The 57,671-nt window shown below is 50.7% G+C and carries 45 protein-coding genes and 6 pseudogenes (1 of these 51 only partly in view); 32 read left to right on the forward strand and 19 right to left on the reverse strand.

Annotated elements, in window-relative coordinates:
• Nucleotides 1–153: 153 nt before the first annotated feature.
• Nucleotides 154–828 carry a glutathione S-transferase family protein gene (locus LOZ86_RS07995; protein WP_039484116.1) on the reverse strand — a complete coding sequence of 225 codons (675 nt, stop codon included), beginning with the start codon at nt 826–828 and terminating at the stop codon, nt 154–156.
• Between the two features lie 80 nt (nt 829–908).
• Complete coding sequence (locus LOZ86_RS08000) at nt 909–1,655, reverse strand: SDR family oxidoreductase (RefSeq protein WP_039484118.1); 747 nt, start codon at nt 1,653–1,655, stop codon at nt 909–911.
• Nucleotides 1,656–1,791: 136 nt separating this feature from the next.
• Between LOZ86_RS08000 and LOZ86_RS08005 the strand changes: the two genes are divergently transcribed.
• On the forward strand, nt 1,792–2,694 hold the full coding sequence (locus LOZ86_RS08005) for a LysR family transcriptional regulator (protein WP_039484120.1): 903 nt from the start codon (nt 1,792–1,794) through the stop codon (nt 2,692–2,694).
• Between the two features lie 278 nt (nt 2,695–2,972).
• On the opposite strand, the gene LOZ86_RS08010 is transcribed toward LOZ86_RS08005, so the two are convergent.
• Nucleotides 2,973–3,440, reverse strand: a complete 468-nt coding sequence (locus tag LOZ86_RS08010; protein WP_039484121.1) for a GNAT family N-acetyltransferase — start codon at nt 3,438–3,440, stop codon at nt 2,973–2,975.
• A 437-nt stretch (nt 3,441–3,877) separates the two neighbouring features.
• Nucleotides 3,878–4,744, reverse strand: coding sequence for an arylamine N-acetyltransferase family protein (locus LOZ86_RS08015; protein WP_039484123.1), 867 nt, complete (start codon nt 4,742–4,744; stop codon nt 3,878–3,880).
• Between the two features lie 583 nt (nt 4,745–5,327).
• Between LOZ86_RS08015 and LOZ86_RS08020 the strand changes: the two genes are divergently transcribed.
• The 3 genes and pseudogenes from LOZ86_RS08020 to LOZ86_RS08030 all read left to right on the forward strand — a co-directional run.
• Entirely contained in the window at nt 5,328–5,897 is a 570-nt protein-coding gene (locus LOZ86_RS08020) for a TetR/AcrR family transcriptional regulator (RefSeq protein ID WP_039484125.1), read from the forward strand.
• Nucleotides 5,898–6,151: 254 nt separating this feature from the next.
• A complete protein-coding gene (locus LOZ86_RS08025) occupies nt 6,152–6,628 on the forward strand; it encodes a nuclear transport factor 2 family protein (protein ID WP_039484128.1) in 477 nt (158 codons plus the stop codon).
• A 114-nt stretch (nt 6,629–6,742) separates the two neighbouring features.
• Nucleotides 6,743–7,061, forward strand: a pseudogene (locus LOZ86_RS08030) (helix-turn-helix transcriptional regulator); the annotation flags it as partial.
• Nucleotides 7,062–7,350: 289 nt separating this feature from the next.
• Here the strand turns inward: LOZ86_RS08030 and LOZ86_RS08035 are convergent.
• The 6 genes from LOZ86_RS08035 to LOZ86_RS08060 all read right to left on the reverse strand — a co-directional run bounded on the left by LOZ86_RS08035 (nt 7,351) and on the right by LOZ86_RS08060 (nt 15,236).
• Nucleotides 7,351–9,078, reverse strand: coding sequence for a retron Ec67 family RNA-directed DNA polymerase/endonuclease (locus LOZ86_RS08035; protein WP_039484129.1), 1,728 nt, complete (start codon nt 9,076–9,078; stop codon nt 7,351–7,353).
• 812 nt (nt 9,079–9,890) lie between these two features.
• The gene (locus LOZ86_RS08040; RefSeq protein WP_039484131.1) at nt 9,891–11,945 is read right to left on the reverse strand and encodes a toxin-antitoxin system YwqK family antitoxin; all 2,055 of its coding nucleotides are present in this window, start codon (nt 11,943–11,945) and stop codon (nt 9,891–9,893) included.
• Between the two features lie 103 nt (nt 11,946–12,048).
• Nucleotides 12,049–12,966, reverse strand: coding sequence for an aminotransferase class IV (locus LOZ86_RS08045; protein ID WP_039514003.1), 918 nt, complete (start codon nt 12,964–12,966; stop codon nt 12,049–12,051).
• Between the two features lie 28 nt (nt 12,967–12,994).
• Entirely contained in the window at nt 12,995–13,861 is an 867-nt protein-coding gene (locus LOZ86_RS08050; protein WP_225969831.1) for an amino acid ABC transporter ATP-binding protein, read from the reverse strand.
• 23 nt (nt 13,862–13,884) lie between these two features.
• The gene (locus LOZ86_RS08055; RefSeq protein ID WP_039514001.1) at nt 13,885–14,550 is read right to left on the reverse strand and encodes an amino acid ABC transporter permease; all 666 of its coding nucleotides are present in this window, start codon (nt 14,548–14,550) and stop codon (nt 13,885–13,887) included.
• Between the two features lie 8 nt (nt 14,551–14,558).
• On the reverse strand, nt 14,559–15,236 hold the full coding sequence (locus LOZ86_RS08060) for an amino acid ABC transporter permease (protein ID WP_039484136.1): 678 nt from the start codon (nt 15,234–15,236) through the stop codon (nt 14,559–14,561).
• Between the two features lie 151 nt (nt 15,237–15,387).
• On the opposite strand from LOZ86_RS08060, the gene LOZ86_RS08065 reads away from it, so the two are divergent.
• Nucleotides 15,388–16,797 (forward strand): MmgE/PrpD family protein, encoded by a 1,410-nt coding sequence (locus tag LOZ86_RS08065; protein ID WP_161547160.1) that lies wholly within the window; start codon nt 15,388–15,390, stop codon nt 16,795–16,797.
• Nucleotides 16,798–16,831: 34 nt separating this feature from the next.
• Here the strand turns inward: LOZ86_RS08065 and LOZ86_RS08070 are convergent, their stop codons facing one another.
• From LOZ86_RS08070 to LOZ86_RS08080, 3 genes are all read right to left on the reverse strand, one after another.
• Nucleotides 16,832–17,665 carry a transporter substrate-binding domain-containing protein gene (locus LOZ86_RS08070; protein WP_039484139.1) on the reverse strand — a complete coding sequence of 278 codons (834 nt, stop codon included), beginning with the start codon at nt 17,663–17,665 and terminating at the stop codon, nt 16,832–16,834.
• Between the two features lie 318 nt (nt 17,666–17,983).
• Nucleotides 17,984–19,207 carry a sensor histidine kinase gene (locus LOZ86_RS08075; RefSeq protein ID WP_072037855.1) on the reverse strand — a complete coding sequence of 408 codons (1,224 nt, stop codon included), beginning with the start codon at nt 19,205–19,207 and terminating at the stop codon, nt 17,984–17,986.
• Nucleotides 19,208–19,212: 5 nt separating this feature from the next.
• Entirely contained in the window at nt 19,213–19,902 is a 690-nt protein-coding gene (locus LOZ86_RS08080; protein WP_039513996.1) for a response regulator, read from the reverse strand.
• A 153-nt stretch (nt 19,903–20,055) separates the two neighbouring features.
• Between LOZ86_RS08080 and LOZ86_RS08085 the strand changes: the two genes are divergently transcribed.
• Genes LOZ86_RS08085 through LOZ86_RS08095 form a run of 3 tightly spaced genes read left to right on the forward strand, consistent with a single transcriptional unit; the run spans nt 20,056 to nt 25,053 of the window.
• Complete coding sequence (locus tag LOZ86_RS08085) at nt 20,056–20,871, forward strand: MipA/OmpV family protein (RefSeq protein ID WP_230243056.1); 816 nt, start codon at nt 20,056–20,058, stop codon at nt 20,869–20,871.
• Nucleotides 20,872–20,893: 22 nt separating this feature from the next.
• Nucleotides 20,894–21,976 (forward strand): efflux RND transporter periplasmic adaptor subunit, encoded by a 1,083-nt coding sequence (locus LOZ86_RS08090; RefSeq protein ID WP_230243057.1) that lies wholly within the window; start codon nt 20,894–20,896, stop codon nt 21,974–21,976.
• Entirely contained in the window at nt 21,976–25,053 is a 3,078-nt protein-coding gene (locus LOZ86_RS08095) for an efflux RND transporter permease subunit (protein WP_111778739.1), read from the forward strand. The genes LOZ86_RS08090 and LOZ86_RS08095 overlap by 1 nt, the downstream gene beginning before the upstream one ends.
• A gap of 58 nt (nt 25,054–25,111) precedes the next feature.
• Here LOZ86_RS08095 and LOZ86_RS08100 read toward each other — a convergent pair whose 3' ends face one another.
• From LOZ86_RS08100 to LOZ86_RS08110, 3 genes are all read right to left on the reverse strand, one after another.
• Nucleotides 25,112–26,293 carry a mandelate racemase/muconate lactonizing enzyme family protein gene (locus LOZ86_RS08100; RefSeq protein ID WP_010278017.1) on the reverse strand — a complete coding sequence of 394 codons (1,182 nt, stop codon included), beginning with the start codon at nt 26,291–26,293 and terminating at the stop codon, nt 25,112–25,114.
• 108 nt (nt 26,294–26,401) lie between these two features.
• The gene (locus LOZ86_RS08105; protein ID WP_230243058.1) at nt 26,402–27,901 is read right to left on the reverse strand and encodes a SulP family inorganic anion transporter; all 1,500 of its coding nucleotides are present in this window, start codon (nt 27,899–27,901) and stop codon (nt 26,402–26,404) included.
• Nucleotides 27,902–28,019: 118 nt separating this feature from the next.
• Nucleotides 28,020–28,346, reverse strand: coding sequence for an EthD family reductase (locus tag LOZ86_RS08110; RefSeq protein ID WP_039484198.1), 327 nt, complete (start codon nt 28,344–28,346; stop codon nt 28,020–28,022).
• Nucleotides 28,347–28,661: 315 nt separating this feature from the next.
• Here LOZ86_RS08110 and LOZ86_RS08115 point away from each other — a divergent pair, with 315 nt between their 5' ends.
• Nucleotides 28,662–29,573: a LysR family transcriptional regulator gene (locus LOZ86_RS08115; protein ID WP_039484200.1), complete on the forward strand. Its 912-nt coding sequence runs from the start codon at nt 28,662–28,664 to the stop codon at nt 29,571–29,573.
• On the opposite strand, the gene LOZ86_RS08120 is transcribed toward LOZ86_RS08115, so the two are convergent.
• Both LOZ86_RS08120 and LOZ86_RS08125 read right to left on the reverse strand, forming a co-directional pair.
• Nucleotides 29,574–30,692 (reverse strand): alkene reductase, encoded by a 1,119-nt coding sequence (locus LOZ86_RS08120; RefSeq protein ID WP_111778736.1) that lies wholly within the window; start codon nt 30,690–30,692, stop codon nt 29,574–29,576. It lies immediately after the preceding gene.
• Nucleotides 30,693–31,030: 338 nt separating this feature from the next.
• Nucleotides 31,031–32,509 carry an efflux transporter outer membrane subunit gene (locus LOZ86_RS08125; RefSeq protein WP_039484154.1) on the reverse strand — a complete coding sequence of 493 codons (1,479 nt, stop codon included), beginning with the start codon at nt 32,507–32,509 and terminating at the stop codon, nt 31,031–31,033.
• Between the two features lie 86 nt (nt 32,510–32,595).
• Here LOZ86_RS08125 and LOZ86_RS08130 point away from each other — a divergent pair, with 86 nt between their 5' ends.
• The 5 genes and pseudogenes from LOZ86_RS08130 to LOZ86_RS08150 all read left to right on the forward strand — a co-directional run bounded on the left by LOZ86_RS08130 (nt 32,596) and on the right by LOZ86_RS08150 (nt 38,998).
• A complete protein-coding gene (locus tag LOZ86_RS08130; protein WP_039484156.1) occupies nt 32,596–33,210 on the forward strand; it encodes a TetR/AcrR family transcriptional regulator in 615 nt (204 codons plus the stop codon).
• Nucleotides 33,211–33,286: 76 nt separating this feature from the next.
• Nucleotides 33,287–34,396 (forward strand): efflux RND transporter periplasmic adaptor subunit, encoded by a 1,110-nt coding sequence (locus tag LOZ86_RS08135; protein WP_039484157.1) that lies wholly within the window; start codon nt 33,287–33,289, stop codon nt 34,394–34,396.
• Nucleotides 34,393–37,482: an efflux RND transporter permease subunit gene (locus LOZ86_RS08140; RefSeq protein ID WP_039484159.1), complete on the forward strand. Its 3,090-nt coding sequence runs from the start codon at nt 34,393–34,395 to the stop codon at nt 37,480–37,482. Before LOZ86_RS08135 ends, LOZ86_RS08140 begins: the two co-directional genes overlap by 4 nt.
• 115 nt (nt 37,483–37,597) lie before the next feature.
• A pseudogene (locus tag LOZ86_RS08145) lies at nt 37,598–37,855 on the forward strand (MFS transporter); the annotation flags it as partial.
• Between the two features lie 67 nt (nt 37,856–37,922).
• Nucleotides 37,923–38,998: pseudogene (locus tag LOZ86_RS08150) on the forward strand (IS3 family transposase).
• 441 nt (nt 38,999–39,439) lie between these two features.
• Here LOZ86_RS08150 and LOZ86_RS08155 read toward each other — a convergent pair.
• Nucleotides 39,440–39,657 (reverse strand): annotated as a pseudogene (locus LOZ86_RS08155) (transposase); the annotation flags it as partial.
• On the opposite strand from LOZ86_RS08155, the pseudogene LOZ86_RS21530 reads away from it, so the two are divergent.
• The 18 genes and pseudogenes from LOZ86_RS21530 to LOZ86_RS08245 all read left to right on the forward strand — a co-directional run.
• A pseudogene (locus tag LOZ86_RS21530) lies at nt 39,644–39,763 on the forward strand (IS5/IS1182 family transposase); the annotation flags it as partial. The pseudogenes LOZ86_RS08155 and LOZ86_RS21530 sit on opposite strands and share 14 nt — an antisense overlap.
• Nucleotides 39,764–39,782: 19 nt before the next feature.
• Nucleotides 39,783–40,001 (forward strand): annotated as a pseudogene (locus LOZ86_RS08165) (IS5/IS1182 family transposase); the annotation flags it as partial.
• A 343-nt stretch (nt 40,002–40,344) separates the two neighbouring features.
• Nucleotides 40,345–41,406 (forward strand): GNAT family N-acetyltransferase, encoded by a 1,062-nt coding sequence (locus tag LOZ86_RS08170; RefSeq protein WP_161547091.1) that lies wholly within the window; start codon nt 40,345–40,347, stop codon nt 41,404–41,406.
• Between the two features lie 10 nt (nt 41,407–41,416).
• Nucleotides 41,417–42,583: an aminotransferase class I/II-fold pyridoxal phosphate-dependent enzyme gene (locus LOZ86_RS08175; RefSeq protein ID WP_039513688.1), complete on the forward strand. Its 1,167-nt coding sequence runs from the start codon at nt 41,417–41,419 to the stop codon at nt 42,581–42,583.
• A 16-nt stretch (nt 42,584–42,599) separates the two neighbouring features.
• Complete coding sequence (locus LOZ86_RS08180; protein ID WP_156890175.1) at nt 42,600–43,340, forward strand: diacylglycerol/polyprenol kinase family protein; 741 nt, start codon at nt 42,600–42,602, stop codon at nt 43,338–43,340.
• Entirely contained in the window at nt 43,337–43,894 is a 558-nt protein-coding gene (locus LOZ86_RS08185; protein ID WP_039513692.1) for a histidine phosphatase family protein, read from the forward strand. Before LOZ86_RS08180 ends, LOZ86_RS08185 begins: the two co-directional genes overlap by 4 nt.
• Nucleotides 43,891–44,784: an NAD-dependent epimerase/dehydratase family protein gene (locus tag LOZ86_RS08190; RefSeq protein WP_039513693.1), complete on the forward strand. Its 894-nt coding sequence runs from the start codon at nt 43,891–43,893 to the stop codon at nt 44,782–44,784. The genes LOZ86_RS08185 and LOZ86_RS08190 overlap by 4 nt, the downstream gene beginning before the upstream one ends.
• Nucleotides 44,781–45,389 carry a methyltransferase family protein gene (locus tag LOZ86_RS08195; protein WP_039513694.1) on the forward strand — a complete coding sequence of 203 codons (609 nt, stop codon included), beginning with the start codon at nt 44,781–44,783 and terminating at the stop codon, nt 45,387–45,389. Before LOZ86_RS08190 ends, LOZ86_RS08195 begins: the two co-directional genes overlap by 4 nt.
• 14 nt (nt 45,390–45,403) lie before the next feature.
• Nucleotides 45,404–45,670, forward strand: a complete 267-nt coding sequence (locus LOZ86_RS08200) for an acyl carrier protein (protein ID WP_039513695.1) — start codon at nt 45,404–45,406, stop codon at nt 45,668–45,670.
• Nucleotides 45,667–46,890: a beta-ketoacyl-[acyl-carrier-protein] synthase family protein gene (locus LOZ86_RS08205; protein ID WP_039513697.1), complete on the forward strand. Its 1,224-nt coding sequence runs from the start codon at nt 45,667–45,669 to the stop codon at nt 46,888–46,890. Before LOZ86_RS08200 ends, LOZ86_RS08205 begins: the two co-directional genes overlap by 4 nt.
• Nucleotides 46,883–47,833 (forward strand): hypothetical protein, encoded by a 951-nt coding sequence (locus LOZ86_RS08210; protein ID WP_039513699.1) that lies wholly within the window; start codon nt 46,883–46,885, stop codon nt 47,831–47,833. Before LOZ86_RS08205 ends, LOZ86_RS08210 begins: the two co-directional genes overlap by 8 nt.
• Complete coding sequence (locus tag LOZ86_RS08215; RefSeq protein WP_039513700.1) at nt 47,830–48,183, forward strand: ApeI family dehydratase; 354 nt, start codon at nt 47,830–47,832, stop codon at nt 48,181–48,183. Before LOZ86_RS08210 ends, LOZ86_RS08215 begins: the two co-directional genes overlap by 4 nt.
• Complete coding sequence (locus LOZ86_RS08220; protein WP_052237787.1) at nt 48,173–48,628, forward strand: hotdog family protein; 456 nt, start codon at nt 48,173–48,175, stop codon at nt 48,626–48,628. Before LOZ86_RS08215 ends, LOZ86_RS08220 begins: the two co-directional genes overlap by 11 nt.
• 15 nt (nt 48,629–48,643) lie before the next feature.
• A complete protein-coding gene (locus tag LOZ86_RS08225) occupies nt 48,644–49,390 on the forward strand; it encodes a lysophospholipid acyltransferase family protein (RefSeq protein ID WP_039513702.1) in 747 nt (248 codons plus the stop codon).
• Between the two features lie 141 nt (nt 49,391–49,531).
• Nucleotides 49,532–50,701 carry an efflux RND transporter periplasmic adaptor subunit gene (locus LOZ86_RS08230; RefSeq protein WP_230243059.1) on the forward strand — a complete coding sequence of 390 codons (1,170 nt, stop codon included), beginning with the start codon at nt 49,532–49,534 and terminating at the stop codon, nt 50,699–50,701.
• Nucleotides 50,698–53,787 (forward strand): efflux RND transporter permease subunit, encoded by a 3,090-nt coding sequence (locus LOZ86_RS08235; protein WP_052237789.1) that lies wholly within the window; start codon nt 50,698–50,700, stop codon nt 53,785–53,787. The genes LOZ86_RS08230 and LOZ86_RS08235 overlap by 4 nt, the downstream gene beginning before the upstream one ends.
• Complete coding sequence (locus tag LOZ86_RS08240) at nt 53,784–56,870, forward strand: efflux RND transporter permease subunit (protein ID WP_052237790.1); 3,087 nt, start codon at nt 53,784–53,786, stop codon at nt 56,868–56,870. The genes LOZ86_RS08235 and LOZ86_RS08240 overlap by 4 nt, the downstream gene beginning before the upstream one ends.
• Nucleotides 56,871–57,494: 624 nt before the next feature.
• Nucleotides 57,495–57,671, forward strand: partial view of an ArdC family protein gene (locus LOZ86_RS08245; RefSeq protein ID WP_039513709.1) — the beginning only. 768 nt of this gene lie beyond the right edge of the window; only the first 177 of its 945 coding nucleotides appear in the window; the start codon lies at nt 57,495–57,497; the stop codon falls past the right edge of the window.

Raw genomic sequence — 57,671 nt, forward strand, 5'->3', positions numbered from 1 at the left:
TCATCCCTAATCCGACAGACTGCTTTGTGCTTATTTATCTACTTACCCAATATTACATCCTAAAACTTTGGCAGTCTCTGCATAGAAAATAATTTTCTGGCGGGGGCAACTTGCTGAATTTATATGTACACAACGGTTGCCCAGTTAATATCTTCAAGCGGCGAGAATGGCTGAATGCTGACGAAGATGATTTTGGAAAAGTTGTGCATAATCTGCTGGTACGGCAGCTTTTACGCTTTCCCTTTTTGCAAGTAATGCTTTCCATGCAGAAACACGCGGTAGTCCTTCAAAAATCGACTCAGATACTGAGGCATCGATGATTGAGAAGTAACGGAAAATCGGAGCGTATACCGCATCTACCATACTGAAGTTAGCACCCGAGAAATAAGGCCCCGAGCCCAACTCAGCTTCAATACGTTCAAGCTGGTTACGGAACGACGCACGTTTGTTGTCAGCCACAGCTTGATCTGTGGCATTTAAAAATTGCCATGCATTACCAAGTATCGCCGTAGCGAATTCGATCCATCCGCGCTGTGTAGCACGTATTAATGCATCGTCTGCGTACATTGAAGCACCGTCTTGTGTTTCATTGAGGTACTCGCAGATCACCATACTTTCGAAAATAATGGCATCTTCGCCGTTTGCTTGATGCACTTTCAGTACTGGCACCTTGCCAGTCGGTGACAGGGCTAGAAACCAATCAGGTTTCGCTGATAGGTCTACATTTATGCGTTCAAATGGCACATTTTTTTCGAGCAACACGATTGCTGAACGCTGTACAAAGGGACAGAGTGGGTGGCTAATAAGTGTTAGGTTATGGTTAGGCATTTCAAACTCCAGATAAAATAAAAGCCCGCCGCCATAGCAAGGTGGCGAGCTTGAAGAACAATATCGCTTATTTAGATGACTTAGATTGAAACGCCGCCGTCAATGATGATTTCTGAACCTACGGTCCAGGCAGACTCATCAGATGCGAAATAAAGCACCGCTTGCGCGACTTCTTGAGGCTTACCAAAACGACCCGCTGGGATGGTTGCAATGATATCTTTCATCACTTGATCATGGTATTCCACTGGAATCCCCGCCTTATCGTAAAGCGGTGTGTCAACTGGGCCTGGGCTCACTGCGTTGATACGAATTCCACGAGAAAGTAATTCATTAGAAAGTGTTTTTGACAGGTTCAGCAATGCCGCTTTGGTTGAGCCATAAACGGAAGAGTTCACGGGGCCGGTGTGAGCATTGACTGAGGTATTAAAAACCACGGATGCCGAGCTTGCGAACACGGGTAGCAGTGCCTGCATTAGGAAATAAGGACCTTTAACGTTGATATCATAAATGCGGTCGAACGTCTCTTCTGTCCATACCTCGATTGGCATATACATTGATATACCCGCATTCAGGAAAGCGATATCCAGTTCACCAAAGTGTTCTTTAACCGTTTGAGCCAGAGCTTTCTGCGCATTCACATCAGCGGAATCCGCGCTCACGACTAACACATCATTACCCAGTTCTACTTTCGCCTTTGCGATAGAATCAGGGTTAACACCAGTAACAATTACGCGTGCACCTTCTGCAACAAACAGCTTCGCTGTTTCAAGACCAATACCACTTGTACCACCCGTAATCAGTGCGCGTTTACCTTGTAGTCTAGACATTTCAAATCTCCAAATCGTGTTATCAAGGAATCGGCGAATGACCGATTTGATAGCCACTATAAGTTCATGCGCATATGGTGATAAGATTGTATTTTTAAATATGTTTCATGCTTTAAAAGCATAAATAGGTTTTAGGATGGACAGATTACTTTTGATGACATGCTTTGTCCGTACCGCTGAAACAGGCAGCTTTTCCGCAGCCGGTAGGGATTTAGGCTTAGGGCAACCGAACGTGAGTCGCCATGTTGCCACCCTCGAAGAGCATTTGCAGACCAGATTACTTCACAGATCAACCCGCAAGCTTTCCCTAACTCCTGAAGGAGAACGTTATTATTTGGAAGCAAGGCGTATTCTGGAAGCCGTTGAAGAGTCAGAGTCTTCTTTCAGAGAAAATGTTACACCCACAGGGCTATTACGCGTTGCTTGCCCCACAGCATTAGCTCACACATTCTTAGTCCCGCACATCCCAGATTTTTTAGAACGCTACCCTGAGCTAACACTCGAGCTACAGATTAATGACCGCTATATCAATCTCGTTGATGAAGGGGTTGAACTGGCAATCCGTATTGGACACCTGGAGGACAGTGCTATGCGTGCCCGCAGACTTGGCATGTATGAGCGAGTCTGTGTTGCCAGTAACCAGTATTTAGCTAAACACGGAACCCCTAACACTCCAGAAGATTTAAAAAAACATGATTGTTTGATCTATACCTTGCTAACAACAGGAGCTACCTGGAGATTTCAGGATATCAATGTCCCTGTTTCTGGTCGGCTCAGGGTCAATTCACCGGAAGCAGTACAGAAGTTTGTTAATGCAGGGGTTGGGATCGCACAAGGCCCAGAATGGCTGTTCGAGGAGGGACTGGAAAATGGCAACTTACAGCTATTACTGACTGACTACACTGCACCGCCCGTTCCCATTCAAGCCGTTTATGTTGCTAATCGACTTTTACCAAAACGGGCGATTGTGTTCATGGATTTTGTTGCTGAAATTTTTGAAAAAAATCCCGCATTCAAAGTTTACAACTCAATCAAATGAGCCTGAGATAACGGACATATCTGAATCATTAGTAAAATTTAGTCAATCTTAGGCTGTATCCCTTAAATGACACCAACCTAGTTTAGCAAGGACCGTACATATTGACTTTCATGAGCTTGTCGTCGCTCAGACAGAAATTTAACGGCAGACTTCATCATGATTGCAGTGCAAGGTTCCGGTTTCCATTGTGAGTCCTACAGCAGGCAGCTTCATGCCAGATGCGGACACTGCAAACTCAGGAGTAAACTGGCCAGCCTGGAAATGAATATGAGCGTAGGTCAGCCGGGATTTTTTACATTGGTATAAATATCAGGCCGGGTGATACTCCATGCATAGTTTTCCCGATTAACGGGTTCGTACCCAAATTTTTGATAGAGCCAGGGAGCTGTTGTTGTAAACAACATGATTCTGCGAAGCTGCTCAAAGACGGGATGATGATGTATGCATTGCATCATCCATCTTCCCAGCCCCTCTCCCTGATATTCCTCAAGAATATAAACATCACAAAGATAAGCGAATGTAGCGTAATCTGTTATCAAACGCGCGAAACCTATCTGGGTTTTATCATGGTAAACGCCGAAATTAAGACTGTTTTCTATTGATGCGCCTACAATGGACAGATCAATCCCTTTAGCCCAAGTTGACCTCGTCAGATAGCGATGGATAGCCTGTACATCCAGTTTTTCCCTGTCTGTACTCACCAGATAATTATCCTTATGCCACTCATGCTTCTCTGAAATGCTCACGTACGTACCTGCTCATAAGGTTATGGGAAACCTGACCTTATCACTTGATGTAAAATCGTGCTATCAGTGCTGCTTCGGAATAGCTAAAGCCTGCGGCTGGTATCAATAAGGCATTACGTCCACTCTTTGCTCACCGCAGCCTGCCACTCGATTCATAACGTTTTCAAATAATTCGTGACGGGCCACAGTCTTTCATACTGACAGTCCACCTCAGATCCGAAGCGAGATACCACACCGACAGATTGCTCAGCGCTGATGATAGGTCTACTAAGCAAATGTCGACGACGACGTTCAAGAATGCCGCTCCGGCCACCTGTGGCCGACCACATCGTCGCTCACAGGTGGCATACACCAACTCCTTAGCACTTCAGCTTTCCGCCAGATGCAATACCGATTTAGGGTGTTAAAGTATCAGGTTCAACGAACAGATTACGGCTTTACCCCTTATCACGGGACTGAAGCCATTCCTCATGGATCTTCTGTACTCTGGACCACAATGTTTTGAGTGATTCATCGGAAACATGGTCAAAAGTCAGGCCAAACTCTTCCCTCAGCACGTCCAGCCATTCCGGTAGCGACGCGGAAGTCTGCGTGGTCACGATGTTGCCGTCAGTTTTGGTAAGAACACAGCCCCGCATTACCGTTTTACCGTTAGGCTGTCGAAGTTGCGCAGTGACAACTTTGGCATAACCAGACTCTGGCGAAAACACATTAAAGTGATGGCGGTCTGATAAATTCCCCATATCAGTAGGCGCATCAGCCATACTTACACCTGCAATCCAGCAAGATGGATCGGCAGTGAGATGCCAGTCACCCACGCCATCCTCGCCAACGGCCTCCATTCCAAACTTCATTAATCCCTGGTGGACGGTTGCATTTATAAGAGGCATTTGTTCATGCAGCGCGTCGCCGAGACCGATATCAACCCACCATCGGCCATTAGGGTTGCTTTCACTCGGCATCCCCTCAGCGATAATGGCGACATGATTCTCCAGCTTAATCCGTTCAGGGCCTTCAACACCATGGACGTTTGCAGGGTTGAGACTCACACGATAACCAAGCTGAGTGAGTAATGTGTATAAGCCGCCATTCAACTGAAAACAGTAACCGCCTCGCCGCGTGGTCGCTGCTCTTCTGAAACTTTCAAGTGGATCAATCCCCCATCCTTCTTTGAGGTGGATCCAGAAGGTTTCGTAAGGTATCCGTTCAACATGAGCTCGATGAATTCGGGTCAGTGCCTGTAGGGAGGGTGTCTCGGCATCAAGGCCAAGGCGATTCAGGTAGGCTGTTACTAATTGATTCATTCTAGATAAATTTCCTGTTCAGACCAAAAGTGCTTGCGAGTCAGCTGGCTTGGATAAACCGTTAGTTCCAGGGGAAGCTGCGCCAGCGCTTGCCATGCTTGCAGGATTTTTGTGCAAAGCCCTCCGGACTGGTGCTTGGGCGAGATGTTGTGATTCTTCATTCAATTTCGCGTCACTATCAGTTGGTACAACAATCACAACGTAAACCCTTTCACATTTGGTAATGCATTTGAAAAGATCCTACGTGGGTTTTCAAAAGGATATTAACGCCATAAAAATGGTAACTTATTGTATTTGCGTTATTTACATAACAATAAGTCCGTTATTTATTGAAAGTGGTTATATTCTAGCTTCCTGTTATGGCTTGGTGTAGAGCCTAAAATGGAAGTAGTGTTTTCATATTTGAGAGGGGCTGGCATCACCTTTAAGCGATAGCTCTGCCAGACGCGGACGTTCTCATGTCACTGCCTATCTATTTAGAGGGGCAGGGCGCTCTCCCGCACGGACTTCGCTTCTTCATTTTCTGAAAAATGTTTTCAGGCTGACGCTTGACTAGGTAGAACGATCGTTCCACCATTAATTCATGAACAAAAAGCCGAACGATACCCGAGAAAAAATCCTGGCGACCGCCGAGCAACTTATCTATCAGAACGGCATTCATGCCACAGGCATGGACCTTCTGGTTAAGACCTCTGGCGTCGCAAGGAAAAGTATTTATCGCTATTTCGCGACCAAGGATGACGTGGCAGCCGCCGCGTTGAATGCACGTGATGAACGCTGGATGCACTGGTTCAGAACTGAATGTGATAAAGGCACTACCCCTCAGGAACGCATCCTGAATATGTTCACTGTACTCAAAGGCTGGTTTGAGTCAGATGGCTTTCGTGGTTGTGCTTTTATTAACACGGCTGGAGAAGTGGGTGACCCTGCCGATCCCGTTCGCCAGATCGCAAAGCTTCATAAACAAAAATTGCTGGATTACACGCTGGAACTCACCGGGCAATTAAACATCGAGCAACCGTCAGCCTTGGCCAAACAGTTGCTGATTCTGATGGAGGGCGCTATCACCATGTCACACGTGATGGGCGATGACAGCGCGGCCGATAGCGCAAGAGAAGTGGCGCAACTGTTGTTGAAGCAGGCCTCTCACTAAGGCCTGAGTTTCAAAAAATCCCGTTCTACTGATATATACCCCAAATAATTCGAGTTGCAGGACAAAACGTTAGCGTTTTGAACAACGCAAGGCGTTGGCCCGTAGGGCGAGGCTCATTTATGCGCCTCGTAACGCGGCAAGAGAGTGAATCCCGATGAGCTTACTCAGGTAAGTGATTCGGGTGAGTGAACGCAGCCAACGCACATGCAGCTTGAAGTATTACGGGGATATCCAAATTTTCTGGAGGCTCTACCATGTCCGATAAACAGACTCGCCCGCCACTTCCTCCTTTCACTCGCGAAACGGCGATTGAGAAGGTGCGACTCGCTGAAGATGGCTGGAACAGCCGAGATGCCGAAAAGGTATCGCTGGCCTACACGCTGGACACCAAATGGCGTAATCGCGCCGAGTTTGCAACTAATCGTGAAGAAGCCAAAGGTTTCCTCACGCGGAAGTGGAAAAAAGAACTTGAGTATCGTCTGATTAAAGAGTTGTGGGCGTTTACTGACAATCGCATTGCCGTGCGGTACGCCTATGAATGGCATGATGACTTGGGTAACTGGTTCCGCTCTTATGGCAATGAAAACTGGGAATTTGAAGCAGATGGCCTGATGCACCGTCGCTTCGCCTGTATCAACGACATGCCGATTAAAGAGAGTGAACGCAAGTTCCACTGGCCGCTGGGTCGTCGTCCGGATGATCATCCAGGTCTGTCGGAGCTGGGTCTGTAAAGTTCTACATTTTCTTCCGCTAAGCCCCCGACAACTGTCTCAGCCGGGGGCTTTTTCTCAACCTAAACATGACGGCATATATTTCTCTCACTAATGATGCCATCCGTGCCTGCGGAACTCCCTATGCCACGTGACGAACGTTTATTTCGTGCGGCAAGAGAACTAATGCTCAGCCATCGGTGGGAGGCGACCTTAATTGACATGGCCGACATTGCGAATATGTCGGAACGTACTTTTCCCCGCCATTTTTACGTGACACAGGTTTCAGCTTCAGAATGTGGAAACAGAGAGCCAGAATATATACATCATTAGACCTTCTCTCTCTAATGGTGTATCCGTTAAACAGATCGCCTACCAACTCGGTTTTTCCTGTCCTGCCGCGTTTTCTGCTGCATTTCGTTCAGTGATGGGCACAACCCCAAGCGAGTTCTAATCTGGCTTTGACGGTTTCTACTTAATAGATTCACTCACTGGGGATACAAGTTTTCGCTTTTCGCTCTTAACTGACGGAGCGGTCCTTTTACCTGACTGCTAAGTGCTGTGAGTTAATCAATCGAGAACAGGTCTGTCAGTTGGTGAAGAGAGTGAGTTGTCAAAAGTTGTCGCCCACCATCGCCGCCAGGAGGATTTTTGAGTGTTTGCACACTCAGTTACAGTTGCTTCAAGTAGAAACTACTAGTTATTATAATTGGCAATCTAATGAATGTTGCTTAATATTAACTTTAATTATTTTTTCTGGAATTATTATGTTCAATTATTTCTGAAATCGATTCAAAAATATAATTAAAATTTGAAAAGTCGATTGCTTTACGCTTTTTTAACACAACACCTGTAGCAAAAAATTCTTTGCCGTATTCATTATCCTTGCATTTGGCATTAGTTCGGTTAAATACTTTACCACCAAGCGTTGTTTGCAATACTGAACTGTGGAAAAGATCTTCCATAGAACTATCTTTTAATCCATTGAGAGGGGTGAAAATTATATATAAGTTTTTTGTAACCCACGTCCACTTCTGGTTTCTTAGTTCATCTCTTGTAAGAGTAATGTTAGGGAAAGATTTTCCAATTAAAGTTTGGAAGATTCCATTAGCACCAGCACTGCCTGAATCATTGTCTAAAATAACAATCACAGGCTTTTGATTGGCGATTACTTTAAACGCATCTGTCTTTTTTTCAAAGCCAACAATGAAGTCTTTGAGATGTGGAGCTCCTCCGTCTAAGTTTAAAAGATATTTTGTTTTAGATGTGTTTTTGAAGAATTTAATCCCATAATCTCGTACTGTTTTATTGCCTAGTTTCTTATTCCCAATTAGATTGGGATGGTTTTCTGATAACGCATCCAAAGCTACCCTCAGGTACGTAATATCTGTTTTTCCCTCAGTCAAGATTGTTGGCTTTGTATTTGCCCAAAAAGCAGAATAATAAAGAAAATCCGAATATACTTTTTCACGCTTGTTATGTTGGGATTTGAGCGCGTGCGGTAATCTGTTGTTGTATTTATCTACAAAATCAATAAAGCTCAACATGCCGCCTAACTCATTGATAGTGCCAGCTCTTTCTTTGCGTATTTTTTTGTCTATTAATGTATATCCCCCTTTTTTAAATAGACTATGTGCCATTGCACGAACTGTTTTTGCATATTTTTTATCTACATTTACAAACCGATTGACAGTTAATCCTGTAACCTCTTGGCGGTTTTTTTTGTCGAGAAGTCTTAATTTGTTATGATTAATTTTAAAGCCTGAAGATGTTATTTCCTTAAGAAATTTGTTATTTAAGGTAATGGATTTTTCATCTTGGTCTCTGATAATCCCCTTAGGGAACTCTTTTTTATTAGTTGAGATTGTTATATCATCAGCATATCGTGTATATGTGCAGCCAACGCTATTACATAAATTACTTAGCCGCCTGTCTAAAGAAACTAGGATTAAGTTGGTTATTACGGGGGAGCAGGGGCTACCTTGAGGTAACTTATCCTGATGACATGCGATTTTTGCTATTAATGTGGAAAGCTCTGTGTTGAGAGAAAAGTTATTATTTTTTAGAAAGTAACCCCTAACCCTTCCAAAATTAAATTCATCAAAGAAATTAAAAAGATCTATATTAAGAACCCACTTCTTTGACTTATGCTTTTCTGCATTTGTAATAATGCTGCGGTTGCGCTCAAACCCATGAGAGAAATGATTATCTTCTTTTAAATTTTCTCGGAGGTTATTTAAACAGTCTTGTAGTAAATCGGAAAGCTTGCTTTGTATTTCTTTGAGCTCGGAGTCTGGGGCTGATATGATTCTATCAGAACCATTCTTTTTTTTAATAGCGAACTGTGAATATAGATTATCAGTATTTTTTATATATATGACACGGGTCATAAAAACCGGGTCAATTCCTAAAAGTCGTGCGAAATCTGGTTTGGAATTACATGCTTTTAATTTTTCTAGGCGGGTAGTCATCACTGCTCCTTGAATAGCGGTGTGCAGGCACTCTTACGCACTTTTACAGTATTCCCAGCAAATTCTGCTATGAGAATCATAGCAGCGAGAGCTTGAGCCCTTGAAATCAAGAATTGCGAAACACAATTCAAAATTCTGCCTGCACACCAGTCTCAAATATTTCACACATTCCGTGTGTTTTCAACATGATTAGCCATTAAATGAATGCTGTCAAACTCCTGGAGGCGGCACCTGAACGTTCCTTGGAACTTGAGTCTTTTGCAGAGTTAACGAGTCCCACAAGCTGGAGTGGCAACCTTGCAAACATATGGCAGTCACGGGCTGACGCTTTCAGTGAACTCATTGAACACTATCGGTACGACATTTTAAACGGTGCAAAAAAATCCACGAGAAGTTAATGCTTATGATTGAGCGTCAAAGAACCCAGGAAGAGCAGGAAGATCGTGAAGGTGAACAGCAGTTTGAGTGATGATAACTACCCTTAAGGATCGACACTTTAATATTAGTGTTTTCAGACATCTCAATTACAGTCAAAACTTCCGCTCCTCGCCCAAAGCAGACGTCCCTTACGAGATTTTAAATCCGGGGTGAGTCGCTGAACAATACCAATACCGCTGAACGACCTATAAACCCCGGCGACTCAATTTCCCCGAGCAGACGTTGGGACTTATCGTTATCCCATTGAGTGAGTCATGGAAAGCAGCTGCCTCCATATAACCTCACTCAATGCGGAGCCACTTTCGAAAGGATATGAATCACCCGCATACCCGTGCAGAATCATCGATTACTGAGCGCCTCTCCTGTGTGGGATCTCATTGTTCATACTCCCATTTCGGAATCACGCAGCCTTTAGGGCCGGGGGCGGTCTGTTTTCCGTTCTCATCGAAACGTGTTTCACAGCCTGTGGTCAGCCTGCCGTCTTTCCAGATTCCGCTGCTTTTGACTTTGCCATCGGGGTAATAACAGGCGCTTTCGCCCTGGCGCAGCGCGCCCTGATAATCTTTGTACTCTTTACCATCGACCACCAACGGTTTGAAACCCTGAGAGCGACTAATGCATTGCATCTGGCCGTTAGGGTAATAGCTGATTTGGGTGTAGCTGTCATCGGTGCCGATACGCGTTTCATCCTGACGCTGACCGTTCGCATACCAGGTATTATTGGTTTGCTGGCGGTTGAACAGATAATCGGCCTCGGTGAGCGGCGTGCCGTCAGGGTTGAAGGTTTGCTGTTTACCGCAGTAGCCGCGACCGCTCATCGACAGAGGGCAGTAATTGCGTTCGGTAATTTTGACGCCAGTGGCGGTAAATTCCTGCATCAGTCCGACTTCATAACCGTGGTCATAGGTCGATACGGACTTCGGTTTTCCGTCGGGGAAATTATAGATATACATGCCGTCGAGTTCGCCATTGCGGTAGCCGCGATCGGCGCGCAGAGTGGTGCCATCGTCATAATATTCGACTTCACGGCCCTCCAGTTTGCCCATGACATAGTCAGCCTGATAAACCATTTTTCCGGCAGCATTGAACTTCTGGTAAAAACCATGAGGAAGATTATCTTTATAATGAATAACTTGTGTCAGACGGCCTTTCTCATCACTCCAGCGCAGTTCTCCCTGCTTTATGCCAGCGATCAGTTCGACCTGCTGGATCTCGCCGTCAGCCGTCTTTAGTTTCCACATACCGTTAGCCACGCCTTTCACAAACGGGCCCTCGCCGTTTTCGGTGATCCACATGCCTTCAGGCTGGTCATCAACATAATCGCCCTTCGAGCGCAGTACACCCGCCAGACGGCGCTCGCTGGGGCCATGACGCTGGCCATTGAGGTAAGTATCGAAGCCACCCAGCTCTGGTGTATTGCCATCCATGCCGTCGGTGATTTCCCAGCGGCCTTCACGCTCATTGTCTTTCATCAATCCCGTTGCCGTTTCTTGCCCATCGCTGATGGTCCACTGGCCTTGCTGTTGTCCCGCTATATAGCTACCTGAACTGCCGAAGTTCTCGCCGACGGTGGTCCATTTTCCGTCAGGAACGCCATGTAGGAAAAAACCTTTTACTAAGCCATACTGCGCCGAGTAATAGACATAAGGCCCATTCTCGCTGCCGCTGAATTTAGCCGGGTCAGCTTGCCAACTGATGGCTGTCACGCGAAATCCGGGCGTTGCGCTATCTTCCACGCGACGGAAGGTTACGGTGAGAAATAAACCGTCTTTTTCCGCAAAGGTTTTTTTATAAGCGTAGACGTTGTCTGCTGGCTGTTTCGCAGCATGAGAAGGTGTGCCATCGTCAAGATACCAGCCGACAACGTTGCCCTGAGTAAAGTCGATGTTATCGAAATCGTGATTATCGAACTTAGGGTACTGCGCGCTGTAGTCATAAGGCGGAAGCTTGCCGAGGGCGCGTTTCACCAGCGTTGAATTGAGATCCTTATTCTCGCGAACCAGCTTGTCCAGAACCGGCTGTAAACTCAGCACCGGAATATAGCTGCCGTCTTCAATGTAACGCCAACCGCGCAGGGCGAACTTGCCCTGGCTTTTACTCAACACCAGCGTGATTTGACCAGCCTGGTCCACGTCAGCATAAAACACGGATTCGATGGTGGAATCGGGGAAGGTACCGAGCAGGTGGGGAAGGTGATCGACACTCTGATCCTCTTCGCTACAGAAGCAATAATAGCCTTTGACCACCTGGTTTTCCTGAATGAAAACCAGAAGGGCGCTGCTGTCGCGTGCGCCCGAAATGATCGGATGCGCCAGCGTTTTACCCGCGTAAAAAGGGTGTGCGGTGTCGTCCGGGGCGGCGATAGCCGTGCTGACCCCTATGACCATATTCAGTAGTAGGATGCCAAACAGTAACTTTACGGCTTTCATTCCCTGACCTGCTCTTTTGAAAAAGTGGCGCTTAGGTTACATGAAATGTTTCTGACGGTTAATATTTCGTTGAATCAATTCGTTGTTGAACTTAGCGCCTCAATCACTGCGCGTGCAAATACGCCTCATACCAGCGGCTGAGCTGTTCGGTTACCGGGCGGTGTTCGGGGTTAAACGGGCGGCCATCCAGCGCGTTTACCGGGGTGATGCCCGCCAGCGTGCCGGTGACGAAGGCTTCGTCAGCGGTAAGGGCGTCTGCCAGCGTAAAATCTTGAGTCTTAACCTTCAGCCCGTTGGCCTCTGCAAGGTTGATAATGGTCTGACGGGTAATGCCGTTGAAGCAGTAGTGGCCTGACGATGTCCACAGTTCACCGCGACGGACGATAAAAAAGTTGGTGGAGTTACAGCTGGCGACAAAACCGTGTGGATCCAGCATCAGCGCCTCATCGGCACCGGCCTGCAACGCCTGTAGCAGCGCCTGAATAAGATTGAGCCGACTGTGTGAGTTCAGCCGCAGATCGAAGACGTCTGGCGTACTGGTGCGATAGGTAGAGGTAAACAGCGTTAGTCCGCGTTTTTTCGCCGCCGTATCGACGACTTTATACTCTGCCACGCACACGACCGTTGCGCCGCCGATAATAAAGCGGGGATCCTGATTCGGGGTATGCTTTTTCCCACGGGTAATCATCAGGCGGATATGCGCGCCATCGGTCATGCCGTTGACGGCCAATGTCTTGTAGAGAATATCGGTCAGCGCTTCTCGGCTATGGCCGATATCTAACTGGATCGTGGCGGCACCCTCAAACAGGCGATCGAGATGCGCCTCCAGCGCAATCAGGCGGCCGTTAACCAAACGCAATCCTTCCCAAACGCCGTCGCCGCACACGTAGCCGGAATCAAAAATCGACACCACCGCGTTATCGCGATGAACAAATTCCCCATTTACATACACCTGTACGTCGTTGTTACGTGGATCTTGCAAATAAGCCTGACTGCTCTGGCTGGATAATGTGGGTTGCATCGTGCTGTTCCTGAATGTGAATGATGAGCTAAAAGGAGCGCTCGGCAAAGCGAGCAAGGAAGGCTTGCGTGCGAGGTTGCTGCGGGTTTTTGAGCACCTGTTCGGCGCTGCCCATTTCATGGATCACGCCGTTCTCGATAAACACGACGCGATCGGCGAAGTGATAGGCAAACCCCAGTTCATGGGTGACTAGCAGAAGGGTACGGCCTTCCTCCGCTAATGCCCGGATGGTGTGCAGCACTTCGCCTACCAGTTCTGGATCCAGTGACGATGTCGGTTCATCGAACAGCATGATCTCTGGCGACATCGCCAGCGCACGTGCAATCGCCACTCGCTGCTGCTGACCGCCGGACAGGCTGCTGGGGCGGGCGTCTTGTTTGTTGCTCAGTCCAACTTTTTCCAACTGTGCTTTGGCGATGATATCCGCGTCATGCCTCGGCATTTTCTTCACCGACAGCAGCGCTTCACGCACATTCTCCAGCACGGTCATATGGGGAAACAGATTGAACTGTTGAAACACCATGCCTACGCGTTCCCGTACGGCGCACAGCTGCTTTTCCGGGTAGTCGCGCTGGCCTTGCGCGTTGGTTTTTCCCAGTACCACGCCATCCAGTTCAATGGTGCCGGTGCTGGGGATCTCCATAAAATTCAGGCAGCGCAGCAGGGTGCTTTTTCCCGATCCGCTGCCGCCGATGATGGCAATTTTTTCGCCGCGTCGTACATCGAGATCGATCCCTTTCAATACCTCAACGGCACCGAAGCGTTTCTGGAGCCCGCGAATGCGCAGGACGATATCGTCCTTCAGAGCTTCATTTCCACTCAACGGATTATTTTCATTCAACGTACTGTTTTCATTCAAAGTACGATTTTTATTCAAACTAATAGCTTCACGCATAGCAATCCTGTGGCGCTGTCAGACTAGGGGGTTGAACGGAAACGACGTTCAAGTCGTGCGGCAAGGTAGCTCCCTGGCCAGATCAAAATGAAATAGAGCAGCGCGACCACCGTCAGGATTTCCAGCGGACGATAATAGGTGCTGCTCAGCAGCCGCCCTTGATACATCAGTTCGTTGACGGCCAGTATCGAGGCCAGCGAGGTCACCTTGGCCAGTTCGATCATCCGGTTGGTGAGGGCGGGCAACATGTTGCGTAATACCTGCGGCAGAACCACGCGCCGCAGGATCACCGTCTGCCGCATGCCCAGCGCTTTTGCGCCTTCCCACTGCCCGTGGTCGATGGATTGCAGCCCGGCACGGAAAATTTCCGTACAGTACGCGGCGCTATACAGCGTAAGAGCCAGCGCGGCGGCGGCAAAGGTGCTGAACTGCAAACCAACCAGAACCGGAAAGGCGTAATAGAACCAGATCAGTTGGATCAGCACTGGCGTATTACGGAAGATTTCGACAAAGCATCTGGCAGGCAATGACAGCCAGCGCTTGCCAAATACGCGAAACAGACCGAGAACCAGACCCAACGCGGTTCCCAGCACGCCGGCCAGCAGCCAGAGTTCGAGCGTGACGCCAAGGCCTTTCAGCAGCACGGGAATGTTGTGCCAGACCAGCGAGAAATCCCATTGATAATGCATGCTGTTCCTTACGCGAGTCGACGGTCTGCCAGTGACAGCCGTTTCTCAATATGTTGACTGAACAGGCTAATCAGCAGCAGCAGGGTGAAATACATCACCGCCACCAGACTGTAGACTTCCAGCGGTCGGTAGGTTTGGCTGTTGATCTGCATCGCCTGATAAAGCAGTTCGCTATAGGCCAGTGATGACGCCAGCGACGTGGATTTGATGAGTTCAAACGAGCGCTCAATAAAGGGTGGGATCATCCGGCGTAACGCCTGCGGAAGAATAACCCGTCGCAGCGCGGTCGATTTCGGCATCCCCAGCGCTTTTGCGCCTTCCCATTGCCCGGTGTGAATAGAAGAGATCGCGCCACGGTAGACTTCGGCATAAAAGGCACCGGACTGTGCGGACAGCGCGATAACAGCGGCGGTGAAAGGCGAAAACGTTAACGGCGTAATGACGGGCAGGGCGTAGTAAATCCAGAAAAAATGCACCAGCGCGGGCGTATTACGATAAAAGCCAATCAATATTGCGGCGGGCAGGCGCAAGAGCCGACGGGGAGACATTTTCATGGCGGCGAGCACCATACCAGCCACCATACCGATCAGGATGCTGGTGGCACCGATCTTTATCGTTCCCCACAGCCCCTCCAGCAGCAGATGGTGATAGGGCCAGATGGCGGAAAAATCCCACTGATACGACATAAATATAGCGCCCCTGGAAAATGCATAATTAGGAAATACGTTTCTTATTTTGTTAGAACTGATGCATCTTAGCAGGTCGAAAAAATGATAAATAAATAATAAAACGTGGTGTTAATATTCCTTTTATTTATAAAAGAATGGCGGTATGCCGATGTCTCACGCTGCTGAACTCCCTCTGACGTTGCGCCTCGCGACCTTTGCTCATCGATTGACGATTCAGGACATTCCCGCGGCGTTAAGACGAAAAATCGTGCTGCATTTTATCGACAGCCTGGGCTGCGGCATTGCAGGCGCACATAGTCAGGTGGTACGGGACTGCGCACGCGTCTCCCGCCTGCACTATGCGGCGGGTAACAGCCCAATAGTGGATGGCGGAGCGCCGCTAGCCGCCATCGGTGCGGCGTTTTTGAATGCGGCGGCGATCAATGCGCTGGATTATGACGACGGTTATGAAGTTGCTGGGCGCGGCATGGGGCACCCCGGTGCTACGCTGGTTGCCGCCACGCTGGCGGCATTAGGAACGCGTCCGATCGACGGCGAAACACTGATCTGTGCGCTAGCTGCGGCGTATGAAATTAATGGTCGGATCATTCAATCTCAGCAGCCGAGTCCGGCGCGTTTTCAGCAGGTTTATGGTGTGTGTCAGCATGAATCCATCGGAGCGGCGGTGGCTTACGGATTGCTAACGGGATGTGATGCCGCAGGACTAGAGAACGCCATCGGTCTGGCGGCGTCGCTGACGCCGTTGCCCAGCTTACACAAATACAACTGGCAGCAGCGGCCGCTGGTTTCCTTCAAAGATTACAACGCCCCTGCGGCGGAGTCGGGCGTCCGTGCTGTCGAACTGCATCGTGGCGGGATTATCGGCCCAAGAGATGTGCTGTCCGGCGAGCACGGGTTCTGGCGCATGATGGGATCTGACCACTTTGATGAAGCGGCATTGATTACCGGCCTGGGAGAACAATGGGCGCTTCAGCACGCCAGTTTCAAAGCGTATCCGGCCTGTCGCTGGATACATACTGCGCTGGAATCCTTCGAGCGCCTACAGCACGAATTGGCGTTATTGCCGCAGGACATCGACGTTATTCGGGTCAAAGGAAGCCAGAGGCTGGCCGCTGATTTTATGGATACGCGACCGCAAAATGAAACGGATGCACAGTTCAGCCTGCCATTTGCGCTGGCGTGTCTTGCCCACCGTATTCCGCGCCATCGCTGGAGTGCCGATGAGACCTTAGCCAACCCGGTGCTTCAAGCGCTGGCTGATAAGGTTCACGTTGAGGTGTCGCCCGAGCTTGACCAGCTTATGGCGCAGGAACGTCGTCCGGTGTTGCAGGTTGATGTTGTTACGCAGGGAAAGGTAGTGAACGGTGAGCGCATTGCGTTTCCGCTGGGGTGTGCGGAACATCCGTTAGCGGAAAGCCGCATCATGGCGAAATTTGCGGAGAACCTATCGTCCCGACGTGCCCCAACACATGTTGCGGAGGCAACGGCGGCGTTATCCGAACTTGAGCACTGTCAGGATGTCGCCGCGCTGCTGACCCCGCTAATAAGTGTGTCCTGAATCCGTTCAGGACCGTTCTGTTATCCGATGCCAATTATTTCCAGTCTTCTTTAATGACCGATGGCACTTTGCTGACGTCCACGCCGCGCAATTTGAGCGCCTGCTCATAGTAGTGCTGCGTCTTGCCGGATTTATACAGTTTGGCAAATTCGTCATTTAGAAAGTTATGGAAGGTCTGGTCGGTTTCTTTACGGATGGCTCCGCTGGTGCTGACTTCAATAATCGGCTTCGGCAGAATCAAATTACCTTTGCCGACTTTAGCCTGTTGCAGTGCCAGCGCCGGATGGAAGTAAGACAGGGCATCGACGCGGCCGGCATAAAACGCCGCTACGCCTTCATCCATATTCGGGAAGCGCACCAGCTGTGCCTTGGGCAGGCGTTTGGTCAGAATCAGGTCTGGGCTGGAACCCAGCGTGACGCCGATTTTAACATCTTCCCGATTGAGGTCGTCCCAGTTGGTCACTGTAATGCCATCGCGAATCAACACGCCTTGCGCATACCAAAAGAAAGGCTGCTCAGGAAAATCGACCGCTTTTTTCCGTTCTTCCGTCGGGTCGAGCACCAGCATGGTATCGATCTGGCCGGTTTGTAAGGCGGCAATGGCGTTGCCCCACGTGGTTTCCACCGTCACCAGTTTTACCCCGAGGTCTTTTGCCAGCTCTTTGCCGATGTTATAGCCGATGCCGTCCCATTCTCCGGTCGAAGGATTTTTAAAATACCAGGGCTCGCCCTGTGCCACGCCGATGCGTAACTCACCGGTCTGTTTGATATGTTGCCACGTCGACGTTTGTGTTTCGGCGGCCTGGCTGAAAAAGGAGGCGCTAATCAGCGTTATCGCCATGAATACCTGGTGAAGAGAACGTTTCATTATAATTACCCTGATGGTTGAGTTTTAATCGAGGCGATATATTTCGCCCATGCAGAGTAGCGAAATACTTATAGCGAAATTAGTTTTTTTCGCCTTATCTCATTCCAGATAAATATAACGATTCATTGAGAGGGAAATCACGTTGGCACGCGGTCAGCCCCCGCTGTAACGCGTGGCGTCTGGGGTTGTTCTGTTTGTCTCGCCATGTAGCCGATGAGTATTGCCACGATTTACCGTGTTTTCCCTCTGCGACAAGGCATAGCAATAATTTCGCTATGCTTTTTAGTTATTGGCAATTGCCGACGGTACGCCGTTCTGTCATGCCGTACGCGGCAGGGTCATGATGATAACCAATCCACCGTTCGCCCCTCGTTCTGCATGACTTTTCGCATGAGATTCAGCCTTAATCGTGCCGCCATGTGCGGTGATAATGGCCGACGCGATGGAAAGCCCCAGCCCGCTGCCGCCGGAGTGCCTTCCGCGCGAATGCTCGGCACGCCAGAAGCGGTCGAAAAGCAGGGGCAGTGATTCTGGCTCAATCCCCGGGCCGCGATCGGTGACGGTAATCTGCCAGCACGGTGCGCTTTCTCGTCCCGCTATTTCGCGCACTTCAATCGCCAGATAGCGGCCGTCGCTGGCGTAGCTTAAGGCATTTTCAATCAGGATAGAGAACACCTGTCCCAATCGTTCGCGGTCGGCAAGGCAAAAGTCGCTCTGTTCGATATCAACCTGCGTCTGAAACCCGGCTTGTTCTAACTGGGGTCGATACCAGGTCAGCCGCTCCGTAATGAGCTCGTCGAAGTAGAAAGGAGTATGCACCAGTTGCAGTTGTCCGGCTCTGGCCAGTGACAGAAAATGCAGATCCTGAATCACGTGATTGAGCTGTTCGAGCTGTTTGATGACCATTGCCAGCTGTGATTTATCCTGCGGGAAGACGTCATCCATCATGCCCTGAACGCGGCCCATTGCCGCATTTAACGGCGTACGCAGTTCATGGGCTAACGCTGCGCTGGATTCGCGAAGTTCCCGCTCATAGCGTTCCAGCTGTGCCGTCATGTTGTTAAAGTCGTCCGCCAGCGTAATTAACTCCATCGGTGCCTGCTCGACGCGCTGCGTGCGGGTATCGAATTTTCCCTGTGCGACGTCGCGTGCGGCGTTGGCGATATTGGAAAATTGCTGTGACAGCGGACGCGCTCGCCACAGCATCACAATCACCATAGTAGGCAACGCGATAAGGACCATGATCGCCAGCACCAGCCAGTCGCTGTTGGCAATATTAGGAGCGAAGACTTCTGGGCCATAGAACTGATTGATGATCTCCTGATAGCGAGGGTTACCGTAATCTTTTTGTGCAGTGAATTGCTGAAATTCCGTGCGTACTGCGTCCGGCATGTGCTGTTCAATATAGATACTGTAGATGGCAAAGCGCAGCCACATCAGACCCGCAATGATGATCACGGCAGCAAGCAGCAGAGAAATAATGCGAAAACACAGCCAGCGCCACAGCGACATGGTTTCTGACAGAAAAATCGATTTTTTCATCATACTCACCGGAATCGATAGCCGACGGAGCGGACGGTGACGAGCACATTGATGATGTTGTGCTGATTGAGTTTCTTCCTGAGGTTGTGAACGTGGGTATCCACAACACGTTCCAGCGCCTCGCTTTCCGGCAGACAGGCTTCGAGCAATTCTCCACGGGTGAAGGCGCGGTTCGGCGCTTTGAGCAGCGTCACTAGAATATTGAACTCGGTCGGCGTCAGATCGAGAACGACGGAGTCTGATGGCGATACCGCAATACTGGCCGTCACGGAGGTCGGATCAACCGAGAGATTTTCAAATGTCAGGGTGGCGTCTTCCCGGATGGCGTAACCGGTTCGTCGCAACACGGCCTGCACCCGCGCCACCACCTCCTGCGGGTTATAGGGCTTGACGACATAATCATCCGCGCCGTAACGCAGCGCGCCAATTCTTTCCGGGTCGTCGCCGATGGCCGTCACCATAATTACCGGAATATTGCTGCGCTGCCGCAGGGCGGACAGCACCTCGGAACCGTTCATCTTCGGCAGCATCACATCCAGCAGAATCAAATCGGGTTTGCTGGTCAGCGCCATGTGCAGGCCTCGTTGTCCATCAGACGCAATCGACACTTGATAGCCATCGCGCCGCAGATAAGCCTCAAGCACGTTGGCTGCATCCATGTCGTCTTCAATAATCAATACCCGTTTTTCCGCCATCGCGAACCTCTTGATGAAATCTTAAAAAACCACACAGCGTTTCTTGACTATGCATCAGCATAATCCGCCACGGTGCTGAAAAGCCAACACCAATCACGCTGCGCCTGTCGGGAAACGTCACGGTGCAAGATTACCGCGTAAAAGAGGGGATGTATGAACATAACAAAAATTATTTTATCCACCAGCTTGTCTGCTATCGCGCTATCTGGCGCGGCATTCGCCGCGGAGCCAGAAGTATCATTGCCCTCGCTCTTGGGTGACCACACGGATGTGACCGTGGGTGTCGCCGTCCTGAATGCACCGCGCTATTTGGGGAGCAAAAATCGTCAAACCACCGCGCTGCCTGTGCTGACTGTTCAGCGCGGCCCACTCTATTTCGATTCCACACGCGGCATCGGCTGGCAATACCAGTCTCCTTCCGGTTTTTATCTCGATCACGCCATCGGTTACGACATGGGAAGGGATGACAAAAACAGCCAGTGGCGTGCAGGTTCAAATCGATTGAAAGGGATGGGTAAGGTTAAAGGATCGGTAACAACCACCGTCACGGCGGGGTATCAGTTTGCGCCCTGGCTGGCGCTGGAGGTGAGTGGCGAATTTGCACTGAGTGAGCGTGCGCGCGGTAATCAGTATCGCGTCGGGGCAAAGAGTACCGTGTGGCAATCAGCAGCAAAGGATGATGTGCTGGCACTGTCGGCGGACATGCTGATAGGGGATGCACGCTTTAACCAAACCTATTACGGTGTGACGCCGCAGCAGAGCCGCCGTTCTGGCTTGGCCGCCTATCGTGCCGACAAAGGTGTCTATGGCTATGCGCTGGGGGCGAACTGGACGCATCAATTTAGCCCCGCGTGGTCAACTAACGTGGCGGTGACGTCAACCTGGCTCACCGATAAGGTGGCGGATAGTCAGGTTGTGGAACGACGCAATGATACTGGCGCCACGTTGGCCGTTCTGTATTCGTTCTGATGCTATTTGTTGAGAGGTTGTAATGATGGTTAGCCGTTTTGCCTTCTGTCTGCTGTCAGCCGTGTTCCTGAGCGGCTGCGACAGCGCTGATGATGCGCCCGTGCCGCCGCCTGTCAGGCCGGTGAAAACGCAGCTCGTCATGCCGGCGATGAATCGTGAACCTGTGTCGTTGACGGGAGAGATTCGTCCGCACGAAGAAACGGTTCTGGGTTTCCGTCTGGATGGACGCGTGCTTAATCGTTTGATGGATGTCGGTGCATCCGTGAAGCGCGGCGATGTGATTGCGACGCTCGACGCGCGCGACAGCGAAAACCAGTTGCGCAGCGCACAGGCGGATTTAGCCAGCGCAGCCTCGGCAGAACGGCTGGCGAAAAGCAATTTCTCCCGTATGAAGACGTTGGCACCGGGTGGGGCAATTGCGCGGGTACAGCTTGATGAAGCACAGGCAAATTGGGATGCCGCTGTTTCCCGCCGTGAAAGTGCACAGGCTACCGTCAAAGGCGCGCAGGAGCGCCTCAGCTATACGCAGCTCACGGCCGCGCAGGTTGGGGTGATCACGACGGTCAGCGTGAACCCCGGTCAGGTGGTCAGTGCCGGGCAGGAGGTGGTCCGGCTGGCTTCGCTTGACGGGCGCGATGCGGTGTTTGATGTGCCGGAGCGTCTGGTCAATCCGTCGCTGCCCTCGCGCGTTATCCGCGTTTCACTGCTGTCTGAACCGAGCGTTCAGGCAGAAGGGCGCGTACGCGATATCAGTCCGCAGGCCGATCCCGTTACGCGAACCTTCCGGATGAGAGTCACCTTAACCTCGCCACCGGCGGCGATGGTCTTGGGTGCCAGCGTGAATGGTGCAATACAGCAATCCGACACGGCTGTCATTGAACTCCCCGCGTCTGCGCTCACGCGTCAGGGGGACAAACCTGCGGTTTATGTCGTGAACGCAGAAGCCCACACCGTGCGTTTGCAACCGGTGACCATCGCGCGCTACAGCGACACGGCGATTTTCGTCGCCGAGGGGCTGAAACAAGGCGACCGCGTGGTGACCGCAGGCGTCAGTAAGCTGCGACCGGATGAAAAAATTCGGCTGGATGAAGAGGGGCGTCGCTAATGGCACAAGAACCGCAATCGGCCGCACGCTTTAATCTCTCCGCCTGGGCGCTGGCGCACCAGCAGTTTGTCGCGTTTATGATGCTGGTGATTATGGCGGCAGGCGTGATGAGCTATCAACGCTTGCCCCGTAACGAAGATCCGGCATTTACCATCAAATCTGCCGTGGTGTCTGCGGCCTGGCCGGGAGCCACGGTGAACGATACCGTGAATTTCGTCACCGATAAGCTGGAGAAAAAATTACAGGAAACGCCGTATCTCGATTACGTCGAGAGCTATACCCGCGCCGGGGAATCGGTGGTTTTCGTTAACCTGCGCGATGATACGCCGCCTTCCGCCGTACCGAATATCTGGTATACGGTGCGTAAGAAAATGACCGATATCGCCAGTTCGTTGCCTGATGGCGTCAGCCCACCGGCCGTGAATGACGAGTTTGATGATACGTTTGGCACCATCTACGGCTTCACCGCCGAGGGATTTTCACCACGGGAACTGCGCGACAAGGTTGACGATATTCGCTCTGTGTTACTGAGCGTGCCGGATGTCGGTAAGGTCGACATGCTGGGCGTGGAGGAAGAGCAGGTTGTGGTGACGTTCTCGCCCCGACGGTTGGCTGGGCTGGGGTTAGATCCGCAACAGGTGATTGATTCACTCAAGGCGCAGAATGCGGTCACGCCCGCCGGCATTATTCGCACCGATGATGAGAAGATCGCCGTGCGCGTCAGCGGGGCGTTTACCTCAGAGCAGAGCCTGCGACAGATTACCTTACGCATCGGTGGGAAATTTGTTCCTCTGACCGATATCGCCACCATTAGCCGTGAAACGGCGGAACCGCCGTCGCCGACGTTTCGGGTGAATGGCGAGAAAGCGATTGGGCTGGCAATCTCTATGGCACCTACCGGTAACATGCTCAATTTCGGTCAGGCCATTCGCGATAAAATGAACGTGATTGCGACGCAGTTGCCGCATGGGATTGACATGACGCGCGTGGCCGATCAATCAGAAGTGGTGAAAGGGGCGGTCGGCGGTTTTATCAAAGTGTTGCTGGAAGCCGTTGCCATTGTGTTAGCGGTCTCGTTCGTCTCTCTTGGCAGCCGTGCCGGATTGGTCGTTGCCGCGTCCATCCCGATTGTATTGGCGATGACCTTTATTGGCATGGAGATAACCGGTATTGGCTTACAGCGCATCTCACTCGGGGCGCTGATTATTTCGCTGGGTCTGCTGGTGGATGACGCCATGATTACGGTGGAAGCGATGGTGTCGCGGCTGGAAGAGGGCTGGGATCGCAAACGGGCGGCGGCCTGGGCGTATGAAAGCACAGCCTTCCCCATGCTGACGGGGACGCTGGTGATGATTGCCGGGTTTATTCCTGTCGGGTTTGCCTCATCAAGCGCGGGCGAATACTGCTTTTCGCTCTTTGTCGTGGTGCTGATCGCCTTGCTCAGTTCCTGGATCGTGGCAATTCTCTTTTCCCCGCTGCTCGGTGTCTGGCTATTGCCAAAAACGTTTCGTCACCAGCATAACGAACCGGGACGAGTGGGCCGTTTTTATCGCCAGTGGTTGCAACGGGCGTTGGCAAAGCGGGGAATAACGTTACTCATCGCGGTGATCTTGCTGGTTGTTGCCCTGTTTGGCGCTACCCGACTAGAGGGCGAGTTTTTTCCCGCGTCGGATAGGCCAGAACTGCTGGTCAGCCTGACGCTGCCTGCGAACGCCTCACAGACGGCGACGGAAGCGCAGGCAAAACGGCTGGAAGCCATTCTGAAAGATGACCCGGACGTTGACCATTTCTCCACCTATGTTGGGTCGGGGGCGGTGCGCTTTTATCTCCCGATGGATGTGTTGCTGAGTCACGAAAATATCGCGCAACTGGTGGTGGTGGCAAAAAGTCTGGAGGCGCGAGACGCGCTGGCAGCAAAACTGAATCAGGTGCTTGAGCGCGATTTCAATCACATTGTGACGCGGGTGTCTGCATTGGAATTGGGGCCGCCAGTGGGCTGGCCGCTTAAATATCGCGTCGCGGGACCGGATATTCATCGCGGCCGTGATATTGCCCAAGGGCTTGCCAGTCTGGTGGGAAGCCAGACCGATGTGCGCGAGGTCAACCTGACGGCGGGGGAGCCGGAACGTTCGGTGAACGTGGTGCTGAATCAGACCGAAGCGCGTGCAGTTGGCATTAGTTCGCAGGATGTGGCTAGCATGCTGGCGGCGATATTCTCCGGTTCAACGTTGACCTCGGTACGTGATGACAATCGACTGGTGGATGTGGTCGTTCGCGGTACGCCGCAGGAGCGCCGGGACGTTGCCACGATCGCGAATTTGCAAATCCCGATTGCAGATGGGCGTTCCGTCCCGCTGGGGCAGATTGCTACCGTGGCGTACGGCGTTGACGATCCGATTATCTGGCGACGTCAGCGTGAACCGTTCATTACGGTGCAAATGGATGTCGCACCGGGCGTGCGGGCGCCTGCGCTATCTGAAAAGCTGGCACCTGAGATTGAACGCTATCGTGCCGCGTTACCGGCTGGTTACCACATCACGGAAGGCGGCGTGGCGGCGGAGTCTGATAAAGGCAATGGCTCCGTATATGCGGTGTTGCCAGTGACGCTGTTAGTGATGCTGGTGCTGTTGATGATTCAGCTCCAGCGCATTTCTCGCATGGTATTGGCCTTCCTGACCGCACCGTTCGGCCTGATCGGCATTGTCGCCGCCATGCTGCCGACCGGCACGCCAATGGGGTTTGTGGCGCTGCTGGGGGCGATTGCACTGGCGGGAATGATTATTCGTAATGCCGTTATTCTGATTGGCGAGGTCGATCTGAATGTGAAAAACGGACAGCCTGCGACAGAGGCGATTGTGAATGCGGCCAGCCATCGTTCACGCCCAATTATACTGACGGCGCTGGCGGCGATTCTTGGCATGATCCCGATTGCGCATCAGGTGTTTTGGGGGCCGATGGCGTACGCGATTATCGGCGGATTGATGGTGGCGACGCTGCTGACCCTGTTGGCACTACCTGCCGCGTTAAGCCTGTTGATGCAGTGGGAAGGGCGGAAAGCGGTTAATCCTACGCAGTAGGTGAAATGACGACAGGTCGTGGCGCGACGCCTGGTCGCCACGACCTGTCGATACGCCGCTATTGATCGACGACGGAACCGTCAACGTGCAGTCGGGTTTTCAGGCCGCGACGGCGATAGGGGAAGCGGTTCTCCAGATCGTCCGCCAGTTCAATACCGATGCCGGACTGCGTCGGTATTTCCATAAAGCCATCCACGCATTTGAACGTGTTCTTCACCACGTCTTTCTTCCGCACGCCGTTCTCGACGCCCGTCGCACCAAATTTTTCCGACAGCGCCGGTTGGTCATCTCCCGGATACTCCAGCAGCGCAAAATTCGGGATGCTGACGGCGATCTGTAAACAGGCGGCGGTAGACACCGGGCTAAGCGGGTTATGCGGCACCACCATCAGATCATTGGCCTCTGCCAATGCGGCCACTTTTTTCGCACCGGTAATCCCGCCGCACATGCAAACGTCAGGACGCACATAGGCGACGGCGTTGCGGCGAATCAGCATCGCGAACTCCTGCGGGTTATTCAGGCGTTCACCGGTGGCGATAGGAATATTGATTTTGTCGGCCACTTCCGCCATCGAATCGAAGTTGTCTGCGCCGATCGGGTCTTCAATAAAATAGGGATAAAACGGCTCAATGCCGCGGGCGAACACCACGGCATCGGCGGGCTTCAGGCGGCGATGGACTTCAATACACAGGTCGACATCGTTACCGACCGCTTCCCGATAGAGGCCGATGCGCTCGATAGCTTCACCGATCTCTTTGGCGTGGGTGGTGAAATAAGGCGTATCGCGCGACTCATCCAGAAACGGTGTGAGATGACCAATTGCGGTAAAGCCGTCTGCTTTGGCTTTTTTCAGATTGGCGATGGTCTCTTCCGTGGTTCGTCCTCCCGCGTGGGCATAAACGCGCGCCTTGTCGCGGCAGCGGCCGCCCAGCAGGTTATAAACCGGCGTGTCGTAATATTTGCCCGCGATATCCCACAGGGCGATATCGATGGCGCTGATGGCACCCATGATCGCGGCACCACGAAAATGCCAGCAGCGATACATATACTGCCAGTGATGTTCGATGCGCAGCGGATCTTGCCCAATCAGGTACGTGCGCAATGCCTCAACGGCCCCTTTGGAGGCATCGAGAAAGCCCCAGGCACCGGATTCGCCAATGCCCGTCAGTCCCTCGTCAGTGGTGACCTCAACAAACATATAGCGGTTCGCGAGAATCACGCGCACGTCGGTAATTTTCATCAATCCTTTCCTTAAGTTAGCCTGCTTAGCATTGAGTCTAATCACAGAGGCGTGCGGGTTGTCAACGCTGGCGTCCGCGACGGTAGCCGTCTTCGAACGCCGGATGACTTAGAGATATCCTGACAGGCGCTGGTGGATTTTGGTGCTCTGGGTATCCAGCCCGACGATCGTGACCTTCGCATCGTAGCGATGATAGCGGGTTTCGATCGCGTCGAGTGCCGCCACGCTGGAGGCATCCCAGATTTGGGCGTGCGTCAGATCGATGGTGACGTTTTGCGGGTCTTGCGCATAAAGAAAGTGCTCGAAGAGATCGTTACTGCTGCCGAAGAAGAGCGGCCCGCGTACCGTGTAGTGCACCGACTGCCCGTCTTCGCTCACCTGACGCTCCGCGTGAATGACGTGCGCCACGCGGCGCGCAAACAGCAGGATGGCAAAGATCACGCCACCCGCCACGCCGATAGCCAGATTCCCCGTCGAGACAGTCGCGACAACCGTCACGATGACCACCAGCGTTTCCGACAGCGGCATCCGTTTCAGCGTGGTTGGGTGCAGGCTATGCCAGTTCATGGTTTTCAGTGCGACGATCATCATAATGCCCGCCAGCACCACCATCGGAATCTTCGCCATGATTTCGCTTAGTCCGGTCACCAGCAGCAACAGCACCAGCGCGGCAGCGAGGGTGGAAATGCGGGTACGTGCTTTGCCCAACTCCACGTTGACCACGGTCTGCCCGATCATTGCGCATCCGGCAATCCCACCATAGAACCCAGCGAAAATATTGGAAACGCCGAGTCCCCAGCATTCACGGCGCTTGCTGGACGGGGTGTCCGTGATGTCGTCGACCAGTTTGGCGGTTAACAGCGATTCCATCAGCCCGACGAAGGCGATACTCAGCGCGGTTGGCCAGATGATGTGCAGCGTTTCAAAATTGAACGGCACCAGCCACTGGGTGAAACTCGGCAATCCGGGTTGCATAGGGCCTGCATCGCCGACGTTAGGCACCGTGATGCCGGTAAACATGGCAATCGCGGTCACCGTCACAATGGCAACCAGCGGTGCGGGAATGCTTTTCACCACATAGGGCAGCAGCAAAACGATCGCCACCGTTAACGCAAACAGCAGCCAGACGAGCGAGGATTGCCCATAAATATGTGGCACCTGCGCGGCAAAAATCAGGATGCCCAGCGCGTTCACGAAACCGATCATCACCGAGCGCGGGATGTAGCGCATCATCCTCGCCAAGCCAGCCAGCCCAAACAGAATCTGGATGATCCCCGCCATAATTACCGCAGGCAGAATGTAGGCTACGCCGTGCGCGTGTACCAGCGGGCCGATCACCAGCGCCACGGCACCCGCTGCGGCGGTCACCATCGCTGGTCTGCCGCCGAGAAAGGACATGGTGAAGCACAGTACGATGGAGGCGAACAGGCTGACTTTGGGATCAACCCCCGCGATGATGGAAAAGGAAATCACCTCTGGGATAAGCGCCAGCGCGGTGATGGTGCCCGCCAAAACCTCGCGCATCAGCAGCGAGGGCGAGCGTAGTACAGCAAGCGTTGACGTGGCAGAAGGCGCTGACGTCGGCGTGGCGTCGGGTGATGAAATCATAGGTGCAGGCTCTTACTTTTTCTTATTTATCGGTCGATGACGAAAGGCGGAAGAGGATAAATTATCGGCAGGATAAAAGATACTGTCCGTCATCGGCAGACAAGGAAAACCAGAGCTTCTAGCGCTTTCTTATTTCCGTGATGTACGTGACGGCAACGTGGTCAGCAAAATGGGGAACATCCTCAAACGCTGCTTTACCCGTTGGTGAGTTGAAGGCTGTCATCGCGTCTTCGATGGAGTCAAACCACAGTTCAGAGAAGCCATCCACCGGCGAGTCTGGGTACTTTTCCCGATCGATAGGATTCAGAACGTATCCCTTTAAGCCGGGTAGGCGCAGGGCGATTTCGGTATGCACCTCATTCCAGTGCTTCACAAACTCGTCAAAGCTCTGACCCTGCTTACGAGTAATAAAACCCACGTGTTTAAAACCTGTTACTGCTGCCATAACGTTCTCCGGTGTCGATGCCTTCTGGGTTATTCCCGCGATAACTGAGGCTGTCGAGCCTTTCATCGTTGCCGTTGCCTCACGGTTTTTTGCTTTGAGGCATCGCGGTAAATTCGGGCATCACTATGATTGTTTTTTATTTCATGATAAACCGGCTTCCATTCGCCTCTTTGTAGACATAAATTCAACAATCACAGTGGGAAGTAAACGGTATCGTGATGCGGAATGCAGTCTGGAGCCCGCGACGCTAACTGGACGTTATCTTTCAAATCAGGCATGCAGGCCGAGCCTGATACGTTTAATGGACAATTGAGTATGCGTACAACCGATCATCTGGGCGGCATCAACGCCTTTGTTACCACGGCACAGCAGGGTAGCTTTACCGCTGCGGCCGAGCGGCTGGGCCTGACGAAATCTGCGGTGGGGAAGAGTGTCGGCCGTCTTGAGGAGCGGCTCGGGTTAAAGCTGTTTCAGCGATCTACGCGTCGCCTCAGCCTCACGCCGGATGGTGAGCGCTTTCTGATCAGCTGTCAGAGCGCCATGGATATTCTTGAGCAGGCAGAAGCCGAACTGACGTCTCACATCTGTCAGCCTGCGGGGCGGCTCAGGGTGGATTTGCCCGCGGCATTCGGCAGGCAGCGCATTCTTCCGGTTCTGCTGAACATCACCCGCAGCTACCCTGAATTGGCGTTAACCGTGACCTTCAGCGAACGGTTTGTTGACCCGATTGAAGACGGGATTGATCTTGTCATTCGCATCGGTGAACTGGCCGACAGCAGTGGTCTGGTGGCGAGGCGGCTGACAACCCAGAAGCTGGTTATTTGCGCTGCACCGGACTACCTGCGTCATCGCGGTGAACCGATATCGGTGGATGAATTGAGTCAACATCACTGTGTGGTGGGGTTTCGCCGGAATCAGCCTATCACCTGGCTTCTGAAGGACGATAACGGGCAGACAACGCGTTATACACCACCGGTAACACATGAGTTTGCTGACGGTGACGCGATGCTGGCCGCCACGCTCGCTGGGTGTGGCCTGTCTCAACTGCCACGGTGGTTGGTCGGTCAATACCTTGAACGTGGCGAGTTGAAAGAGGTGCTTGCCCACCACGCTGGTGGTGAAATGCCGATCAGCGCGCTATGGCCTAAAAGCCGCCAACTGCTGCCCAAGATACGTCACGTGGTGGATACGCTGATTAAGGCGGCAGAAGACGGCCAGTTAGACTGATTACTTTTTGTCGTCGGCTGCGTCCGAATAGAACGGGTAATCGGTATACCCTTCCTCCGTGCCGCCGTACATGGTGGCCCGATTGACGTCATTCAACTGCCAGTCGTGTGCCATGCGCTCGGCAAGGTCAGGGTTGGCAATATACGGCTGACCAAAGGCAATCAGATCAGCTTTTCCTTCTTGCAGATAGGCTTCAGCGCTTTGTTTATCGAACCCGCCAGCGATAACCAGCGTGCCGTCATAGGTTGCCCGGAATTTCTCGACGAACCCGTCAGGAATAGCCTGTTGGCCGAGCGTTTTCTGATCGCTGAGATGGACATACGCGAGCGCACGTTCACCGAGTTTGTTTGCCAACTGTAGCCATGTTTCCTCTTCACCCTCAAAGGCGTGCATATCGAAGAGGCGTCCGAAGGGAGCCAGCCGGATTCCTGTTTTTTCTGAGCCGATAGCGCGTGACACCGCATCGGTCACTTCCAGCACGAAGCGCAGGCGGTTCTCAATAGATGCGCCGCCGTATTCATCATCACGGGTATTCAGTCCGCCATTGATGAACTGTTCCAGCAGATAGCCATTGGCCGCATGAATTTCAATGCCGTCAAACCCTGCACGGATGGCATTCTCTGCTGCGGTAACGTAATCCTGTACCACGGATGCAATCTCCGCCGCTGTCAGCGCACGGGGAGTTGTGACCGGCATGGGGCCGGGCTGACCGTTTTCATCCCAGGCGTAGCAGGTTGAATGCTGTGCTCTGACGGCAACGGAACTGACCGGCGCATTTCCATCATTCTGCAAACTGGTATGAGAAATGCGGCCGACGTGCCAGAGCTGAATGAAGATTTTTCCATTGCGCTCGTGAACGGCTCGCGTCGTTTTTTCCCAGCCTTTTACCTGCGCGTCGTTATAAATGCCCGGCGTAAAAAGATAGCCCTGACCCTGAACGGAGATCTGCGCGCCTTCGGTAATAATCAGCCCGGCGGAGGCGCGCTGTTGGTAATACGTCGCCGTCAGTTCGTCAGCGGTGTCGCCCTGGCGTGCACGAGATCGGGTCATCGGTGCCATTGCAATACGGTTAGTGAGTGCCGTATCGCCGACGATGAATGAGGTAAATAATTTGTCCATGTTTCGGTCCTTTTATTAAGTACCGACCATGATGGGGAAAGGAGAGTGAGGAGGGAACACCTGTCTGTTCCGAACAGATGTTCCATAAATTCTACGTTGCTACTACATCGGCCAGTTAGCGAGATGACAGAAATGGAGCGTTAGCGGATATTAGCTTATGGCTTTTATCGATAACCTCGGCCTTTGACCATAGTCAGGCAGGGTCGGCCAGCCTGAAGAACCTCGCCAAATCCGCTTGAAGTCCCCGTGATAAGCACCCATGCATTGTTTTTTGCTGTCATGTTAATCACTCCAGTAATTGTACAGGTGCCAGTTTGTGGCTGTGTTGGGTGAGCATTTTATGGTGCTTTCGCTGTGGTTTCTGGAGGCTGCCAACCACCGCCGAGCGCCTTGAATGTGGCGACGGCCGCTCGTGCCGATTCGGTTTGCGCCTGAGCTCTGGCATCGGAGGTTTGTAGCAGGGTTTCATCGGCGCGAAGGACGTCAATCAGGCTGCTTGTTCCTTTCTGGTAGGCGATGAAAGACGACTGCCGTGCGCTGGCTAACGCGGTCTCACCGGCGGTTAACGTTGCGGCCTGCGTCTCGCGATTAACTAAAGCCGAGAAGGCGTTCTCAACATCTTCGGTTGCACGAAGTACCGACAGGCGGTAAGCCGCCAGCGCTTCGGCTTCCTGTCCCTTCGCCTGATCGATCTGGGCGTTAATCCGGCCGAAGTCGAAGAGTCGCCAGCGCAGTCCCAACACGCCCGCCGATTGGCTGGCACCGTTGGAGAACAGATTGCCGCTTGACACCGATGTTGCGCTGCCGAGTAAGGCGCTGAGCGAGAATTTAGGATAGTACTCGCTGATGGCTACCCCGATGCGGGCGTTGGACGCCGCGAGATGGCGTTCGGCCACGATAATATCGGGTCTGCGGCGCAGCAGGTCGGCGGGTGTCCCTGTCCCTGTCGCTATGAGCGCCGGAGGCTGTGGAATGGCCTGTGAGGTGGACAGCTGGGCTCGATGGGTGCCGGGAGGTGTGCCGAGCATAACGTCTAATGCGTTCATCGCGGCATCAAGCCCTGTCTGGAGAACCGGCACGGTGGCCTGAACCTGCGCCAATTCCCCTTCGGTCTGGCGTACCTGATACTCGGGAGCCAGTCCTTTGCTGTGAAGTAACTGTACTTTATCCAACAGTTCTTGCTGCGTATTGACCTGTCTAGTGGCGATCGCCAGACGCGTTTGTAAGCCGCGTAGGGTGATATAGATATCGGCAGTCTGAGCGGCGACGGCCAGACGTGTGGCCGCGACGCCTGCTTCCGAAGCCTGATAGTCAGCCAGTGCCGCCTGACGGCCGCGTCTCAGGCCACCGAATACATCAAGCTCCCAACTGGCGTTAAGGTCAGCTTCATAGGCATTGCCGTAGCGATTATAGCCAGGAACCGCGTTAAGCAATCGGCCTTGCGACGTTTCAATCGACTGATAGGCGCGGGCACCTTGTCCGCTGATGTTGCCCGATGGCAGCAGCGCCGCTGTTGCTGCGCCAAGCCCAGCTTGTGCCTGACTCATACGTGCGGACGCCTGGGCTAAATCAAGATTCTGTGCGAGCGCACTTGAAACTAACTCGCTCAGTAAGGGATCATTGAAGCTTTCCCACCAGACCGCCACGTCGGCAGCCTGGGTCGCGTTCCCTGCCTTTGTGACAGATCGTTCTGCGGCGGATTGCGTTTGATAACGTGCCGATAGCGGCGCATCTGGGCGGTGATAATCCGGCCCAACGGTGCAACCTGCCATTAAGCTCGTGGTCACCACCAAGGAAAGGGTACGGAGGGATAACATAGGAATTCCTTGAGTCAAAAAGTTGTGACCATATTACGCATTGGTCACTCGTTGTCAATCAGCGCTCGGTGAGCTAAGCTTGAGTAATGACTAAACACATGAATACACAGTCCCCACGCGGGCCGTCGGATCACAGCGTTCGAGATCAGGTTGTTGAAGCGGCGACTGAGCACTTCGGACACTTTGGATATGAGAAGACTACCGTGTCCGATCTGGCCAAAGCGATTGGTTTTTCTAAGGCCTACATCTACAAGTTTTTTGATTCCAAACAGGCCATCGGTGAGATGATTTGTACTAATCGACTGGCAATGATTATGGATATTGTCAACGCGGCGATGGTGGATGCACCAACGGCTTCAGAAAAGCTGAGACGCCTGTATAAGGCCTTGATAGACGCAGGCAGGGATTTATTTTTTCACGATCGCAAGCTTTATGAGATCGCCGCGGTATCCTCGCGCGAACGCTGGCCTTCAGCCGTTGCTTATGAAGAAAAACTACGTCAGCTTGTTCAGCAAATTCTTCTTGAGGGGCGACAGTCCGGGGAATTTGAGCGCAAGACGCCGCTGGATGAGGCGGCAGATGCTATCTATCTGGTCATGCGTCCTTATGCTTGCCCTATTCAACTGCAATACAACCTGGATTCGTCAGCGTCCGCTGCGGTGTTATTACCGTCGTTAATATTGCGTAGTCTGGCACCTTAAAAATAGTGACCATTGACAATATTAGTCACTAGCTGGAGAATGCGGTTTCTGTCCTGCTCATTTAAGAAGGGAACCCATGCTTCGGCTCAAATCCACCACTCTTGCTGTTTGCCTGTTGCCTCTCGCCCTAGTGGCTTGTGGCGACGCTTCCGATGTCGACGATCCACGCAATCAGCCTCCTATGGTGAGAGCGGCTACCGTGGTGAATGCTGTTGACGCTTCTCGCGCCTTCACCGGTGTTGTTGTCGCACGAGTTCAAAGCGACTTGGGTTTTCGGGTGCAAGGCAAAATCCTTGAGCGTCTGGTTGATACCGGCCAGACCGTGAAACGCGGCCAGCCTTTGATGCGTCTGGACCCTATCGATCTCAGCTTACAGGCACAAGCCCAGCAGCAGGCTGTTGCCGCGGCCCGGGCCCGTGCCAGACAGGCTACCGATGATGAAGCTCGCTATCGTGGTCTGGTTGCCGCAGGTGCGGTATCCGCTTCGGCTTACGATCAGATCAAGGCGGCGGCTGAGACGGCGAAAGCGGAACTGAGCGCCGCGCAGGCTCAGGCTGATGTAGCACGCAATGCGACGGAGTATGCCGTGTTGCTGGCCGATGCCGACGGCGTGGTAATGAATACACTGGCTGAACCCGGTCAAGTGGTGAGTGCAGGACAAGCTGTTGTTCGGCTGGCGCGCGCGGGGCAGCGGGAAGCCATCGTACAACTGCCCGAAACGCTACGCCCCGCGGTTGGAAGCGAAGCGCAGGCAATGCGCTATGGTGCCGGAGAACAGCGTGTTCCAGCGAAACTGCGGTTGCTCTCCGATGCAGCCGATCCGTTGACGCGCACCTTCGAAGCGAGGTATGTGCTTGAAGGTGAACTGGCGAGTGCACCGCTCGGATCCACCGTTACGCTCCACATTGCGCAAGATGACGTATCCCGCCAGATGCTACAGGTGCCTTTAGCGGCAATCTATGACCCGGGGAAAGGGCCGGGTGTCTGGCGTATTTCAGGCGATCCCGCCAAAGTATCATGGCAACCCGTTCAGATGTCTGGCCTTAGCGACGATAGGGCAAAGGTGACCGGGAATCTCAAACCAGGAGAGCAGGTTGTTGCCTTGGGGACGCATTTGCTGCATGACGGCGAGGCGGTCCGAGTGATTGAACAGCGCGATGCCAGCGTCGCTGGGAGTCAGCCATGAGCGAGGGAAGATTCAATCTTTCGGCGCTTGCTGTCCGTGAGCGCTCCATCACGCTGTTTCTTATTATCCTGATTACCGTCGCTGGCATTCTCTCGTTCTTTGAACTGGGGCGGGCAGAAGATCCACCGTTTACGGTCAAGCAGATGACTATTGTTTCTGTCTGGCCGGGGGCGACCGCTCAGGAAATGCAGGATCAGGTGGCCGAACCGTTAGAAAAGCGCATGCAGGAGCTCAAGTGGTACGACCGCTCAGAAACCTACACGCGACCGGGACTCTCCTTCACCATGCTGTCGCTGCTCGATAGTACGCCGCCTTCACAGGTACAGGAGGAGTTCTATCAGGCGCGTAAAAAGCTCAGCGATGAAGCCAGGAACCTGCCGGCAGGCGTGATTGGGCCGATGGTTAATGACGAATTCTCCGATGTGACCTTTGCGCTCTTTGCGCTGAAGGCGAAAGGCGAGCCGCAGCGTCTACTGGTCCGTGATGCCGAATCGTTGCGTCAGCGTCTCTTGCATGTGCCGGGAGTGAAGAAGGTCAATATCATCGGGGAACAGGCTGAACGCATTTTTGTGTCGTTCTCACACGACCGGCTGGCGACGCTGGGTATTGCTCCTCAGGACATTTTCTCCGCGCTGAATAGCCAGAACGAACTGACGCCTGCCGGCTCGATTAATACGAGCGGGCCGCAGGTCTTTATTCGTCTGGATGGCGCTTTTGACAAGTTGGACAAGATCCGTAAAACGCCGATTGTTGTACAGGGTAGGACGTTACAGCTTTCAGACGTAGCAACCGTTGAGCGTGGCTATGAAGACCCTGCGACCTTTCTGGTTCGCAATCAGGGAGAACCGGCGCTGTTGCTGGGCATTGTGATGCGTGAAGGATGGAATGGCCTGGATTTGGGGAAGGCACTGGATGCTGAGACGACCAAAATCAATGAAGGCATGCCGCTTGGCATGACGTTGACGAAAGTCACCGATCAGTCGGTGAATATCAGCTCCTCTGTCGACGAATTCATGATCAAATTCTTCGTCGCGTTGCTTGTCGTGCTCGTCGTTTGCTTTATAAGTATGGGCTGGCGCGTGGGGGTTGTCGTTGCTGCCGCGGTGCCGTTGACGCTGGCTATCGTTTTTGTGGTGATGGAAGCATCCGGTAAAAACTTTGACCGAATTACGTTGGGCTCTCTCATTCTGGCACTGGGTTTGCTGGTTGATGATGCGATTATCGCCATCGAGATGATGGTGGTGAAAATGGAGGAGGGCTACAGCCGTGTCAAAGCCTCCGCCTATGCCTGGAGCCACACGGCTGCCCCGATGCTTGCTGGTACGCTGGTCACCGCGGTGGGGTTTATGCCTAACGGTTTCGCGCAATCCACCGCCGGTGAGTACACCAGCAACATGTTCTGGATCGTCGGCATTGCCCTGATTGCCTCCTGGGTCGTTGCGGTGGTCTTCACGCCTTATTTGGGTGTAAAAATGCTGCCGGAAATCAAAACCGTAGAGGGGGGACACGCCGCCATCTACAACACCCGCCATTACAACCAATTTCGCCGTTTACTGACGCGTGTTATCTCGCGGAAATGGATCGTGGCAGGTACCGTGGTGGCTGCCTTTACCGTAGCGATCTTAGGTATGGCGCTGGTTAAAAAACAATTCTTTCCGACCTCCGATCGTCCTGAAGTGCTGGTAGAAGTGCAGATGCCCTATGGGACTTCCATTGAGCAGACCAGCGCGGCAACGGCGAAGGTAGAGGACTGGCTGAAGAAGCAGGAAGAGGCAAAAATTGTTACGTCTTACACTGGGCAAGGTTCACCGCGCTTTTTTCTGGCTATGTCGCCAGAGCTGCCTGATCCGTCGTTTGCAAAAATTGTCGTGCTGACGGACAGCCAAGAAGCGCGTGAGGTGCTCAAGTTTCGGCTTCGTGAAGCGGCGGCCAATGGCCTGGCACCGGAAGCGCTTGTTCGGGTGACTCAACTAGTGTTTGGCCCCAATTCACCTTATCCGGTGGCCTACCGCGTTATGGGGCCGGATCCGACCACGCTGCGTGAGATTGCAGACAAAGTGAAAACGGTGATGCTGGCAAATCCCATGATGAGGACCGTCAATACCGACTGGGGGCCGCAGGTGCCGACGCTGCATTTCACGCTCGATCAGGATCGTTTGCAGGCGGTGGGATTGACATCGAATGCGGTCGCGCAGCAACTTCAGTTCCTGCTCTCGGGAGTTCCGATCACGTCGGTGCGTGAAGACATTCGGTCGGTGCAGGTCATGGGACGTGCTGCTGGTGATATCCGGCTTGATCCAGCAAAAATAGCGGGCTTCACGCTCGTGGGATCTGCTGGGCAGCGTATTCCTCTGTCACAGATAGGGGAGGTCGACGTGAAGATGGAAGATCCTATCCTGCGCCGCCGCGATCGCACACCGATCATTACTGTACGGGGTGATATCGCCGAAAACCTGCAACCGCCGGATGTCTCTATGGCGATCCTGAAACAGCTACAGCCCATCATCGATACACTTCCGGCCGGATACCGTATTGAACAGGCTGGCCCGATTGAAGAATCAGGAAAAGCCACTCAGGCGATGGCACCACTGTTTCCTATCATGATTGCTATTACGCTACTGATCATCATCCTACAGGTGCGGTCAATGTCGGCAATGGTGATGGTGTTTCTCACTTCACCGCTGGGGCTGATTGGCGTGGTGCCAACGCTGCTGCTCTTCAACCAGCCGTTTGGTATCAATGCGCTTGTGGGGTTGATTGCGCTATCCGGTATCCTGATGCGTAATACTTTGATTCTTATAGGGCAGATCCATCACAACGAGCAGGAAGGACTCTCGCCATTCGATGCGGTGGTGGAGGCGACGGTACAGCGAGCCCGACCCGTGTTGCTGACCGCGCTGGCCGCCATTTTGGCGTTCATCCCGCTTACTCATTCTATTTTCTGGGGCACGCTGGCATACACGCTGATTGGCGGGACGTTTGGCGGCACCATCATCACGCTGGTGTTTCTGCCTGCGATGTACGCTATCTGGTTCAAGATACGTCCAGAGAATGAGAAGCACGTCGATAAACTCGCCGCGGTGTAAGCCGCCATTCATATGAAACGCTCGTCACACAGGGGGGCGAGCGTTATCCAGTCTGCTGCGTGGCACATATTTCCACGCCGTCATTGTCATTAAAATCACCATGAGCACTGTCATTATGGCGAAAGCGCATTCCTTCGAAAGCCCGCAATTGACCGGAAAAATTGTCGCGTTATTGGCTGGCCTTTCGGCTATTAGCATACTGTCTACCAATATCATTCTTCCTGCATTTCCCGATATTGGCGAGCAGCTTGGGGCGTCGGCACGTGAACTGGGTTTGACGCTTTCCAGCTTTTTTATCACTTTCTCGTTAGCTCAACTGGTCGTCGGACCGTTGTCGGACCGCTATGGACGCAAGAAACTGGTATTGGGCGGTAATCCCCCCGAAAAAGCGGTGTGTTTATAAGTAGAATTTTCTCGTAATCTGAACCGGGGAGATCTCTATGAAAAAATCACGTTTTACTGACAGCCAGATCATGTCCATCCTGAAGTAAGCCGAGGCCGGAACACCTGTGGCCGAACTGTGCCGCGAGCATGGTATGAGCAATGCCAGTTTCTATAAGTGGCGTTCTCGCTTTGGCGGTATGGACGCCTCCATGATGACCCGTCTGAAAGAACTGGAAGACGAAAACCGTCGCCTCAAAAAAATGTATGCTGAAGAACGGCTCAAAGCCGAAATCATTCAGGAGGCCATGGCAAAAAAGTGGTGATGCCATCGTGTCGAAAGCAGATGGCACAGGACGCGGTCAGAAACCGAAACGTCACCTGCCAGTTGTTTGTTGTCAGCGAAAGCTGTTATCGCTATCAGCCTCATCTGAATGAAGAAAATGACCTCATTGCTGACTGGCTGCTCCGCATCACTGACAGTCAGCGTAACTGGGGATTTGGTCTGTATTTTTTGTACCTGCGTAATGTCAAAGGCTTCAGGTTCAACCACAAAAGGGTGTACCGGATTTATTGCGAGTTGTCGCTGAACATGCGAATCAAGCCGAAAAAACGACTGAAACGGGATAAACCTGAACCGCTGGCGGTGCCTGAAAACAGAAACGAATGCTGGTCGATGGACGTCATACATGATCAGCTATCGGATGGTCGTTCAGTCCGTTTGCTGAATGTTATTGATGACTTTAATCGTGAAGCACTGGCAATTGAGGTGGATTTTTCCCTGCCCGCCAGTCGGGTAATCAGAACGCTGGAACAACGTATTGAGTGGAAAGGAAAACTGACGGCAATACGGTGTGATAACGGGCCAGAATATACGGGGAAGATGCTGATGTCGTGGGCGGTTCATCAGAATATAACCCTTCGTTTTATTCAGCCCGGCAAACCTCAGCAGAATGCCTATATTGAACGATATAACCGGACGGTGCGTTATGACTGGCTGGGGCAATACCTATTTACATCACTGGATGAATTGCAGAATTATGCCACTCAGTGGCAATGGTTTTATAATAACGAACGTCCAAATATGGCGTTGAATGGCTACACACCGATGCAGCATATTCAACGCATAACCTGATTCTACTTATCACCTCCGCTAAAAATGGGGGGATTACCGTAACAGACGCAATTTTAGCCCAGAGTTTCGCCTCGAAGTGTTGGTATAAGGAAAATCTAACCGGAACTACCAAGAAATCTACCAACAAAATTGCTGGATATAGGTGTATTTCAGTGGATGTTAGTAGACAAGAGAGGGGAGGCAAGTGACTGATTAAATGCAAAAATGTAGACACCCGTAGGTATCTACATTCTTTAATTTGGCTCCTCTGACTGGGATCGCCTTTGCCAGTAACTGGCTAATAAGTAAGCTAAATCAGAATGCCCTTTCTGTCAAGACCACCAGAATGACCCCATTTTTATTTTCTGTAAAGATTATCAGCTATTTTTATCGTAGCCATATCTGCGAAAGATTTTAAATACTAAAATTATTGAAGCATAGGGTCTGGGAACATGAAACTGTATTACGGGTTATGGTTTCGTGTAATGATAACCACTGCAACTCTATCGGATTCAGCCAATGCGAATATGTTGGGAGGGACGGCAATCGGAATTTCTTGTTTTTTCCAGTCAACACTCCACTTTGTATCTTTTATGAATAATGTAGTTATCCTCCACTACCGTGAGCGTTTTTTTTCGCTGGTATGTATGTCGTAATGCCTCTAATATTTTGATAAATAAGAATACTTACTGGTCTGCATACCACAACGCACTGAGGCAACGTGGAGCGCTCACAATATGGTTTGACGAGCCTGCCATTTCGGCATGGACTGACAGTGCAAGGCCTGGAGGCCTGCCTGAAGCTCCGTTGTTATGAACCTCATATCCAGTCATGAAAAGCAGAGTCTAATGCCATCAGAACGACGGATTTTAAAGCCCATAGCTGGGTGGTAGAAAGAACGCATAGTTGGATGAACCGCTACTGTCGGATACCGACCCGTGGGGAAAAGAAGGCTGAAAATTTCGAGGCCATGCTGCATTTTTCCTGCGGTCTCATTGTCTGGAATAAAATCCTATTGGGATAGGTTCTAAGTGTGACTAATTAATGCTTGGTAAGGAATGAGTATGCAATTTTATCGTTATCCGAAACTACTTTTGCTAATTTATATTTAAATATCAATATGTTAATCTTTATTTGCGCAGAGAAATATGAATTTTTTTTTATATTTACGTGAATTTAAACGGTTGACACAAACCTGCGTGCTATGTGAGCATTAATTTGTCTTATTTGTCTTATTTGTCTTATTTGTCTTATTTGTCTTATTTGTCTTATTTGTCTTATTTGTCTTATTTGTCTTATTTGTCTTATTTGTCTTATTTGTCTTATTTGTCTTATTTGTCTTATTAGTCTATTAGGCGAATAAAGGAATGGATCGTTACAAAGGAATGTACCATTACAGTTGTATACTCGATGCTGTGCAGCGAAACTCGTTGCTTAAAATTTACAACTCTCAACACAACAACCTGTTAGACTATTCTGCATTAAATCAGCTAATTGACAGTACTATAAATATATCAAGTGCAGATGTGAGTTTTCCGTTGGTGGTTTCTCTGCATGAAGAAGTAAAAGCCTGCTGCCTGGTTCATTTTTCACATCAAGAAAAAATAAGATCTCTGGGCTCACTTAGTTTTTCAATATTGATCACTGATGGTGATGTTTCTGCGCTGAGTTTTCTTTTTTCAGCGATTTTCTCTGAAGCGGAAAAAAGATCATTTATCAAGAATAAAGACGCTGTGGTCTATGGTCCTGTCCATAATTCAATTCTGATCAATCGGGGCTGCCGTGCCTTTTCAGGCGAACCCTTCACCTACCAAATGCCGGATAATATTCCCATACTTTGCGATTGGATAACGGCGGCGGGAGGACGTAAAGAGAAGGATCTGCTGGAAATTATTTATGATTATAACGTCAGAGATACGTTATTAACGCATACCGATGAACGCCTGTTGGAGCGCCTACAGGGAGTAGATTTTCTTTTTGTGCAAAAAGAGCAAATAGCCGCTCGCTGTCAGGAGTTGGCAACTGTTTATAATACCGCTTGGCACGATAACTGGGGTTCCAGTGCGACAACGGCCGATGAAATTGCAATTGCAGCAAATAATGTGCCCAACATCATGGGCATGATTGCCTGCAAAAATGGCGATGTTATTGGTTTTACAATGATGCAATTTATTGCTGATGCCTCAGGAAAGACGGGGCGTGCATTTCTTTCTGGTGTACTCCCTGAATATCGTCAGCGCGGACTGTCGGTTGTGCTGACATCAAAACTCTCTACGATTGCTATTAAGCGGGGCATTAAGAAATTCAGTATTTCTTGGATGTTGGAAGATAACAAAATGATTGTCAGGACGATGCAAAAACTTACCCAGCACGGTGAAAGCCAGCTCAGGCGTTACAGAATTTTTGCGATTGCTCAGAAAAAAACTTAAGGAAAAGGCAATGAGTTTATATGAAATGGTCAATGCAGAGAATGACGACGTCAAATTGCATTATTTCCCACGAGTGCGTTCCGCCTGCGGCCGGTATTTAAATTTGGTGAATGGCGACAAAAATCTGAATTTCTCATCCTGCGATTATCTGGGTATGGCAGACAACCAGTTAATGAAGGATGCGGCGATAAAAGCCATCCAGAAGTACGGTACTAATATCAGCGGGCCGATGATTTTTTGTGGTTATACAGAGTATCATGAAGAGTTAGAAAACCGTTATGCCGAAATGTATTGTGTCAATTCTTCTCTGATGTATACCACATCCTATCAGGCTAACATCGGAGCGCTGCCCGTAATTGCAGAAGATGTTGACCTGATTGTTATGGATAAACTTTGCCATGTATCCCTGTACGATGCGGTCAAACTTAGCGGCAGGCCATTCCGCGTTTATCAACATAACAACATTTCAAAACTGACGGATATCGTAAAAAATAATCTAGGAAAAAAAATACTTGTAGTCTCCGACGGAGTTTTTTCAGCCGACGGTGATTTTTGTGATGTTGCCGCGCTATGTGAACTAAAAGAACGCTACTCGAACATCATTCTCTACATTGATGATGCACATGGTGTTGGTGCTTTGGGTGAGAATGGCTGTGGGTTGGTTGAAGCTAGCGACTGCCTCGGTAAAGTGGATGTGATCATTGGTACTATGAGCAAGTCTTTTGGCTCAACAGGCGGTTTCTGTATCATTAAAGATGACGCGCTGGCGCAAAAAGTGAGATATAAAAGTGCAACCTATAATGCCTCACGGGCTGTTTCGCCAGGTGTTGCCGCAGCGTCTTGCATGGCGTTAGAAATTAACAAGCGTGAAGGGAAAATCCGACGAGCGGAATTGGCAGAATTGATTGACTATGCGCATCGCCGTCTGGAAGATACCCCGGTCAACAAACAGTATTCTGTCTCTGCGGTTATACCAGTCATCTTTGAGAAGGCAGCGCAGGCAGCAGCAGTAAATGATTACTTACTGCAAAAAAATATTATGACCTCGTTGTTTGTTCCGCCTTATGTAGAAAAAAATAAATCACGACTGCGCATCACATTAACACGTAATCATACGAAAGAAGATATCGATCTCTTGGCTGAAGCCTTAGAACAGGCAATTTCCCGTATTAGCTGAAGTAGAGACTGGTTTAATGTCTATAAGCATTGTTCTACCTATTTTCGTACTGGTTTGTAGCTACTGGTTACTTTGTTCAGGTCTTGGCCTACTGGCGCACAGTTACGACATTAAAATAAATTACACCAGAAAAATAGGACATTTTTCAATGTTCATTTTTCCCGGTGTTATTTATATGTTATTTAGTATTAGTAACCCGACAGATAAAATCATTATTGCATCCCTTTCCAGTGTGCTGTTTTTTATCAGTCTGGTTAGTTTTTTTCGCGATAAGTTAAAATATCTTTCTCTGTCTTTTTACGCAATTGATCGCCCAGAAGATCGGCCCTATACTTTGGTTTGGATTTTTTCGCAAACGTTTGTTGGTTTTGTGATCTTAGCGCTGTTTAGCCTGCTTTGGAATAAATGGAATATTCCTCAGGAACTGATGTATATGACTATTTTAACAACCACTCTAGGGGATGGACTTGCTGAGCCAGTTGGCATTAGATTTGGCAAACATAAATATGCTGTGAAAGGTTTTCTTATTGATAGAACCTTTTATCGCAGTTATGAAGGAAGTCTGGTAGTTTTTGTTACCGCGCTAATTTTAGCTCTGTTGTTTATGCAACGTTTTCATGGGATGGGCTTAGCGATGATGGTTATATTGTTTCCTCTCGCAATGACTCTGACGGAGGCTAAGTCCCCTCATACTTGGGATACGCCATTTTTATTTTTTGTCGGTAATCTGATTATCACCTGTGCTTATTTAATATGATTTTTTTAATTAGACATGCAACACCGAAAATTGATTATACCTCCTGCGATTATAAGACAGCGCAATTGCGTTTGCAGGATTATAATCAGACGAAAGATATTGAAGAGAGTGAAATAGCTAAGTTTCTTCTCACTGAACTCTTTCAAAAAATTAAAGAAAGTAATCCTGTGGTGTATTGCTCGCCTGTGGCACGGGCTGAGCGTACCTGCCAACTGCTTTTTAGCCATATTGACGATTATATTATTAATTCTGATCTTTCCGAGGTTGGATTAAAGATTTTTCCCTTGCCGCTAGTGAAACTGAAAGTCAGAACGTGGTTTTTACTTTCCCGTATTGCCTGGCTGTTACGATTAAGTGGTGAGCCGGAGAAAGTTAAGCATGCAAAATGCCGCTCGCAGCGGTTGCTCCCTCAACTTGAACAGGGAGGAAATGTGGCTATTGTTTCGCATGGCTATCTGATTCATTACCTGAAAAAGCGGCTGGTAAAAAATCAGTTCCAGTCGCGTACAGCTTTTAAACACGGCTGCTTTACCGTGGAAGTTTGGGATAAATGAAAAAAATCTTGATCATCGGTGCGACTGGCTTTATTGGCAAGAATGTTGCCGATTATCTTAGCCAGCGTAGTGATATTGAAGTGGTACGCTATGCGCGGCGACCACAGCAGGGTTATTTCTACTGTGAACCCGGCGACATGGCATGGCGGGCGCTGATTGGTGACTGCGCGGCGATTATCAATTGTTCGGGAGTGGGTCTAGCGAAAATCAAAATGCAAAGAGATGCCAACGAAGCGATAGCCCAGCAACTGGTTAACTCACTGCCGGAAGTTGAAGGAAAAAAATACCGACTGCTGCATTTAAGCACTATCAAAGCCTTCAACGCCAATAACTATGCTGATGCATACTCTGTCGATAAACAGCGCGCAGAGCAGGTTTTTGTTGAGTACAGCGATAAGCTGTGCGGTGAGTTGCTACGAATTCCTGCGGTATTCGGTAAGGATGACGCCAATCTTTCCCCGCTTCTGCAAATGGCGAAAAAAGGCAAACTGCCTGAAATACAGGGGGAAATTTGTCGCTGGTATTGCGTCAGTAATCAGGATATCGCTCACTATATTTCCTGCTGGCTGGATAAAAAAGATGAACCTTCGCTGAAGGTTAGTTATTTACTGAGTCAGCATCGCTACAGCGTTAACGATTTGATCCGCGCGGTGAATCAGCATGTGCACGGTAAAAAATATCAGCCAACAAGAAAGAAACTGGTTTTCATCAAGCTTATCTACAAAATATTAGCTGCAAGAAGTTTGATTTCATCCGGTTTTCGTTGGAATCAGTTTCCTGTCGAACGTTTTCAAGATTTATTTCAGCGAGACTGGATAGTCGAAGTGTCGGAAAATATAGCGCTTCATTCTGTTAATTTTGAACCCGGCGATATTTGGAAAATAAAATGAAAAAATTTCGATTATCACTGCTGTTTGCTTTTATCCTTCCACTGACATTTTCTTTAGGATTAGCGTTATACGTTGGTAAAAACACGCTGCTTTATCCGGTAGCATTTATAGCAGTGTTGAATGAAATTTTCTTCCTTAAGGAAATTTCAGATAACCGTTCCCGTGATAAGGGGATGCTGAGCGCCGTGGTTATCTCGTCTACGATTTCTGTACTGATGTATTTTTCCAGTACCGTTGAAAGCCCCCAGGCAATGATATTAACAGGAGGCCTGCTGGTACTACTGGGTTGCGTACTTCGGACATGGGCTAAGGTGACGCTAGGGATACACTTTTCCCATACCTTACGCGTTCTCGACGGACATAAACTGATTAATTATGGCTTGTTTAGGTTTATTCGCCATCCGGCTTACAGCGGGACTATTTTGCTGATGACTGGCTTTGGCTGCTTTCTTCATCTGGATGCTGCATTACTCTGCTTTTTTGTTTTTTTCATTCTGGCCATGCGCCGAATTGAAAATGAAGAAGAGATGATGAAGCAAAGCTTTGGGCACCAGTATTCACTCTACAGGAAATATTCCTGGAAGCTATTCCCCTTTGTTATCTGAACTTGGAGAGTACCATGAATCACGAAAATATCCATGCCAGACTGAAAGAGCTGGTTGCTGAAATTCTTGAAGTTGACAGTGCAGAAATTGCTGAGGATGCGTTATTTAAAACGGAGTTCGGTGCAGATTCTATTACTGGCATCGAAATTCTAGCGGCCATTGAAGCTGAATTCGGTATTCACCTGCCCGAAAGTCATATAGAAAAAATGACGGATATGAATTCGATCTACACGATGATGCAGGAAATTTCTGCAACGCAGTTGGAGGAAACCGGTCAGTGAGCCAATTCAACGCCTCCGTCAGCGAACGGATAGTGGTTACGGGTCTTGGACCTGTCCATGCCTTGGGGATCGGCAGAGAGGCCTTCTTCCGATCGCTCGTCGCAGGGGTCGATGGAGCAGAGCCAGTGCGCTCCATAGAGGTGAGCAATTATAAGCATCAGTACGCCTGTGAAGTCGGTGCAGTAGACCTTAATCAGTATTCACTTGGCACACTGCCCGAGGGCTGCGAAAAAGCCAGCCTGTATGCCATTTTGGGAACTCAGTTGGCGATTGATGATGCCGGTCTGACGAGAGAAGAACTAAAAAATCAGCCAGTTGGCTGTTTTCTTGGCACGACTGATGGTGAATCCCAGCGCATTGATGCGCTGGTATCACAACTGCATAATGCGGAGAGTGTTCCGCAAGATAGTTTTGATGCGGTTGCTCATGCCCGTATCAGCCGTAACATTAATCTTTATCTTGATTCAACTGGGCCAGCATACACTATTGGTAATGCCTGCTCTGCCAGCAATGCGGCGATTGTGTCTGCGGTAGAATATCTGCAAAACTCCGAGGCTGATTTCGCTATCTGCGGTGGCAGTGATGTAGTCTGCCGCAAAACGTTTTCAATCTTTCACCGCCTGTCCGCTATCAGTGAAAAACACTGCACCCCTTTTGATCTTCACCGTAAAGGGATTATTCCCGCGGAAGGTGCGAGCATTCTGTTGCTTGAAAAATTGTCGTCCGCGTTGGCCAGAAAAGCGAAAATTTATGGTGAAGTTGTCGGGTACGGAATGAATTGCGATGCTACTCATATGACCAATCTTAATCCGGAAAAAATTAAAACCTGCCTGAGTCGCTGCCTTAATACCGCCGGCTTGTCGCCTAAAGAGGTGGATTATATCTGTATGCATGGTACTGGTACGCCCGCCAACGACCTCAACGAATACCAGTCACTACAGAAAGTATTTGGCGATGACATTCCGATGTGCGGTTCGATTAAATCTATGACTGGACATGCGATGGGGGCCGCCGCGGGTTTTGGTGCTATTGCCTGTATGTTTGCCCTTAATCACGGAATCCCGCCGACGATTAATCTTACCGAGCAGGATCCAGAAATTCCGCTGCCGCTGACGGTAAAGTATCTGCCTCAGCCGGTTAACGTTGTGCTGAACAACGCTTTTGCTTTTGGCGGGAACAACGCCATCGTGGCTTTCAGGAGTATGAATACGCATGGCTAAATTATCTCTTTCCCTCAGCCACTGGTGCAGTTTGCAGGATGGGATACAATTCGGAAATTGCCAGCCGCTGGCCAGTGAGGAGCGGCAGCAAATCGATGAGTCATCTGTGCTGGTGGGCAAAAAGTTACGTAATATCGACCCGCAAACGGTCAGTATGCTGTGTTGCTTTGCCGCGTTGAGCCAAACCACGAGGTGGGAAGCGCATGCAGCAATGGTCAGTGCCACTTCAATGGGGGCGTTTGACAGCGTCTGTAAACTGCTGATTGAGTCGCGGCAAAATGCGCTACCACACCAGATTTCACCAGGCAACATTCCTAATACAGTAATTAATTCCACAGCCGGAATGTCTGCCATTCACTATGGTTTTGATGGCCCGAATATCAGTTTATGTGCCAGTGAACTGTCTTTCTATGAGGCGCTGACCAAAGCTTTTGCCCTTAAACAACGGGGGCAGGCTGAGGATATTTTTGTCAGCGCTCTGGAGAGTTGGCAAGGACTGTATGGTCAGACGCTTGATCATCATCGAAAAAACATCCAACAGGAGCACTTCCCTCAGCAGTGCTATGCCGCTCTATATCTGTTTTCCGAGCAGCCACAGGCCGCAGCTCGCATTCTTGCAGTCTCCACTGGAAGGCTGTCGCAACGTTTGCTGCTGACTGATCGGCTGGCGAGTTTTCTTTTCAGCCAGGGCGTGGCGGAAACCGACATTGGCCATATCAATCTGTGGGATGCCGTCGGCCATTCAGAGACGTTGGCACAGCAATTCACCAAAGCGACATTGACTATTTTACCTGCTGCTGCGCGGGTGCTGATGGCTGGACTAGGAGCCTGGCAGCTGGAAGATATTTTGTCACGCACCGATGGCAATAGGTTCGGCGTACAGTTAGCGATAGATGCCGACGGTTTTTATGGCATGGCTCTTATTGAGAAGGCATCACTGTGAAATCTGTGGAGGATCGTCACGCGAGTCGGATAACGCACAGCCAGCACTTTACTTCCGAGCACCGGGCTTTCCGGGGACATTTTCCGGACAGACCACTGCTGCCTGGTGTATTTCATTTCAGGGAGATTTTAAGGCTGCTTCCGCCGGAAATAGCCAGCCTTCCTTACGTCATCAGACAGGCGAAATTTGTTAAAATGGTCATGGCGAACACTGAGCTGAATTACCTTATTGAATATTTCCCAACTACGGCGGGCAACATTGATGTTGTGACGCGGGTAGAGGATTTATCGCAGGAAACCGTGGCGAAGATTCATTTTATTTTTTCTGCAGGTAAAGAATATGCAGATTGATACTCAAAATAATATCGGGATGATTGGCGGTAATCCGCACCGTTTTCCGATGGTATTGGTGGACAGAATTATTCAAAATGACAGCAAAGTCATTACGGAAAAATTTGTTTCGCTGAATGACTATGAATTCAGACATGCTAATTTTACAAACCTGCACGAGTTTGTCTATCCGGAATGGCTGGTTGTTGAGTCGTTTTTCCAGTCGGCCGGATTGTTTCTGAACTGCGCCGAGCGGGATCTCTCCCCCTATGTTATTTCCTGTAAAAATATTCAGTTTCAGCGTGCGATTATTGCTGGAGAAATTATCCAGCATCATGTTTTTCTTGATGTCCAAAAGGACAGCTTTATTATTGTCAGCGGTGAAAGCAAGGTTTGCGAGGAAACTGTCGTTAGTTACCAGCAGGTATGGCTGGGCTTTCAGCAACGTGAAACTCAACATGGATAAATATTGGACAGGTTTATGATTGCTATAGTCAGACTGATTTTGATAGGCATTTTTATATTGTTGAGCAGTGTTGTGGTGCTACTTGTTTGCCTTTTACGGCCCCGTAACATCATGAACGTTCACTTCGCAGCCCAGCTTTACAGTAAAGTCTCCTGGCTGCTTGGGGTCAAAGTTACCATCACCGGCAGGGAAAATATTCTTTCAGGTAGTTGCGTCTATGTCGCTAATCATCAAAGCAACTATGACATTTTTTTCCTGACTGGAGCCGTACCGCCTGGCGCGGTGAGCATAGGAAAAAAAAGCATCCTTTACTTCCCTTTCTTTGGGCTGATTTATTGGTTATCGGGTAACATATTTATCGAGCGTGGTAATAAAATCAAGGCGCTTCAGGCGCTGCAAAAAACCAAAGAAAAAATGCTGAAGGAGAATATGTCCGTTTGGTTATTCCCCGAAGGTACGCGTAATTATGGTAAAGGTCTAAAACCGTTCAAAACCGGTGCTTTTCATCTTGCCCGTAATGCCGGATTGCCTTTGGTTCCAGTTAGTGCCAGTAATTATTATAGTAATTTTAAACTTAACAGAATAAATAACGGTGAAATTATTATCAGATTTTTACCGCCGGTGCCAAAAGAAACCATTGATACGCAGCCTGTCCGCGACGTTGTTGCCACTGTATATGAGCAAATGAGCACGGAAATCGCTGCATTGGATAAAGAACTCAGTCTGTCGGGTGAAGATGTTTTAAGGCAAGATGAACAGTAGCTTCTGGCCAATCCAGCCGGACTGGAAATCCTACTTTACTCTTTAATTAGCCTGCTAGTTAATATTGGCAGGCGGTATAATATTATCTTTATTTTAATGCAACCTAGAAAGTTAGCTATGCAGATTAAGTGGGAATGAATAATGGAACAGTTTGGAAAAATAAAAGTCAAATACATTATCCTTATTTTCTGTTTAATCATTTCTGTGTTGGCCAGCTTTTTTTTATGGGGCAGAACGGCATCTCGTTCTGATGTGGTAACTTTACCTCAAGCGCAGAGCGCTCCAGTGCAAACCGCGCTGGCTCATCGGGCCGATGTGCCGGTAACTTTACAGGCATTGGGTAAGGTTGTCTCACAGGCAACAGTGAATGTCGTCAGCCAGGTCGACGGGCAGCTAATTAAGGTTATGTTTACTGAAGGCGATGAAGTAAAAAAAGGGCAACTGCTGGCACAAATCGATCCCCGCGCCTATCAGGCCGTGCTGCAACGTTACCGTGGTGAGTTGGCTGAAAATATGGCGATGCTGAAAAGTGCAGATGAAAAATTAAAGCGTTTTCGTGCCTTGCAGCAGCGTAATTTAATCGCCAGGCAGGAACTGGACGATCAATCTACGGTGGTAGACAAATTGCACGGCGTGATAATGGCAACTGAAGCGCAGATTGCATCGGCACAGCTTAATCTTGATTTTACTCGTATTACGGCACCGATTTCAGGGCGAGTAGGGTTGCGATTAATTGATGAGGGAAATATGATCCTTGCCAGTGAAAACAAGGCGATTGTCACCCTCACTCAGGAAAGCCCTATTGCCGTTACGTTCAGTTTGCCGCAGGAAAACTTACCTGAAATCAGAGCAAAACAGCAGCACCTAGCCTTACCGCTGGTTATTTTTGACGCCAGTAATCGTCATGCTCTGGCGCAATGTTCGCTGCGCTACATCAGTAATGAAATTGACAGCACAACTGGCAGTATTAAATTGAAGGCCGTTTGTGATAATCGTGACGGAATGTTATACCCCAGCCAACTGGTCAATGTTCATTTGCAGGTTGCGTTGCTGAAATCTGTGACGGTTATTCCCCAGCGAGCCATTCAGTATGGGCAGCAGAGTAATTTTGTTTACGTGGTTGATGCTGATCACCGCGTTCATCAACGAGTAGTGGTGCCTGGTGTGCAGTATGGCCGTGAGGGGGTTGTGCTGGAATCTGGTCTGACGAGGGGAGAGAGGGTGGTAACCGAGGGTTTTGCGGTCTTGAGAGAAGGCAGTATGGTCGAGATTGTCAGCCAAGAGGACGGAGAAAAGGCGTCTGGTGTATGAATCCTTCCCGTCCGTTTATTGCTCGCCCAGTAGCCACACTACTGCTTGCGCTGAGTGTGTTTATCGCGGGTCTGATTGCCTGTCTGACCCTACCAGTTTCGGCTTTGCCGCAGGCGGATTATCCCGTCATTCAGTTGACAACGTACTATCCAGGTGCCAGCCCAGCGGTGATTTCCTCTACCGTCACCGCCCCGCTGGAACGCCAACTAGGCATGATGTCCGGCCTGGAACAGATGTATTCTTCCAGCGGGAACGGTATATCCTCTATTACGCTACGTTTTAATCTTGGTCTCCCTCTTGATGTGGCACAGCAGGAAGTTCAGGCAGCCATCAATGCCGCATCAAAATTGCTGCCGGATGACCTGCCTACGCCGCCAGTCTATAAAAAAGTGAACCCGGCGGATAAACCGCTTGTGACGCTGGTGGCAACCTCACGGCAGCGACCGCTTACCGAAGTGCAGGATCTGATTAATACCCGCATCGCCCTGAAAATCGCTCAGTTGAACGGGATAGGTAATCTCACACTACAGGGCGGAAACCGTCCCGCGATCCGTATAACTCTTAATCAACAAGCGATTGCCGCCCGTAATCTGACCTTAGAGGATGTCCGGCAACAGATAGCCGTCAGCAGCCTACAAAGCGCAAAAGGCGATATCAATGGCCGCTACGAAGCGCTGTTGCTTGATACGAATGATCAACTACTAAATATAGAGGATTGGCGCAACCTTATTCTCTCCTGGCATGATGGCGTCGCGCTGCGGCTGAAAGAGGTAGCGGTGGTAGAAAATGGGGCAGAGGATGCGCAGCAAGCGGCCTGGGTCAATCAGCAACCGGCCATTCTGATTACTATTCAGCGCCAGCCGGGCGTGAATGAAATTCAGGTTGCCGACGCCATCCGGCAACATCTACCGGAGTGGCAGGCCTCAATGCCACCTGATGTCAGCCTCACGATGTTGGTCGATCATACCGATATGGTGCGTGCCTCGGTAGCCGGAGTCAGTAAGGAACTGATGTTTTCCGTATTACTGGTGGTGATGGTTACGTTTTTCTTCCTGCGGAGTTTTGCTGCCACGTTGGTAACGGGCATCGTTGTGCCGCTATCCATGGCAGGCACCTGCGTGATCATGCATTTCTGTGGCTTCAGTCTGAATAACTTCACGCTGATGGCCTTAACCGTAGCCAGCGGTTTTATTATTGATGACGCCATTGTGGTGGTTGAGAACATTTCCCGCTGGCTGGAACGCGGCATGTCGCGTCGGGAATCGGCGCTAAAGGGCACGGAAGAGATTGGCTTTACCGTCATCTCGCTCACGCTGTCGTTGGTTGCGGTGCTGATCCCGCTTTTATTTATGGAGGGGATTATTGGTCGGCTGTTACGGGAGTTTTCTATCACGCTGGCGGTCGCCATACTGATGTCGATGATAATTTCCCTGACGCTTGCGCCGATGCTCTGTGCTGCGATGCTTGTACCTGTAAGCCAGCATAAGTCGGGGCAGTTTTTTGCGCGTCTGACCCAGATATATGGCTGTATGTTAGACAAATGCCTGTTGCATGGGGGGCTAACGGTGCTTATCACTGTTGGTTTGGCGTTGTTGACCATCCTGCTTTATCTGCTAGTCCCTAAAAGCTTATTCCCCTCAGAGGATACAGGGGTTATTCAGTTCACAGCCATTGCGCAAGGTGACATCTCATACGCTGAAATGAGCCGCCGGCAGCAGATCCTTACAGGTATTCTTCTACAAAACCCAGCGGTAGCCAGCGTGACGGCCAGTGTGGGCGTCAACGCAGCAAATTCAGCGCTGAACCGCAGTCATATCCAGGTAAATTTAAAACCTTTTTCGTTGCGCGCCAGTTCTGCCAGCCAGATTGCCGCAGAGTTGAAACATGCAGTTGGACATCGGGTAGATATGCAACTTTACGCCACGATGCCGCCGCTGCTGACATTAAACGATTTGGTCGCGCCGGGACGCTATCAATTTACCCTTGAAGGCATTAACCGTACTGAGCTGAGGGATCGCGCGCTGCAACTGGCTGTGGCTCTGCGTCATACTCCGGGACTGGGTGATATCAGCAGCAGTGTTGATTCACTGGCTAAAACGGTCAACATTGTTATCAATCGAGATAAAGCTCAGATGCTAGGGATCAGCGTAGCTGATATCGATGCGGCGCTCTATAACGCCTTCGGGCAGCGGCAAATCGCCACCCTTTACACTGAAGCGAACCAGTATCGTGTGATCCTGAATGCAAAAATGCAGAATCAGGATGGCATCAGTGCATTGAGAGGGCTGTATCTGAAAACGCAGCATACACAGGCTAATGGCGAAAGCACCACGCAGGGTATGGTGCCGCTGAGCGCGGTAGCTAGCCTTAACATCGGACAGGGCGCACTCATTTATGAAAGGATTAATCAGCTACCAACCGTTACTTTTTCCTTTAATCTGGTCGACGGCTATTCCCTGCAGGAAGCGTTAAAAGCTATCCAGCAGCGGAAGGCTCAACTGAGTCAGCCCGAGAGTCTGGTGCTGCGTTTTCAGGGGGAGGCGGGCCTGTTTGAACATTCACCCGCCAGTAAGCTTTGGCTTATAGCCGTCGCGATTTTTTCCGTATATGTGATTCTGGGAATGCTGTATGAAAGCTTTCTGCATCCCGTCACTATTCTTTCTACCCTACCGTCTGCTCTCGTCGGGGCGCTGTTGGCGCTGTGGCTGAGCGACGCGGATTACACTCTGATCGCGATGATCGGCATGATCCTGCTGATTGGTATTGTGAAAAAGAATGCGATTATGATGATTGATTTTGCGCTTCAGGCTCAACAGGGAGGATTATCAGCCAAGGAGGCCATTCGGCAGGCCTGTCTGCTACGTTTTCGCCCAATTATGATGACCACATTTGCCACGTTATTAGGGGCGTTGCCGCTAATGTTAGCTAGTGGGGAGGGGGCGGAACTGCGGCAGCCGCTGGGGCTGGTGATTATCAGCGGGTTGCTGGTCAGCCAGCTACTGACGCTGTTCAGTACGCCGGTAATATATCTGGGTCTGAGTCGGTTCACCGTTCTTTCCGGTGTTATGCGGCAGCAACCAGCATGAGGCTGCTTACCCGACTGTGTATCCGTCGGCCAGTGGCCACGCTGTTGCTGATGATTTCCATCAGTGTGGTTGGTCTGATCGGCTTTCGTTTACTACCAGTTGCTCCCCTGCCGCAGGTCGATCTTCCCACGATTATCGTGACGGCAGCCCTGCCGGGAGCTAGCCCCGATACGATGGCAGCAACCGTTGCCACGCCGTTGGAAAGAATGCTGGGACAGATTGCCGGTATTACCGAGATGACCTCCAGCAACTCGCCAGGCACGACGATGATCGTGCTGCAGTTTGATATTAGTCGCAATATTGACGGGGCTGCGCGTGATGTTCAGGCGGCGATTGATGCTGCGCAGTCACTGCTACCCAGCGGGATGCCAACGCTACCTGCCTGGCGAAAAATCAACCCTGCGGATGTCCCCGTTCTGGTCATTGCCGTAACCTCAGATCGGCTCAGTCGCCCCGAGCTTTATCAACTGGTTTCCGGGCAAATGCAGCAGCGTATTTCGCAGTTGCCGGGAGTCGGGACAGCGGATATTCTCGGCAGTTCCGCGCCAGCCATACGTATAGATCTCAATTTACAGAGGGTGACAAATTTAGGACTGTCTCTTGAAACTGTACGACGGGCGGTGAAAAATGCCACTTCCGCTAGGGCAGAGGGCGAGCTGGAGGATCAGGGTTCTCGCCTGATCATTGAAGGGCAAACGCAGGCTGACAGTGTGCCGCTTTATCGCTCGCTTATTGTCAGTTGGCGGAACGGGCATGCCGTGCGATTAGGCGATATTGCCACAATCGTTGAAGGCGTGGAGGATAACAACAATGTGGGGTTTTATAACCAAAGTCCGGCGGTGATGCTGAGTATCTCACGTCAGGCAGATGCCAATATGCTGGATGTTATTACAGGCGTTAAACAACGGTTACCGTCATTAAAAGCAGGTCTGCCCGACTCCGTTTCGCTGAATATTGTCGTCGATCGTGCCGATTATGTGCGTTCTTCACTGCATGAGGCAGAGTTGACGCTGTTGCTATCAATCCTGCTGGTTATTGTGGTTATTTATTATTTTCTCAGAGACGTCAGGGCGCTTTTCATTGCCAGTATGACGTTGCCGATCGCGCTGCTGGGCAGCTTTGCCGTCATGTGGGGGATGGGGTATAGCTTGAATAACCTTTCGCTGATGGCGCTGATAATCTCGACCGGTTTTATCGTGGATGATGCGATTGTGGTACTGGAAAATGTCAGTCGCCATACGGCAAAAAAAGGGGCGATCCGCGCCGCTCTGGTGGGCACGCAAGAGGTCGGTTTTACCCTTGTGGCCATGACAGCTTCGCTGATTGCTATTCTGCTACCGCTGCTGTTGTTAGATAACCTGATGGGCCGAGTGTTTCGCGAGTTTGCTGTGACTCTGACGGCAACCCTGATCATTTCACTATTCGTTTCGCTTACCCTGACGCCTATGCTGTGTGCTCGTCTGCTGCGTAACAGCCCGTCACTCGCAGCGGAAAATCCTGAGCTGGGTGGGCAGCGCCTACTCACGGCCTGTCACAGTGCATTACAGTGGACGCTGGCACACCGGAGGCTCACTTTGGGCAGTTTGATCGTCATGATTATACTGAACATAGCGCTCTATCGCGCGGTGGACAAAGGATTTTTCCCTCACCAGGATACAGGATTGCTGAAAGGGGTGGTGCAGGTAGAAGACAACGCGTCATTTACGGTGCTTAAACAAAAATTACTCGATAGTGTGCAGGAGATCCGTCAGGATCCGGCTGTGGAAAGTGTGGTAACTGCCAGCAATAATGGCCTGTATGTTAACCGAACATCCGCTACCATCTATATTTTACTGAAGCCTACCAGCCAACGTACGGATAGTGCACTGGCGGTGGCAGAGCGGCTTAATCAGTCTATGAGTAAGCGAGTTGGTGTGAAAGTGTTGCTGCGGCCCGCCGAGGATTTGCATATAGGTGCTCGTAACGCCAATGCAGCTTGGCAATATACCCTAACCGCAGATAGCAGCGATCGGTTGCGTGAATGGGAAGCAAAAATGAAAGCTCGGCTGAACAAGTTGCCTCAATTACGTGACGTTGATAGTGATTTGCAAACCGGCGGTATTAAAGCAATGTTTAACGTCGATCGGGATAGGGCTTCCCAACTGGGTATCAGCATGAGCGATATCAATAATTTGTTTAACAATTTATTCAGCCAGAGGCAGATTGGCACTTTCTACCATGATGACAATCTCTACCATGTGGTGATGAATATGGATGAAGCCAGCTTAGCTAATCCGCGTCTGTTGCAGGATCTGTTTGTCATCAATACGGTCGGGGAAGCCGTGCCGATTTCGGCACTGGCTCAACTGGTGTATACGCCTGCTTCTGTGACGGTCGCGCATCAGGGGGGCATCGCTGCCGCGACACTAAGCTTTAACTTACAGCCCGGTGTGTCGCTGGAGCAGGCTGAGCAGTTGATCGGGCAGCAGGAAGTGGCTTCGGGTTTACCCGATACTGTCCACGCTGCGCTGCAAGGCAGTGCAAGAGCGGCCAGTAAGTTTACAATGACCATCCCACTACTGATATTTTCCGCGCTGTTTATTTTATACGTGGTGATGGGAATATTATATGAAAGCTATATTCATCCGCTGACCATTCTCTCAACGCTGCCTTCTGCCGGTATTGGTGCGCAGTTGCTCATGCTATTAACCCAGACGCCGCTTACTATTGTTTCCTTAATTGGTATTTTGCTGCTGGCGGGTATTGTGCTCAAAAATGGTATTATGATGATTGACGTCGCGCTAACCGCACAGGATCGCGGTGCTCCTCCGTTGGAGGCGATAACGCATGCCTGCCGAGTGCGCTTTCGGCCAATTATGATGACGTCGCTGGCTGCTTTTCTGGGCGCTTTGCCGCTGGCTCTGAATTATGGCGGGGATGCGGCGCTCAGGCGTCCGTTAGGATTGGCAATAGCAGGCGGGTTGGCGCTGAGTCAGATTTTAACCCTGTTTACCACCCCCGTAGTCTGGCTTTATTTTGACCGTTTTCGGAGGCGTAATGGGCGCAATGCGCCAAAAGATAAGGATGCGGCATCTTCGCAATAAATGTGGTATTCAACTCTGGGTACCGAGTTGGAGGGCTGATTTTGATTATAAGCTAAACGCATCTGCGTCGTGCCAAACGAGAAGTTTTTTGCTTTTGATGCTATTGCCAAGGGGGAGACCGCGACGCAATATTCTAATATGAAGTGTAACATTACCTATCTGTGTGTTTGAGCAGTAATCTTTCACTATTACATCTGACTATCCTATTCTGAGGTATTGTTATCAATATCTAATCCCAAACCAAACCAAACCAAACCCAAACCCAAACCAAACCAAACCCAAACCCAAACCCAAACCCAAACCCAAACCCAAACCCAAACCCAAACCCAAACCCAAACCCAAACCCAAACCCAAACCCAAACCCAAACCCAAACCCAAACCCAAACCCAAACCCATTCCACCGCTGCAGAGCAAGGGGCGCTACGCCCGCCTATGCAGGGGCAGTTTTTTCTCCCGTGTGACTTCCGTTCCCGTATCAGCTTCCGGTTAATCGTTTCCCAACACAACCCGTCCCGCAAGGGTAAATGGCACGCATGCTGCGCCCTTGCGTGCCGGAACGATGTCGGGAAAGCGAACCGTCAGGCGATACGAAGACGAAATTCACACCACTGACGGAGAAAAAACATGACCATTTCCCTGCATACCCAGACTAGCGCCCCTAACACCGCAGCGGCGACCTGCGTATCCCCGCTGGAGCAGTCAGGCTCCTCAAAAACGAAATTTTCTAAAGCCAAAACCGATATTTATCAGACCGTCACCGATAACATCATTGCAGCGCTTGAAGCCGGTGTAAAACCGTGG

This window comes from Pectobacterium parvum (assembly GCF_020971565.1).
Taxonomy (GTDB): Bacteria; Pseudomonadota; Gammaproteobacteria; order Enterobacterales; family Enterobacteriaceae; genus Pectobacterium; species Pectobacterium polare.

What these genes read in the sequence shown, in the direction of transcription:
- LOZ86_RS08065 (WP_161547160.1), top strand. Translation starts at nt 15,388, where the DNA reads ATGTCTCACGCTGCTGAACTCCCTCTGACGTTGCGCCTCGCGACCTTT.
- LOZ86_RS08170 (WP_161547091.1), top strand. Translation starts at nt 40,345, where the DNA reads ATGGATCGTTACAAAGGAATGTACCATTACAGTTGTATACTCGATGCT.
- LOZ86_RS08095 (WP_111778739.1), top strand. Translation starts at nt 21,976, where the DNA reads ATGGCACAAGAACCGCAATCGGCCGCACGCTTTAATCTCTCCGCCTGG.
- LOZ86_RS08120 (WP_111778736.1), bottom strand. Translation starts at nt 30,692, where the DNA reads ATGGACAAATTATTTACCTCATTCATCGTCGGCGATACGGCACTCACT.
- LOZ86_RS08060 (WP_039484136.1), bottom strand. Translation starts at nt 15,236, where the DNA reads ATGTCGTATCAGTGGGATTTTTCCGCCATCTGGCCCTATCACCATCTG.
- LOZ86_RS08085 (WP_230243056.1), top strand. Translation starts at nt 20,056, where the DNA reads ATGAACATAACAAAAATTATTTTATCCACCAGCTTGTCTGCTATCGCG.
- LOZ86_RS08115 (WP_039484200.1), top strand. Translation starts at nt 28,662, where the DNA reads ATGCGTACAACCGATCATCTGGGCGGCATCAACGCCTTTGTTACCACG.
- LOZ86_RS08195 (WP_039513694.1), top strand. Translation starts at nt 44,781, where the DNA reads ATGAAAAAATTTCGATTATCACTGCTGTTTGCTTTTATCCTTCCACTG.
- LOZ86_RS08015 (WP_039484123.1), bottom strand. Translation starts at nt 4,744, where the DNA reads ATGAATCAATTAGTAACAGCCTACCTGAATCGCCTTGGCCTTGATGCC.
- LOZ86_RS08070 (WP_039484139.1), bottom strand. Translation starts at nt 17,665, where the DNA reads ATGAAACGTTCTCTTCACCAGGTATTCATGGCGATAACGCTGATTAGC.
- LOZ86_RS08135 (WP_039484157.1), top strand. Translation starts at nt 33,287, where the DNA reads ATGCTTCGGCTCAAATCCACCACTCTTGCTGTTTGCCTGTTGCCTCTC.
- LOZ86_RS07995 (WP_039484116.1), bottom strand. Translation starts at nt 828, where the DNA reads ATGCCTAACCATAACCTAACACTTATTAGCCACCCACTCTGTCCCTTT.
- LOZ86_RS08050 (WP_225969831.1), bottom strand. Translation starts at nt 13,861, where the DNA reads ATGCGTGAAGCTATTAGTTTGAATAAAAATCGTACTTTGAATGAAAAC.
- LOZ86_RS08200 (WP_039513695.1), top strand. Translation starts at nt 45,404, where the DNA reads ATGAATCACGAAAATATCCATGCCAGACTGAAAGAGCTGGTTGCTGAA.
- LOZ86_RS08090 (WP_230243057.1), top strand. Translation starts at nt 20,894, where the DNA reads ATGATGGTTAGCCGTTTTGCCTTCTGTCTGCTGTCAGCCGTGTTCCTG.
- LOZ86_RS08225 (WP_039513702.1), top strand. Translation starts at nt 48,644, where the DNA reads ATGATTGCTATAGTCAGACTGATTTTGATAGGCATTTTTATATTGTTG.
- LOZ86_RS08185 (WP_039513692.1), top strand. Translation starts at nt 43,337, where the DNA reads ATGATTTTTTTAATTAGACATGCAACACCGAAAATTGATTATACCTCC.
- LOZ86_RS08025 (WP_039484128.1), top strand. Translation starts at nt 6,152, where the DNA reads ATGTCCGATAAACAGACTCGCCCGCCACTTCCTCCTTTCACTCGCGAA.
- LOZ86_RS08210 (WP_039513699.1), top strand. Translation starts at nt 46,883, where the DNA reads ATGGCTAAATTATCTCTTTCCCTCAGCCACTGGTGCAGTTTGCAGGAT.
- LOZ86_RS08235 (WP_052237789.1), top strand. Translation starts at nt 50,698, where the DNA reads ATGAATCCTTCCCGTCCGTTTATTGCTCGCCCAGTAGCCACACTACTG.
- LOZ86_RS08240 (WP_052237790.1), top strand. Translation starts at nt 53,784, where the DNA reads ATGAGGCTGCTTACCCGACTGTGTATCCGTCGGCCAGTGGCCACGCTG.
- LOZ86_RS08125 (WP_039484154.1), bottom strand. Translation starts at nt 32,509, where the DNA reads ATGTTATCCCTCCGTACCCTTTCCTTGGTGGTGACCACGAGCTTAATG.
- LOZ86_RS08175 (WP_039513688.1), top strand. Translation starts at nt 41,417, where the DNA reads ATGAGTTTATATGAAATGGTCAATGCAGAGAATGACGACGTCAAATTG.
- LOZ86_RS08100 (WP_010278017.1), bottom strand. Translation starts at nt 26,293, where the DNA reads ATGAAAATTACCGACGTGCGCGTGATTCTCGCGAACCGCTATATGTTT.
- LOZ86_RS08000 (WP_039484118.1), bottom strand. Translation starts at nt 1,655, where the DNA reads ATGTCTAGACTACAAGGTAAACGCGCACTGATTACGGGTGGTACAAGT.
- LOZ86_RS08075 (WP_072037855.1), bottom strand. Translation starts at nt 19,207, where the DNA reads ATGAAAAAATCGATTTTTCTGTCAGAAACCATGTCGCTGTGGCGCTGG.
- LOZ86_RS08140 (WP_039484159.1), top strand. Translation starts at nt 34,393, where the DNA reads ATGAGCGAGGGAAGATTCAATCTTTCGGCGCTTGCTGTCCGTGAGCGC.
- LOZ86_RS08040 (WP_039484131.1), bottom strand. Translation starts at nt 11,945, where the DNA reads ATGAAAGCCGTAAAGTTACTGTTTGGCATCCTACTACTGAATATGGTC.
- LOZ86_RS08180 (WP_156890175.1), top strand. Translation starts at nt 42,600, where the DNA reads ATGTCTATAAGCATTGTTCTACCTATTTTCGTACTGGTTTGTAGCTAC.
- LOZ86_RS08130 (WP_039484156.1), top strand. Translation starts at nt 32,596, where the DNA reads ATGACTAAACACATGAATACACAGTCCCCACGCGGGCCGTCGGATCAC.
- LOZ86_RS08020 (WP_039484125.1), top strand. Translation starts at nt 5,328, where the DNA reads ATGAACAAAAAGCCGAACGATACCCGAGAAAAAATCCTGGCGACCGCC.
- LOZ86_RS08105 (WP_230243058.1), bottom strand. Translation starts at nt 27,901, where the DNA reads ATGATTTCATCACCCGACGCCACGCCGACGTCAGCGCCTTCTGCCACG.
- LOZ86_RS08230 (WP_230243059.1), top strand. Translation starts at nt 49,532, where the DNA reads ATGGAACAGTTTGGAAAAATAAAAGTCAAATACATTATCCTTATTTTC.
- LOZ86_RS08055 (WP_039514001.1), bottom strand. Translation starts at nt 14,550, where the DNA reads ATGCATTATCAATGGGATTTCTCGCTGGTCTGGCACAACATTCCCGTG.
- LOZ86_RS08005 (WP_039484120.1), top strand. Translation starts at nt 1,792, where the DNA reads ATGGACAGATTACTTTTGATGACATGCTTTGTCCGTACCGCTGAAACA.
- LOZ86_RS08045 (WP_039514003.1), bottom strand. Translation starts at nt 12,966, where the DNA reads ATGCAACCCACATTATCCAGCCAGAGCAGTCAGGCTTATTTGCAAGAT.
- LOZ86_RS08110 (WP_039484198.1), bottom strand. Translation starts at nt 28,346, where the DNA reads ATGGCAGCAGTAACAGGTTTTAAACACGTGGGTTTTATTACTCGTAAG.
- LOZ86_RS08035 (WP_039484129.1), bottom strand. Translation starts at nt 9,078, where the DNA reads ATGACTACCCGCCTAGAAAAATTAAAAGCATGTAATTCCAAACCAGAT.
- LOZ86_RS08220 (WP_052237787.1), top strand. Translation starts at nt 48,173, where the DNA reads ATGCAGATTGATACTCAAAATAATATCGGGATGATTGGCGGTAATCCG.
- LOZ86_RS08080 (WP_039513996.1), bottom strand. Translation starts at nt 19,902, where the DNA reads ATGGCGGAAAAACGGGTATTGATTATTGAAGACGACATGGATGCAGCC.
- LOZ86_RS08190 (WP_039513693.1), top strand. Translation starts at nt 43,891, where the DNA reads ATGAAAAAAATCTTGATCATCGGTGCGACTGGCTTTATTGGCAAGAAT.